A 55,063-nucleotide genomic window follows, 5' to 3' on the forward strand; every position below is an offset into this window, starting at 1 on the left:
AATGACCGACCGGTTTCGGGACCCCGCGTGGCTTCGCGGTCACGTCGCAGACGTGTTGACGTTCTACTATCCGACCTGCGTCGACGAGACGCGCGGCGGCTTCGTCGCACAACTCGACGAGCGGACGAGTCGCGTCTACGACCCCGAACCGCGTCATCTCGTCGCCTCCGCTCGGTTCGTCGTCAACTTCGCCCGCGGTGCGCGTCTCGACGACGCGGCTGCAACTGCGGGGACGAACACACCAGACGCCGATGCGCTCGACTGGTGTCGCTCGGCGGCCGCACGCGGTGCGGAGTTTCTCGCGGACGCCCATCGCGACGCCGAGGCGGGCGGCTACCAGTGGCTGCTCTCCGGCACCGACCCCGTCGACGAGCGACGCTCCTGTTACGGCCACGCGTTCGTCCTGTTGGCGTACGCCGAGGCGACGATGGCAGGCGTTCCGGGCGCGCGTGAACGGCTCGAAGCGACGGCCGACCTCGTCGACGAGCGGTTCTGGGAGGCCGACCACGGCCTCTGTCGGAGCGAACTCGACGCCGACTGGAACTCCGTCGAGTCCTACCGTGGGCAGAACGCCAACATGCACATGTGCGAGGCGATGCTCGGCGCGTACGAAGCGACGGAGAATCGAGCCTATCTCGACCGGGCGCTCACCATCGCCCGGCGGATGACCGTCGACCTCACGGAGACGACGGACGGTCGAATCTGGGAACACTACACCGAGTCGTGGGACCACGACTTCGCGTACAACCGCGAGCAACCCGAAGACCTGTTCCGGCCGTGGGGCTACCAACCCGGCCACCACGCCGAGTGGGCGAAGCTCACCGCCGCGCTCTCGCGGCATACGGACGAACCGTGGCCCCGAGAACGGGCGACGGAACTGTTCGACGCCGCCCTCGACGGCTGGGACGAGGAGTACGGCGGCTTCTACTACACGCTGGACCGCGAGGGCGACCCCGTCGTCGACGACAAGTACGGCTGGCCGGTCGCCGAAGCTATCGGCGCGGCCGCGGTGCTGTCGGACGTCGTCGACGACGCCGACAGAGAGCGATATCTGGAGTGGTACGACCGCCTTTGGGCGTACGCGGAGGCGAACCTCGTCGCACCCGGCGGCAACTGGTACACGCAACTCACGCGGGAGAACGAGTACGTCGACACGAGCGACGGACCGGCGGTCGAACCGGGCTACCACCCGATTGGAGCCTGTTGGGAGGCGCTGCGTAGCTTCGACGGCTGAGGTCGACACGCCGGGAGAGTTGTATTTTCATGCCCATAACACCGGTAATTTGAAAAGATAGGTCCGACGAGTGGTCGGCATGCGTCTCCGTCGCCTCACCCTCCCCCTCGGCTTCGCAGTCGTCGGCCTCAGTTATCCGCTGCCGTTCTTTCTCGTCTCCGCGCGGCAGGAACCAGTCGTTCTCTTCACCGTTCTCGCCACCTGTCTCGCTGCGGCGTGCGGAACGCTCGTCTGGGCCGGCGCAGCCGGTTCGGAGCCGTCGCGTCGGCGCGGTGCGCTCGTCGGTGCGATGGCGACGCTCGTCGGGGCCGTCTGCAACGGTCTCGGAATGGTTGCCGTGTTGCTGGCGATGTACCCGCTGAACGGGTCGCTTCTCGAACAGACCGCGGCGCTACTGCTGCTCTCGACGCTCGTCGGCGTACTCACTGTGCCGCTGGCAGCGATGCTCGGCGTGTTCGTCGCGACTCGGCCGTCGTTCGGTCTTCCGCCGGGCGGAGAGTCGCCGCTGTCGTCGCTGAGTCGGTCGCCGGACGCGACGTTCCGACAACTCGGTGTCCTCGCGGGTATCGTCGTCCTCGTCGCTCTCGGCGGCGCTGTCGTTCAGTACACCGACCCGACGACACCCGCGCCCGCGGCCGACGCTCCCGAGTACGCAGGACCGGACGCACCCGCCGAGGAGCAGGTCGCACAAGCGCAGGCGCGAACTCGCGCCGTCTCGCACACGGTGACGTACTCGACGTCGATGTACGCGCCGAACGGGACGCTCGTCGAACGAGTCTCGCCGTTCCAGCGCGTCGAACACGACCGCAGCAGCGACCTCGTTCGCGTCTCCACCATCGCAGCGGGCAGTCGGCCCGACGAGTTCGTCACCGCACTCTACACCCAAGATGGCGTCTGGCGGTGGGAGAGCGACGACACCGACCCCGAGACGAGAGCCATCCAACCGATGATGCGTCCGTACGGTATCGACGCGTACTGGACGGCGGCGACGACAGACGCACCGGGACAGGTCGTCAAGCGGACGAAAAACACCACGACAATCAGGTACTCGACGCCGACAGACCGGATGGGCCGGCCGTACGACACGAACGGGAGTCGGACGGTGACCATCGACCGGACGAGCGGTCGACTCCTCGAAATCGAGACGGTCCACGTCAGAGAGTCCGGTGAGAGAGTCGTTCAGACGTACCGCTATCACGACTACGAGAACACGACCGTCTCCCGACCCGACCTTCCGGCGCGTCCGCTGGAATGGCATCTCTACGACCTCCTCGCCGGACCGCTGAACGGCGAGACGCCGCTACACTGAACGCAGTGGAAGAAGCAGAGGCGCTCAGCGTCAGAGTCGCGGTTCGGCGTTCTCCAGTTCGTCGAGCGAGCGGTTCTTCAATGCCTCGCCCGTCTCGGCGTCGAAGAGATGTATCGCGGATTCGGGGAACCGCGCGACGGCCGGTTGGCCGGCCTCAACCGAGCGCATCCCGCCGATGGTTGCGACGAACGTGGTGTCGCTGTCGGCGGTGAAGTTCAGGTAGACGTTGTTCTCGTTGCCCATCGGTTCGACCACGTCGACGACCGTCTCGTAATCGTGGTCGCCGCTGGCTTCGGAGACGAGTTCGATGTCTTCAGGACGGACGCCAAGCACGACGCGGACCGCGTCGCCGAGACTCTCACGAGTCTGCTGTGAGAGCGGGTAGGCGAACTCTTGGCCGACGAGTCTGTCGCCCTGCATCTCCATCTCGAAGAAGTTCATCGAGGGGTCGCCGATGAAGCCCGCGACGAACTGGTTGGCTGGTTGGTGGTACGCCTCCAGCGGCGTCGCCACCTGCTGGAGTCGCCCGTCGTTGAGGATGGCGATACGGTCGCCCATCGTCATCGCCTCCGTCTGGTCGTGGGTGACGTACATCGTCGTCACGCCGAGGTCCTCTTGGAGACGCTGAAGTTCGGTGCGCATCCCCGAACGCAACTTGGCGTCCAAGTTCGACAGCGGTTCGTCCATGAGGAACACCTCGGGGTCACGGACGATAGCGCGGCCGAGGGCGACCCGCTGGCGCTGCCCGCCGGAGAGTTCTCTCGGTTTGCGGTCGACCAGTTCGCCGATGTTGAGCATCTCGGCGGTCTCGGTCACCTTCGTCGAGATAGTGTCGCCGTCGAGGTCCGTCGACTCTTCGAGGCCGAACGACATGTTCTCGCGGACGGTCATGTGCGGGTACAGCGCGTACGACTGAAACACCATCGCGATGTCTCTGTCGCGCGGCGAGGCGTCGTTGATGACGCGGTCGTCGAGACGTATCTCGCCGCTCGTTACCGTCTCCAGTCCCGCGACCATTCGAAGCGTCGTCGATTTCCCGCATCCCGAGGGACCGACGAGAACGAGGAACTCGCCGTCTTCGAGGTCGATGTTCACGTCGTCGACGGCGACGATGTCGCTGCCGTTGTCGTCGAACACTTTCGTGACGTGGTCGAGTATGAGTTGTGCCATGTTAGGATTCTCCCGCGACGCCTTCCGCGAACTGTTCGCCGAACAGTACGTAGACGACGAGCGTCGGAAGCGCCGCGACGAACGCGCCCGCCATCTGCAGGTTGTACTGCTGGACCATCGAGCCTTGCAACTGGTTCAGTGAGAGGGTGACGACCTGATTTTCCGGACTGGTCAGAAGCACCAGCGCGAACAGCAGGTCGTTCCAAATCTGGGTGAACTGGTAGATGAGCGTCACCGCGAAGATGGGCACCGACAGCGGCAGGATGATCTTCCAGTAGATTCGCGCCACCGTCGCGCCGTCCAAGCGCGCCGCCTCCAGCATCTCCGGGTCGATGGTCGCGTAGTACGACCGAAACAGGATGGTACAGATGGGGATGCCGTAGGCGGTGTGCGTGATGATGAGTTCGAGGAGGCCCGTCCGTTCTGCGAGCAGCGGAACGCCCGCGAGAATGTCTTCGAGGCCGACCATCGTCCAAAACTGCGTCAACGGGACGAGCACCGACTGGTACGGCACGAAGATACCGGCGACGAACAGCATTATCACCGCGACCTGTCCGCGCCAGTCGACGTTCGTTAGGCCGTACGCCGCGAGCGACCCGAAGATGGCCGACAGCGCGGTAGCCGGAATCGCCAACAGCAGGCTGTTGAACACGCCGAGTTGTAGGCGACTCCACGCCTCGAACCACGGTTCGACGGTGAAGCCAGACGGCGGCGGCGGGACGAACGGCGTCGACCCGATAAACGCCTCTTGGGATTTGAACGCCGTCATCAGACCGCTTTCGAGCGGCGAGAGGTAGAACGCTGCCATTACGACCAAGACTGCGTACAGGCCGATGCGCTGGAAATCGATACCGCTCGTCGAGTCGTTGGCTGTCTGTGAACTCATAGGTCACCTCTGCTGTACTGCAGGTAGAGATACGGACCGATGACGCCCAACGCCATTAAAAAGAGGACGGTGGCGATAGCCGACCCGTACGCCCAGTTCGTCGCGCGGAACGCCTCGCGGAACATCATCACCGAGAGGATATCGGTGGACGGCCCGGGAGTCGGTCCGAAGAGGACGAACAGGAAGTCGAACGCCTTCAACGCGAACACCATCAACACGACGGCGGCGCTCGTCGTCGACGCACGCAGTTGCGGGATGATGACGCGGCGGTACATCCGAATCGTACTCGCGCCGTCGGTTCTCGCCGCTTCGTACTGTTCTGTCGGTATCGCTCGCAGGCCGGCGAGGTAGACGACCATGCAGTAGCCCGAGAACTGCCACATCAGCGCGAAGATAACCGCCGCCAGCGAGAAGCGCGGGTCCGACAGCCACGCGTACGCGAGGAAGTCGAGGCCGACCGACCGCAGGGCGACGTTTATCAGTCCGATTTCGGGGTTGTACATCCACGCCCAGAAGATGGCCGTCACGACGAACGAGAGGCTCATCGGCAGCAGGTAGATGGTCCGGAACGTGTTCTCGAACCGTATGTTCTGGTCGACGAGAATCGCCATCAACAGCCCCAACAACAGGGTGACGACGGTGAAGGCGATGAGCAGCACGAACGTGTTCTGCGTCGCCGTCCAGAACGTCGGGTCCGACAGCATCTCCTCGTACATCGCAAAGCTCAGAGAGCTGTAGTCGGGTTGGCCGAGGCCGCTCCAGTCGGTCAACGAGATGACGACGTTCCAGCCGATAGCGCCGTAGACGAATAGGCCGATGAGCAGCGCCGGCGGGAGCCAGAACGGCAGCGACCCGAGCAGGTCGCTGTCGAGCGCGTCCCGTAGCCGCGAGCGACCCACCGTCTGTTCTTTCGTCACGGTGCCGCCGTCAGGTCGCGCGTCGCCGTCGCTATCGGGAGGGCGGCGACCACGTCCGAACAGTCGAAAAATGAACTCTCGCATCACTCGCTCCGGTTAGAACGAGTTTGCGATGCGGTCGTACGCACCGTCGACGTTCCAGTTCTCGTTGAACGCCGCGAACGCCTCTTCGAGGCTGCTCTTGACGTCCGGCGAGACGGCGGTGCCGTGGGCGATGGTCGGCGGTTGCGAGTCGGAGTTCTCGAAGTCCTGTCGCTGCTGCTGGAGGAACGGACCGAACGGTTCGTCCGGCACGTCCGTCCGCGGCGGAATCGACCCCTTGATTGGGTTGAACCGCTCTTGGGCGTCGACGGAGCCACAGTAGGTGAGGAACTGCCGCGTCGTCTCCGGCGACGGGTTGTTCGTCGGCATGACGAACGAGTCGGTGACGACGGCGTACAGACCGGTCGTCCCCGGGAACGGGACGTGCTCCCACTGTTCGCCGTAGTTGAAGTTGTCCGCACCGTCGTACTGGCCGGCCGCCCAGTCGCCTTGGTGAATCATCGCCGCGTCGCCGTTGATGACTTTGCTGTTGCCTTGGTCCCACGTGATGGAGCCGGCGTCCTGGTTGAAGTGGTCGCTGTAGGAACTCAGCCGCGAGAGCGCGTCTTTGACGCCCTGCTCGTGGTTCGAGACGTTGCCCTGCGTGAAGTCCATGTAGGCGTCGACGCCCTGTTCGGCCTGGAAGATGGCCTCCCACAGCTGCAGCGACGACCACGGCGACTGCGTCTGGTGGGCCATCGGCACCGCGTCGGTGTTGTTGGCGATGGAGTTCATCGCGTCGAGAAGCGCCTGCGGGCTGTCGACGCTCTGCATGTCGACGCCTGCTTCTTCGACCACCGAGACGTTGTAGAACAGGTTGTTCAGTCGGTGGATGTTGATGGGGACGGCGACGTAGTTGCCGTTCGACTGCGCGGCGTTGCGGACGCCCTGCAGGTAGGCGTCCTCCATGTCGCCGGACCAGATGTCGCTGATGTCTTCGAGCATATCGCTCTCGGTGTACGGCGTCAACGCCTGTCCGGGCCAAATCTGGAACGTGCTCGGCGGGTTCTCGTTGAGCACGCGGTTTCGGATGACGGTGTCGAGCGCACTTCCTGCACCACCGGGTGCGGGGTTGTTGTTCACGCTCGCGTCCGGATACTCCTCTTGGAACCCTTCGAGCAACGCATTCAGCGCGTCCTGCTCGCCACCGGCGGTCCACCAGTGGACGATTTCGAGTTCCTGATTACCGCTGCCACCACCGTCGCCACCGCCGCCGCTCTGGTTGCCGCTGCCGCCCGAGCCACCGCTTCCGTTGCCGCTGCCGTCACCGCCGTCGCCGCCGTCGCCGCCCTGCGAACAACCGGCGAGTGCGGTGACGCCCGCAGTACCTGCGAGGCCAGTTAGTTTGAGATACGAACGTCGAGAGACCGGTGAATCTTTGTCAGTCATGATGAATCCTCAACGATTTACGGAGGGATATGGCCACTATCGATAGTTAAGTATTACTCCGTCGACGAGTGAATTGTTATCATATGTGACGACTAACCGTCGAACCGACTCGTTTCCGATAAAGGCCGAGTTCGAGGTTCCGACGCGGTGCATCGAGACGCCGCGAGACGACCGCTCGGAGTCGGAAGGGTCGCGTTCGGGTCGGCCGGTATCGGTGGCTTTTACGCCTCACTCTGCGTGGGGGCGACCATGAGCGACGACTACCGTACGGAGCGAGACAGCCTCGGTGAGATGCAGGTCCCCACCGACGCGTACTGGGGCGCACAGACCCAACGCGCCGTCGAGAACTTCCCCATCTCGGGAATCACGTTCGGACGGCGGTTCGTCCGCGCACTCGGCGTCGTCAAGAAGGCCGCCGCACAAGCCAACCGTGACCTCGGCCTGATTCCCGACGAGAAGGCCGACGCCATCGTCGACGCCGCCGACGAGGTCATCGCCGGCGACCACGACGACCAGTTCCCCGTCGACGTGTTCCAAACCGGGTCGGGGACCTCCTCGAACATGAACGCCAACGAGGTCATCGCCAACCGGGCAGCGGAACTCGTCGGCGCGGAAATCGGTTCCCGGGAGATTCACCCGAACGACCACGTCAACTACGGACAGTCCTCGAACGACGTGATTCCGACGGCGATGCACGTCGCGTCGCTCGAAGCCGTCGAGAAAGACCTCCTTCCGGCGCTATCGGAACTCGCCGAAGCGCTCGGCGAGAAAGAACAGGAGTTCGACGGCGTCGTCAAAACCGGCCGGACCCACCTGCAGGACGCCACACCCGTCCGCCTCGGTCAGGAGTTCGGCGGCTACCGAACCCAGATTGAGAAAGGCATCCGTCGCGTCGAACACACCCGCGACCACCTCTCGGAGTTGGCACTCGGTGGCACCGCAGTCGGGACGGGCCTGAACACTCACCCCGAGTTCCCCGGGAAAGCCGCCGAGTACATCTCCGAGGAGACGGGAATCGAGTTCCGCGAAGCCGACAACCACTTCGAGGCGCAGGCCGCCCACGACGCGATGGGCGAGGCCCACGGCGCACTTCGGACCGTTGCCGGGTCGATGAACAAGATTGCCAACGACCTTCGGCTTCTGGCCTCCGGCCCGCGCAACGGTCTCGGCGAAATCGAGCAACCCGAGAACCAACCAGGAAGTAGCATCATGCCCGGCAAAATCAACCCCGTCGTCGCCGAAGCCGTCAACCAGGTCCACAAACAGGTCGTCGGCAACGACGCCGCCGTCGCCGCGGGCGCGGCCGAGGGCCAAATCGACCTCAACCTCTACAAGCCGGTGCTGGCGCACAACTTCCTCGAATCGACGGAACTGCTGTCGAACTCGGCGACGGTGTTCGCCGACCGGTTCGTCCGCAAGTTGGAGGCGAACGAGGAGTTCGCCGCCGAACAGGTCGAACGGAGCATGGCGCTGGCGACGGCGCTCAACCCCGCCATCGGCTACGACAAAGCCTCGAAGGTCGCCAAGAAAGCGCTCGCGGAGAACAAGACGGTGCGCGAAGTCGCCGTCGACGAGGGCTATCTCACCGAGGAAGAGGCCGACGAGGTACTCGACCCCGAGAAGATGACCCACCGCGGCATCCTCGGCGACGACTGAGGGTGCTGGGAGTCGGATTCGACGGCCGGCCGATGTGTCGCCGGCGCGACCAATCGGGTTCGTCGACCATCCACGAGTCGAGTCCGTTCTTCTGCGTAGACTGTTCACACACGACACCGGTTTCTGGAAACGAAATCGACAGACGGCGACACGACACGTGAACTGGTCACGAAAGCGTCGAAAAACGACATCTTGATGGGGTGTGCCCGTGATTTTTCCAGCATGGTTGGGATGAACGTCCTACGCGAGTCGAAGGGCCGCGACAAGCTGCTGTGCCGAAAGTGCGGAGCCGAGTTCCCAGAGGGTCAGGCCACCCGAGACGGCTGGCACTATCGATGCCCCGAGGACGACTGCGACGCCGAAGGCCTCGGCGAAGGGCTTCGACGCGCCTGAGCGCACCTCGCTGACTGTACCGCCACGAAACCGAAAACCGACTCACTGCGGCCCGCGACCCGACCACGGTCGAACGCGAGCCGTGTCGGACGCTCTCATCTCTCACGTTCTTTCCCACCCTCCCGGTGCCGAGCGCCCGCCAGACGCGCGAGCGGGAGACTGAACCATTTTTACGCCCCCCGCGCGCAGGGAGAGACAATGACGGAGTACGACTACGAGGAGCTCGGCCTCGTCGCGGGGCTGGAGATTCACCAGCAACTCGACACCGCGACGAAGTTGTTCTGCGACTCGCCGACGGTGCGCCGCGAACCCGAGGAGGCGACCCGGACGTTCACGCGCTATCTCCACCCCACGCGGAGCGAACTCGGCGAAATCGACGACGCAGCGCTCGAAGAGAGCCGCGTCGACCGCGAGTTCGAGTATCTCGCCTACGACACGACTTGTCTCGTCGAAGAGGACGACGAACCGCCGGCGAAACTCGACGCCGAGGCGCTCGACGTGGTGATGCAGATTTCGGAGCTGATGGAGATGTCGGTCGTCGACCAGGCGCACGTGATGCGGAAAATCGTCGTCGACGGCTCGAACACCTCCGGCTTCCAGCGCTCGTCGCTCATCGCTCAAGACGGTGAAATCCAGACGAGCGAGGGAGCCGTCGGCATCGAAGACCTGATGCTCGAAGAGGAGTCCGCCCAGCGCATCGAGGAGCGCGACGACGGCGTCCTCTACAGCCTCGACCGTCTCGGGATTCCCCTCGTCGAAATCGGAACCAAACCCGACATCTCCTCGCCCGAGCAGGCCCGCGAAGCCGCCGAGACAATCGGGATGCTGCTCCGCTCGACGGGGAAGGTCAAGCGCGGCCTCGGCACCATCCGCCAGGACGTGAACGTCTCCATCGCCGACGGCGCGCGCGTGGAGATGAAAGGCGTCCAGAGCCTCGACGACATCGACGACATCGTCCGCAACGAGGTCGGCCGACAGGTCGAACTGCTCGCCATCCGCGACGAGTTACAGCAGCGAGACGCCCACGTCGGCGAGCCACAGGACGTGACTGACGTGTTCGCCGACAGCGATTCGGGAGTTATTCGCGGCGCGCTAGATTCGGGTGGGAAGGTTACAGGAGTGCGTCTCGCAGGGTTCGACGGCCTCGTCGGCCGCGAACTCCAACCGGACCGCCGCCTCGGTACCGAACTCTCCGACCACGCGAAACGCCACGGCGCGGGCGGCATCTTCCACACCGACGAACTGCCCGCCTACGGCGTCACCGAGGAGGAAGTCGACGCACTGCGCGAGGCTGTCGGCGCGGAACCGGAGGACGCAGTGGCTATCGTCGCCGCCGACTCGCAGACCGCAGACCTCGCTATCGACGCGGCAGCGGTCCGTGCCGAGGCAGCCATCGAAGGCGTCCCCGAGGAGACCCGGGGGGCGAACGACGACGGGACCACGCGCTACCTCCGGCCGCTGCCGGGCGCGGCGCGGATGTACCCCGAGACGGACGTGCCGCCGGTCGAACCCGACCCCTCCGAAGTCGAAGTGCCCGAACTGCTCACCGAGAAAGTCGAGCGCTACCAATCTGAGTTCGGCCTCGACGCCGGACTCGCCGAACAGGTCGCCTACGGCCGCCGGATGCCGTTGTTCGAACGGGCCGTCGACGACGGCGCGGACCCGACGTTCGTCGCCGGACTCGTCGAGAGTACAGTGACGGAACTCCGGCGCGACGACGTGCCCGTCGAAAATCTCGACGACGAGCAGTTGCTCGCAGTCGTCGCCCTCGTCACCGACGGTGACCTCGCAAAAGAGGGCGTCAACGAAGTGCTGGCGCTCTTGGCCGAGAACCCACAACTCTCGGCCGAAGAGGCAGTCGAGGAGGCGGGCCTCTCCGGTGTCAGCGAAGACGAGGTGCGCGACGCCGTCGTCGAAGTCGTCGAGCGCAACGAGTCGCAAGTCGAAAACGAAGGGATGGCTGCGTTCTCGGGACTGATGGGCGAAGCGATGGGCGCACTCCGTGGTCGTGCCGACGGCGAAATCGTCAGCAGCGTGCTCCGCGAAGAGATTCAAAAGCGCGCCTGAAAACTCGGACACGATAGCGACGCCTCTCGGATATCGACTGTTTTTCGGTCGGAATCGGTCTCGGTTCGGTCAGTTGCTACCAGAATTACGCCGCTTCAACGGACGTGAGTGTGATACAGCCGTGTTCACGAATCGTCACCTCGAACCCCTCGTAGTCGAAGGTGACGACCCGACTGTTCGGCGTCGCCGTCGCCCCGGCGAACAGCGCTTCGAGCGCGTCGGGGTCGACGACCGAGTACAGCGGCGAGATTTCCATCGGTGAGACGCCTCGAAGCGCCGAAACCGTCTGAACGAGTTCCTCTACGACCGAGTCGACGTACGGGTTGAACAGCGTACAGTACTCGTGGGGGCCCGAGGCGTCGCTCACGTGATTTTGTGTCGACATCAGCTATGCTATGCCGTCGAGATGGATAACGCGGCGTATCGAACCAAATTTGGCTGCTTCCACTCCGGCCAGAGAGTCGTCAACTTCGACTGCTACGACGGATTCGTGGTGAGACGGCGAATCGGATGACGAATCGACAGCGATAGACCGAGTTCCCGACGGGTCGACGGCAAGGATGCGGACTATCGACTCGGCTCACTCCTCGCCGAGTTCCTCGACGAGCGTCTCGACGCTGTAACTCTGCAGCACGCGTTGGCTGTCCCGGAGCGTCGAGATGACGTACGTCGAGTTCGTTCGGTCGACTTCCTCGATAGCCTCGAACTCCGAGATGAGTCGTTCGACCATCTCGCTGCCGGTGAGACGGGCGATGACGATGAAATCCGTCTCACCCATCGTGAAGTACGTCTGCGTGACGCCTTCGACGGCCATCAGTTTCTCCCCGACGTCGTCGTACGACCCGCTGTAGTCGGCCAGCACTTCGACGATAACGGTGACGCCGAGACCGAACTTCTCCAAGTCGACGTCGTAGAGGTCGTTTGCGATGATGCCGTCTTCTTTCAGATTGTTCAGCCGATAGTGAATCGTCGACACCGGAATGCCCGTCTCCTCGTGGAGGCGTTCGGGACTGCCGGTCCCGAGGTCGGAGATGGCTTTCAGAAGCGTGATGTCGCGTTCGTCCATGCGCAGTCGGTTCGGCGGAAGCCCCTATGTAGCCTCCGGCGAGGCCGAGGTTGGATGGGTCTCCAACAGAGACGCGACTGCCCGTGGGATTCTCTAACATTACCGGCCAGATAATCTATCACGTTCTATCGAAACGGATTCTCTTGTAGACAAGTTTAAGGACACGAGGGAATTACGAACGTGATACGAACCAATGTCTCTCCGTCGTCTCTATCGACAACATTCGACCGCAGTGTTGTTCGCCTGTCTCGCCGTGTTCTGGGGCACCTCCTTCGTCGCCATCGAAGTCGGCCTCCACTACGTCCCGCCGCTGTACTTCGCGGGCGCACGGTACGCCGTCGCAGGCGCAGTCGTCTTCGCGTACGCCGTCGCCACGAGCGACCGGTGGCTCCCGAGTGGGCGCGATGAGTGGCTCGTCGTCACCATCGCCGGCCTGTTTCTCATCGGCGCATACCACGCGTTCCTCTACCTGGGTGAACTCCGGGTTTCGGGGCCCATTGCCGCCGTCGTCATCAGCCTCACGCCCATCTTGACCGCCGCCGTTGCGAGCGCGTTGCTCCCGTCGAACCGACTGGGCGTCGGCGAACTCGTCGGCCTCGGCTTCGGCCTCGTCGGCGTCGTCGTCCTCGTCGCCCCCGACCCGACGGCGCTCGAACTCGGTTCGATAATCGGCGTCGTGCTCGTGTTCCTCAGCGCCGCCTCGTTCGCCGTCGGCTCGGTCCTGACTCGGCCGTTCGACTCTGACCTCCCGCTCGTCTCGATGGAGGCGTGGGCGATGCTGCTCGGCGCGGCGTCGCTGTTCGTCGGCGGCGCGCTCCGTGGCGAGTCGCTCGGCGCGGTTCAGGTGACGCCCATTGCCATCGCGTCGTTCCTCTACCTGACCTTCGTCTCGGGCGTCGTCGGCTTCCTCTTGTACTTCGAGCTGCTCGACCGAACCGGCCCGACCGAAATCAACCTCATCGGCTACGCCGAACCGGTCGTCGCAACGCTCGCAAGCGCCGCGCTCGTCGGTCACGTCGTCGAACCCAACGCACTCGTCGGCTTCGTCGCTATCTTCGTCGGCTTCGGCGTGCTGAAGCGCGACGCGGTCCGTGAGTTCGTCGTCGACGACGTCCCCGTGAAAAACGACGGCTACCCCGACGCGGACTGAGTTTCCGGGGCCTCTCCGACAGTTAGTGGGTCCAGCCTCTCTCAGTTCGTGAGGCAGCCGGTCCGTTGGTGGCTCAGCCCGGCAGTCCGACAGTCTGACGGTCTGACGGTCCGGCGGTCCGTTCGCTCGCTACTCTTCTACTCCGTCAGTCGCCGAGAACGGCGAGCGCCGTGTCGTGACCGTCTCTTCTACTTGCGTCCAGACCAACACCGCGCCGACGGCCGCCAGCGCCGCACCGAACGCGAACGGGACGCCGAAGCCGAAGGTGACGAGAAAGCCCGCCGACAGCGGCCCGAAGGCGACACCGAATCCGAACGCCATCGTCAGCACCGAGAGCGTCGTCCCCGACTGGCCGTCGGGAGCCAAGTCGCCGGCGAGTGCGAGCGCCGGTGCGAACACCATCGCCCCCGCGACGCCTTGGGCGAACCGAGCACCGAACATCAGCCACGGGTCGTACAGCATCCCTTGGACGAACGTCGTCGGGACCAGAAGCACCATCCCGGCGAGGATGAATATCCGACGGCCGTAGAAGTCCGTCGCCCGCCCGATAGGCATCTGCAGGAATATCTGCGCCAACACGAACGCGGCGAACTGGAGGCCGAACAGCGTCGGTCCTTGGTCGAGTCGTGCGTTGATGATGTCGCCGAGCGTGGCGAACAGCGCGATGCCGACTGCCATGAAAAAGGAGACGACACCGAGGGTGAAAACCGGGTCCAAGACGCCTTTCCCGGAGCTGTCGAACACGCTGAACCCATCGAGCGCGCTGCCGTCCTCGTCGGCGGATTCGTCTCCGGGCGAGTCCGCGGAGACGGTCTCGGGGTCACGAATCAGCGCGAGAATGAGAAAGAAGCTGACCGTCGCGGTCAGCGTGGCGAAGTAGAACGCGGCGTCGAAGCCGCTGAACTGAACCTGCGTGCCGCCGAGTCCGACCGCGTACGGCCCGCCGGCGACGACAGCACCCGCCGCGACGGGGCCGACGCCGAAGCCGACGAGTCGGAACGTGTTGTACGTCCCCATGTTGCCGCCGCGGTTCGCCTCCGACGCCAAGTCGTTGACGAGTGCGACGGTCGTCGGGATGATGAGCGCGCCCGCGACACCTTGCAGTACACGTAATCCGACGAGGTGCCAGTAGTCGGTGGCGAGCGAGTACGAGAAACTGGCGACGCCGATGAGCAGCAAGCCGACGAGGACGAAGATTTTGCGTCTCCCCGTTCGGTCGGACAGTCGTCCCGTGAACGGCTGCAGCGGGCTGTTGACGAGACCGAAAAGCGAGAGCACGACGCCGGTGATGGCGACTTCGGTCAGTCCGAACGTGTTTCCGGTGACGAGTTCGCTCCCGATGAAAAGCGGGAGCACGACGATGAGAAAGGAGTTGCCGACCGACTCGGTCATCCGCGCCAGCGCCAGCGCCAGTACCTGCGGGTCGACCCCCAACCGACTCGACGTCACTCGGAACTCACCGAGGCTGCCACACTCATACACACGGTTAGAGGTGGCGACGCAATACCGTTGTGGCTTCGACGGCCGATGGGCGGGACGGACGCGTCGGCGACGACCGTCGACCGCAAACCACGGAATCGCCTGAATCGACGCTCAGGAGTACGCCACACCGTACACAGCTAGCGCACCTGTACTCGCCGCCGCCCCCACCATGACGAGACGGAGTGCGACGCCGTCGTCGCCGGCGTAGACGGGAACGAGTGCGAACGCACCGAGGGCGACGGCCGCACAGACCGGTGCGAGAATACGGTCGTACTTCTCGTCGTACTCGATGCTCGCGGCTTCGGCCCACCACGTCTCCTCGGGGTCGAAAAGACGGCGTTCGATGCCGTCGTCAGTTCTGATGGCTCGGTAGCGCAGTCTCACCCGAAACAACACGAAACCGAACAGTCCGGGGAGAAACAGCGCCGTTTGGACGTTTCGACCGAGTGTAAGAAGGACCGGCGCGACGACCGGAATCGGGAGAACCAACAGCACGACCGCCTCCGCGACGTCGCGGATGCGATTGTGTGGTTTCTGTTGGGAGGGCATCGTTTCGTGCTCGTGGAGTCGGTGAATAGTTCTTTCGCGCGCGGTCGCTCATTCGGCGACCGCCGGAAAACTATTTGCACCGCTCGCGTGTCTGAGCGTCTATGCCGATTTACTTCGAGGACTTGGAAGTCGGGGAAACGACCGAGTTCGGCGAGTACGAAGTGACCGAGGAGGAGATAATCGAGTTCGCCGAGCGCTACGACCCGCAGTTCTTCCACGTCGACTCCGAACGTGCGTCGGAGACGATGTACGGCGGTCTCATCGCCTCGGGGTGGCACACGGCGTCGATGACGATGCGGATGCTCGTCGACGGCTTCCTCTCGGAGGCGGCGTCGATGGGCGCGAAAGGCGTCGACGAACTCCGGTGGTATCGCCCCGTCCGACCGGGCGACGTGCTGACGTTGCGAAACGAAGTGTTGGAGAAGGAAGTCGAGAGCGACGAACGCGGCCTCGCACACGTTAGGACGACGACCACGAATCAGGAGGGTGAGGACGTGTTCTCGATGGTCGGGTTGGTGATGTTCGGCCGAAAACCGGAGTCGCTGGGTTCTCGCTCCGGGTGAGCTAGCGCCAGCGGTCGGGTTCGTCGTACTTTTCGAGCAACTGCCGTCGGTGTCTGAGTTGGCGGTTCGTCCGGCGGAAGAGGCCGAGCAGCGTCGAAATCTCGCGGTCGGTTGGATGCGCGCGACCGACGAGTCGCCGCATCAGTCGCGTCGTCTTTCCTCGCTTGTGTTCGTCGTACCCGGTGGCGTCGAGTTGCTCCGAAAAGAGGTCGTAGAAGCGTTCGACGTCGGATTCGGGCGCGCGTGACTGTTCGACGTCCGGCAACTGCGTCTCTTCGACGGTCAGTTCGCGGAGTTCGTACATGAGCACCGTCGCCGCCTGCCCGAGGTTGAGGACTGGATAGTCGTCGCTGGCGGGAATCGAGCAGATTTCGTCCATCTTCGCCAGTTCATCGTTGTCCAGTCCGGTTCCTTCGCGGCCGAACACGAGCGCAGTTCGCGTTTCGGTCGTCTTGAGACTCTCGCGGAGTTCGACGGGCGTTTTGAACGGGTAGCGGACGTGGCGGCGACTGTCCTCGTTCGTGATGGCCGTCGTGGCGACGGTGTGGTAGTTCTCGACGATGTCGTCGAACGCGACGGTTTCGGCGTTCGGGAGGATGTCCTCGCGGGCGTGGCCGGCGAAACCGTAGGCGTCGTCGTCGCGGTGCAGTTCCGGCGGGTTGACCAGTTTCAGCTCCGAGAGGCCGAAGTTCTTCATAGCCCGGGCGATGGTGCCGATGTTACCGGGCGTCTTCGGGTCGACGACGACGACGACGGGTTTCTGCCGACTCATTTCCGCGGGTACTCTTGGCCGAGGTCGACGCCGTCTAAATCCAACTCCTCGGGTTCGTCGCTCTCGTCAACGTCGTCCTCGTCACTCTCGTCGTCCGCGCCGGGACCGTAGTCGCGCAGGTTGATTCGCTCGCCCTCGAACTCCTCGTTGATTCGCTGGTGGAGTTCCTCGGCGTCGGGCGGACTCGGCATACTGTCGGGGTCGGTGTCGACGTGTTCCATCCCGCCGTAGCCGTCGGGTGCGCGGCCGCCGTCGGCGAACCACTCCTGAAACTCGTCGCGGAACAGTTCGTCGCCGACGAACTCGCGGCCGCCGGCCTCGCGGAACCAGTAGAGGAAGTCCGCCTCGTGTTCGTCGCAGAGGACGACTTCGTTCAGCGGTTCGCCGTAGACGATAGTCGCCTGTCGGCAGCGCTCGACGTTCTCCTCGCCGTGGACGAGATAGCAGGCCTGACACGGTTTCTCGACGAGCAAACTGAGTCGAAGGAGTCGCTGTCGGGGGTCCTCCGGAATGTCGTCGAGTGGTTTGAACTCACCCTCGTCGGTGAAGATTTCGGACTCCTCGAACCGCCAGCCACGGAGTCCGACGCTCACTTTCGCCATTACGCGGAGGTAACCGGTCGTCGGATAAAAAGCACGTGACTTCGGCGGTGCGACGACGGTGATTCGGGAGCGCCCTACTGCGCCGCTTCGACGGCTAACCGGCGTTCGACGTACTTCGCCAACACGTCGGCTTCGAGGTGGACGGGGTCACCGACGTTCTTCTTCGTGAGCGTCGTCAATCGAAGCGTCTCGGGAATCGCGGCAATCGAAAACGAGGAGTCGTCGTAGTCGGCGACGGTCAGCGACGCGCCGTCGACGGCAACTGCGCCTTTCTCGACGAGATAGCCCGCGAAGTCGTCGGGAACCTCGAAGACGAACTCGACACCTTCCTCTTGGTCGCGGATTTCGGCGACAGTGCCCGTCGTATCCACAGTTCCCTTGACCACGTGGCCGTCGAACCGGCCGTCGGCGGGCATCGGTCGTTCGAGGTTCACCGCGTCGCCGACGCCGAGCGTCGAGAGATACGTTCGACGTAGGGTTTCCTCGGTGGCGAACGCCTCGAACCAGTCGTCGCTGCGGCGTTCGACGGTGAGACAGACGCCGCTGACGGCGATGCTGTCGCCGACGGCGAGGTCGGAGGCGAACTCGGTGGAGACGCGAATTCGGCGGCCCTCGGCGGCAGTGGCGGTTTTCGAGATTTTGCCTGTTGCTTCGACCAGTCCAGTGTACATGCACTGACAGATGTGTGTCCGTGTGAAATTCGTTATGGTCCTCAGAACTGTTATGTTCGCTGAGTAGTGGAGGTTATCGGGATTCGAGGTCACGAGAGAGTTCGCGCAGTCGGCGGACTCGTTCGGCGGTCGGGGGGTGCGTATCGGCCGATTTCGTGCGAATCTTCTCTCGAAGGTCGACGAACCACGTCGGCGGGTCGCCGTCGTCCTCCTCGTATCGGTGGAGTGCGTGACCGTCCCACTCCGGGTCGAGATAGTCGGGTGCTTGGGTCTCGGCGGCGGCCTTCGAAGTCGAGGCGACTGACGACGGCCCGAGTGCGCCCGGTACGGCCGACAGCGCCGCGACGTTCGCCGTCCGGAAGTCCGCTTTCGGACGCGACGACGACGCTTCGTCGAGCGTTTGGAGTGCCGACGCCAGCGCTGCCGAGTCACCCGTCAGCGCCACCGCCCCGCGGTCGGCGACGAACTCGCGTGACCGCGAGAGCGACGCCAGCACGGTCAGTCCGGCGTACTGGAGCGCCAGCGCGAACGGCCACAGCGGGAGCAACCAACGGTGGCCCCCTGCCTTGTCGAGCATCTCTTCGCCGAGAACTGTCGGCAGCGAGGCGAGCGTCATCACCGTCGCGTCGCCGTTTTTGACGTGTGCGAGTTCGTGCGCCGCGACGGCCCGCCGTTCGGCCTCGTTCAACGTCTGGAAGAAGCCCCTCGTGACGACGAGTTTCGAGCGCCGACGCCCGAAACCGACGGTGAACACCTCGGGCGCGTCGCTGTCGACCAAGTAAACGGTGGGCGTCAACACGCCGAGTTGTGAGGCGAGTCGTTCGAGTTCCGAGAGGAACTGTCGCCCCCCGGGAACCGGCTTCTCGGAGAGGTCCAAGGAGCGGAGCAACCGACTCGGCCATCGCAGTTCCCGAGGAACCACGGCGGCCGAGAGCACGACGGCGACGGCCGCCGAGAACACCACGTTGGCCCAGAACACGAGTACCAGACTGCTGCCGGAGTTTCCGACGAGCACCATCACGACCACGCCGAGCGTCATCGTCGCGGTGAGAAACAGCACCACAAACGAGAGCAGGAGCAACGGAACCGACAGCGACGACATTGCCAGCATCGTCAGTCCCATCCGAATCTGCAGTCGCCGGTCGGCTTGCCACTCCATCTACCGCGACTGCACCTCGCGCTCGGCGGCCTGAAGCCGCGACACCCGGTCGTTCACCGACGGGTGTGTCCGCAGGAACGTCCGGTAGACGAACGCATCGTACCTATCCGAGTAGTACGTCAGCGTCGCCGGTTCGTCGCCCTCCGCGCCGAGCATCAGCGGTTCGTCGGGTTCGACCTGTTCTGGCGAGACGACGGTGAACGCGGCGACGCTCTGGGCACTGCGAAGGTCTTCGACCGGGTGCTTGCCGAGTTCCGTCTCGATGGAGGCGAGTGCGCTCGCCAACGACGCCGGGTCGCCCGTGATGGCGACGGCCCCGCGGTCGGCGGCGAGTTCGCGCACCCGCGAGAACGACGCGATGAGCGAACGGCCGACGAAGGAGAACAAACCAGCAATAAGCGCGACGACGGCCGAGAGAAACGCGACGACGAAGACGAGGCCGCGTCCTCTGACCGCGCCGCCGCTACCGCTGGTGAGTCGTTCGCTGGTCGCACTCGACAGTTCGTGCAACCGGCTGGCGACGGCCGTCGGGACCGAAATCGCGGTCATCAGCGCCACGTCGCGGTTCTTCACGTGCGCGAGTTCGTGGGCGACCACGGCCCGAAGCTCCGCGTCGTCGAGCGCGCGAAGCATCCCGAGCGAGACGACGAGCGTCGCGCTCCCGGCGGTGTAGCCCGTGACGAACGCCTCGGGAGCGTCGTCGTCGGAGACGGCGATAGCGGGCATCGGGAGGTCGGCTTGCTGAGCGACGCTGCGGGCGACCCGGTGGAGACGCGGGGCGGTTTCGGCGTCGACTTCGTACGCGTCGGCCTCGCGGACGACACGTGCGCCCTGCGTGAGTTCGAGCGCGCCGAACCCGAGAAGAACGACCGCAGCACCGACGGGCGCGACGACCATCGGCCAGCCGAAAAACACCGCGAGTCCGGCGAATCCGGCGACGAGCGCGGCGGTGAAGACGAGCGCGACGACGCCGAGGAGGACGGTGGCGAACGCCATGCGAGCGAGGAGGGACCGGTCCATGCGAGTACTGGTCATCGTGGTTTCATAACTCCGTCGCCGAGTCGGTTTCGAGGTCGCGCGAGAGTTCACGCAGTTGCGCCAGTCGGTCTTCGAGCGACGGGTGTGTCGCCAACAGGTGGCGTCTGTTCCACCACCGCACCGCCGACGTGTCGGTGTACGGCGAGACGATACCGAACGCCGCGACGTGTCTGCGCATATCTTCGGGTGCGTCGACGGTTTCGCCGTCGAGTTTCCGAAGCACACTCACGAGGGCACCGGGATTGCCCGTGAGTGCGGCGGCGGCGCGGTCGGCAGCGAACTCCCGCGCCCGCGAGAAATCCGCGAGTAGCAGTTCGCCGACCAGACGCAGCGGAGCTGTCAGCATCCAGAGGATTGGGCCGAATGGCGACTCCTCTCCGAACTCGTCGGCGAACCGCACGGGCATCGAAACCGCGGTCAGTACCGCAACGTCGCGGTTTCGGACGTGCGCGAGTTCGTGGGCGACCACGGCGCGGAGTTCCGCCTCGGAGAGCGCTGCGAGCAACCCAGTCGAGAGCGTCACCGTCGTCGCCGCCGGGTTGACACCGAGCGTGTACGCCCGCAGTTCTTCGGTCTCGGCGAGTTCGACGTTCGGTTTCGGAATACCGTACTGCTTTGCGGCGAACTCCACCGCTCTGTGGAGTTTAGGGGCGTTCGAGCGACTCGGCGTGTAGATGTTCTTGTCGAGCAGCAACCGACGCTGTTCGGCGAGATGGCCGACGACGAAATCGGCGAGCAGTTTCAGATACGGAATCGCCGTAACGAGCAGCACCAGCAGTGCAGTCTGTCGCAGCGACGGTGCTGACGCCGGAATCGCCCATACCCCGGTCTGAATGGCGTAGTACACGTAGAACGAACCCAGAAGCATAAACGGTACGAGCAGCGGCACGGCAACGAGCGGAGTGCCTACCAGCGCAAGCAGTCCAAGCGTCCGTATCATCCGCCGGCGAAGCGCCGTATCCGGCGTCCAGTTCATTAGCTACGCTTCGGATAATTGATGTATAGTTATGGACGGCATTCCGGTCCGAACTGACCGACTGCGACGCCGACTACCGACACCGGACTGCCTATCACGGATGGGTCCTACGACAGTGTATGCGAAACGTGGACGCCGCCGGTCTCGGCATCGGCGACGACTATCCGCCCCGAATCATGGGCGTACTCAACGTCTCCAAGGAGTCGCCGTACGAACCGAGCGTCTTCGACGACGCCGCCGAAGCCGCCGACTACGTCGACACCGCGCTCATCGACGAAGGTGCGGATATCGTCGACGTGGGCCTCGAATCGGCGAACAAGAGATTCGAGGTGCTCTCGGCCGAGGAAGAACTAGAGCGTCTCGACACCGCCGTCGAGGTGCTCGACCACGTCTCCGGCGACGCGGTGTTCTCCATCGAGACGCGATACCACGAAGTCGCCGACGAGGCGCTCTCGCGCGGATTCGACATGGTCAACGACATCTGTGGCTTTGCGGACCCGAAGATGCCCGAGGTATGCGAGGCCCACGACGTCGCCGTCGCCAAGATGGCGAGTCCGCCGGACCTCGAACGGCCCGGTGCGGTCGAAGACGTCGACGACATCTACGAGGCACTGAAACGCAACGGCCTGACCGACAAGACCATCGTCGACCCCGCGTTCGGCGGGTGGTCCGAGGAGAAAACCCTCGAAGACGACCGCGAGACGTTCCGCCGCCTTCGCGAGTTCCGCGGGTTCGGGCAACCTATCTTAGTCTCCATCAATCGGAAGAACTTCCTGCGCGACCTCGCCGGCCGCGACACGGAGGCGGCGCTGCCGGTGAGTCTCGCGGCCACGTCGATGGCCGTCGAACGCGGCGCGCACGTGATTCGAACCCACGACGTGGCGGAGACACGCGACGCAGCGCTCGTCGGCGCGGCGTTCAAACGGGACCGCGTCCACAGAGAAACCGGCGTCTCCATCGAGGAACTCGACGTGACGAACCCACGGGAGGCCGCCCGCCACATCGAACGCGTCGGCGGCGACGAACGGGCCGCACCCGAGGTCGTCTCGAACGTCTTCGAGTTCGCGTCGCTCTCTCCGGAGGAACGCGGGGCGCTCGTCGCCGCGACGAAGGAGTCGGGCGCGATGCTCATCGGCGGCGAGAGCGGCCGAACGTTGCTCGTCGGGACGGCGGGGGCGCTCGCGCGGACTGCTGACGCCGCATCCGGTGCGTCGGAGGCGCTCGACGCCGTTTTGTTGGAAATTGCGGAGACATTCACGTACGAGAAAACTTATGGCGAACGCGCTTGAACCGAGCAAGTGGACGCCGGAACGGCACGCGGGTAGGGGTACTTGGTGCCACTCCGGCCCATACCGTATTATCACCGCCGAGCGCTCGCTCTACGAGCGGCGGCACTCTCGACTGTTGAACCCGGAGAGCGCCGCGTGAACTTCGAGACGTGGGACCCCGTCTACGAACGGATTCTCGCCGACTTCGGCTTCGACCGCAGCGGCGACGAACGCGCCCGCGACGAACTGGCAGCACTGGCTAACCCCTTCGACGAGTCACGTCTCCGCGTCGTCGACGGCGCGAGCGTCGCCGTCGTCGGTGCCGCGCCGTCGCTCGCCGAGGAAGTCGACCGCGCGGCCGACGCCGACTACGTGTTCGCCGCGTCCACGGCCGCCGACGTACTCCGTGAGAACGGCATCAGTGTCGACCTGATGGTGACCGACCTCGACAAGAACCCCGGAACTGCCCGCGAGTTGACCCGGCAAGGAGTTCCGGTCGCGGCGCACGCCCACGGCGACAACCGCCCTGCAATCAGCGAGTGGATACCGCAGTTCGACGCCGAACACGTCTTGGCGACGACGCAGGCGGCCCCCGCGGGTCCGGTCGTCGACTACGGCGGCTTCACCGACGGCGACCGAGCGGCGTTTCTCGCAGACGAGTTCGGCGCTGGGGAGCTCACGTTTGTCGGCTGGGAGTTCGACGACCCGACTGTCGACGAGATGAAAGCGAAGAAACTCGCGTGGGCCGCCCGACTGCTCGGATGGCTGGAGCGACGACGCGACGATCGATTTCCGATTTTGGACGGCCGTCGAGGGTCGCTCGGGTCGTCGCTAAAGGGCGATGCCGACGACGAAAACCAGCAGTAACAGATACCAAAGCGCCAGCAAGACGTTGCGTTTCGGTGCGTGGGGTCGAAACACGACCCGCGAGGCGAGCGCGCTGGACGGGCGCGGTCGGTGGACACCGGTTACTCGGCGGGGAGTCCTCACGGCGAATCACTGCTCGGGCGCTGTAGCGCCGACGCCGACTGCTCCGAGTTCGTGTCGACGACGAGCGAGTCGTTGCCGCTCGGGGTGGCGGTCTCAGTAGTCTCGTCGGATTCCGGCGTGGCCGCCATTTCTGATGTGGTCGTGGATTCCGGGGCTTTCGAGGTGGTCGTCGTGTTGGACAGCGTCGAGATGTCCGTGTCATCGGACGTCTCGGTCTCGCCGGACCGCTCCGTCTCGTTCGACGCCGCGTTGACGCTCGCAACGCTCCGCCAAGCGGGCGAGCCGTCTCCGACGTCGTCGGCGACACTGATTGAGACGTCGACGTCGACGCGGTCGGTGTACAGCGCGTAGGTCGCACCGCCGCCCAGCGCTGCAAGGAACACACAGCAGAGCGTGGCGAGTGCGGCGATTCGACTCAGTTCTGCGGTCATTGTGCCACCTCCACGGACATCTCGTCCGACGTCGCCGTCTCCGCGTACGCGGCGTTGGACGCCACGGATTCAGTATCCGATACGGACTCGGTTTCTGTGTCCGTCGGCGCGCAGGCGTACAACACGTCGCCATCGACGACCAGAAGCGTCCCATCGGACTCGTCAGTGACGACCGGACGACCGACTGCGGCGGCGAGTGCCGAGAGTTCGTGGCGCTCGCTGACGTCGATTCGGGGGAGGTCTGCACACGCTGGCGAGAGACTGACGCGCGCGAGAGCGGTCACGTCGGAGTGTGTCGTCTCCGTGTGCGTTTCAGCAAGGCGTCCGTCGCTATCCGAGTCACCCGAATCGTCCGGGCCACTTCCGCCGTCGTTCGCCGCCGACGTCGAACCAGCGTCGAAACCGAACTGACGGAGTACCAGTAACAACAGCGCTGCGGTAAGGGACCCTGCGGCGACGGTCACAGAGAGCGGGTCCTCGCCGGTCACGCCGATGTATCCGGCGTACAGCCCCAACGCAACTAAGAGAACGAGTGAGAGCGTGAGGTCCGCTCGCGTCAGCGTCAGACCGGAGTCGGTCGCATCGACGCTGTCGGTCGAACCGCGGTCGTGGGTCGGGTCGGTCGGTTCTGCTGTCTCTGCTGTATCGGTGGTTGAATCGAGTGGGTCAATCAAAGTCGTCTCCGTCGTGGTCGGTGAACTGAGGTCGGTCGATGCGGTGGGGTTGTCGCCACTGAGGTCGTTCTCGCTGCGACGGGCGCGGAGGAAGCCTCGAAGTTCGGTCGCCACGAGAAGACCGAACGGCACCACCACGAGCGCGGCGAAGCCGACGGGCGTGTCGGCGAACGAGGAGACGTAGCCGACGTACGGCAGCGTCAGCACGACTCGGCCGATAACGGAGTCGGCGGCGACGGGAGTCGGGTCGGCCTTCTCGTTGGCGTCGCCTTTCGTGACGAACTGACGGTCGGCCCCCTCGCCTTCGACGCCGACGACGCGGTGTGTAACCGGCGTCTCGCTGGTCGCCGAGCGGCGGAACGTGATGACATCCCCTTCCGAAATCGCCTCAGAAGCGACGCCGCCGACGACGACGGCGTCGCCGGGTTGGATGCCGGGCGACATACTCGCCGAGAGAACGACGTAGCTCTGGTCTGCGCCGACGGTCTGCGGCACCGCGTAGACGACGAAGGGAACGACTGCGCCGACGAGCAGCAGCACCGCGAGAACGCTGAGTAGCTTGCGGGTGCGAGCGGTGAGGAGGTTCATCTGCCGCCTCCGTTTCCACCTTTGTTGCCGTTGCCGGGACCACGACCGTTACTGGACTTTCCACCGTTTCCGTCATCAGAACCACCGTTCCCCCCCTTTCCGTTGTTTCCGTTGCCGTTGCCCGGGCCACCGCCGTGTCCGTCGTCCGAGCCGTCACTCCCGTTGGCGTCCTCGACGGTTTGCAGGTTCTCGCCTTCGAACTTGACGCCGCTGGAACCGGTGGGGCACGGTCGTGGGGGCGAAAGCGACGAATCCGGCGTTCCGGTCCCGACTTCGACGGACGCCGGACCCGTCGTCGGCGGAGAGTACTCGAAGTACTCGATTTCCGGACCCGCTTTGAGCACGACGTAGCTGACGGGTTCGGTCGACTCCCAGGTGAGCGCGACGACCTCACCGGGTTCCTTCTCGACGAAGTCTGAGAGCGTGATGTCGTCCGCCGAGAGCGCACCCGAGTCGCTGCAGAACGCGACGAAACTGATGGCCTTCTGGTCGCTCGGCGGTTCGGGCGTCGGTGTCGGCGTCGGCGTTTCGCCGCAGCGTTCGGTCCACGGACTCACCGACGAGTCGACGTGACGCGCCTGTTCGGCGTAGAACTGCAGCGTCAAATCGAGTGTCCGCCCACGTATCTGTTCAGTAGCGACACCGTTGCGGTCTTTGGGCAGCGACACGGCGAGGGTGAGACACGTCTCCTCCTCGGGTTGTGTCGGCGCGGTGTCGACGCGAACGCCGTCGGCGACGGCTTCGAGAACGTCGGCGAGCGTGCCCGTGAACGTCTCGCCCGCGAGCGTCAACGTCGCGTCGAGCGCCGCAGCTACCGGGTTCGAGGTCGGACACGCCCGGAGCCACAGCCACGCCGGATTCGACGACACCGACAGACAGAGCGTCCGTTCGTGGACGCGCCCGTCGTCGCGGAGTCCGTCGAAGGCGAGTCGTGCGGTCGTCTCCGACTCCGCGTCGGCCGTCAACACGAGTTCGCCGCCGCGAAACAGCGATACCGGTGCGGCTTCGCCGTCGCCGAGCACCGCACCAGTTCCAGCGCCGACGAGTCCGCCCGCTGCGCCGACTGTCGTCAACGCGGCGAGCAGACGGCGGCGGCTTAGCTCCGGGCCGTCAGTCATCTCGTCCCTCCGGTTCGGAGAGACGCCTCGAATCGTCGTGCGTTCTTCGTCATAGTGTACCCCCGACGGGAGTCCCACCGACGGAGTCGAACCGTCGTACCGCCACTACGGGTTTCTGCTCCGGGTCTCTGCTCGGAGCGCGGGAGTATCCTCGTCTACCGTCGGTATAGGTACGAGCCGCCGGATACATCGCTAACCTCCGGTTCGGCGGCTCTAACGTCTGATTTGAGCGTTTCGCGGAGGGTGGCGAAAGGCGGTAAGCACACCGAACCGGCCCTGCAGGTGACCCGAGAACGACCGGTACGCGTCACCGACCGGATTTCGTTGGGCCCGTATTGGCCCCATACATATGCCGGCATCAGCCAAGCACAGCACGTCCACCCGGCGCTCGGGACGGACGGGGGAGTACGAACCATGCAACTACGACAACAAACCGTTCCGGAGTACGAGATTCACACCGTCCTGTCGAACCAGCGTCGCCGGGTCGCACTGGAGCATCTCGGCTCCAAGCCGGGACGAACGACCGTCCGCGAACTCTCAGAAATCGTCGCTACCGCCGAGACAGGGGAGTCGCCACCACCGCGGAACGTCCGCGAGTCGGTGTACATCTCGCTGCATCAGACACATCTCCCGAAACTCCACGGCCTCGGCGTCATCGAGTACGACCGCGAACACAAGGAGATTCAACTACTCGACGGTGCCCGTGACGTCGACCTGTACATGGAAGTCGTGACGAAACACGGCATCACGTGGGGCGAGTACTACCGAGGACTGGGCGTGCTCTCGCTTCTGACCGTCGTCGCGTCGAGCATCGGCGTTCCCGGACTCGCACTCGCCGAACCGGTCCTGTGGGCGAGCGTGTTTCTCGCTCTGTTCGCCGGGTCGACTTGCTACCAACTGTGGGCGAAACGCTGGCAGGTACTCAGAGCACTCCGTTGAACCCGAGCGTGCTCGTCGCCGTCTCGGAGGGTGTAATTGTGTCACGAGAGAACACCCGTTAGTAAGTTTCGTGACCAATCTCGTATCAAAATAGTTATCAGCGACCGCTTTGTATCGAGAATCGATTGTCGGTGCTGACGGTCTGAGCAGCCATACAGCACACGTGAAGGTGGTGGAACCCTCCTCGGTTTCACGCGCATCGACAATCGTTTTCTCTCTTTAGTCGCCAGTCACCGACGGAGTCTCGTTCGGTAGGGCCGGTCCGATTCAGTCGACGAACGCCCCGTCTACGGTGTCGTACTCGGCTTCGAAGTATCGCACCTCGCAGTGTTCGCACGTCGCAGCGACGACGTCGTAGCTCTGACAGCACGATTCGACGGCGTGCGTGCCGAGGCCGACGGTGCCGCCACAGACCGGACAGCGTTCGATGCAGGCACGAAGTCCGCTGAGCAGTTGTCCGCGAACGTCGACGGGGAACTCGGACCAGACGTCGACTCGGTCGTCGAGTTCCGCGCTCGCAGCCATGTCGGCGGCGAACGCCTCCCGGGACTCCCACTGGCCCAGCCAGTCGTCGTCGAGCCACGCCGCGACGGCGTTGCCGTGGTCACTGAGCGACAGTCGGTCGGTGCTGACGCCGACGGTGCGGGCGAGTTGACCGACGCCGCCGTCGCCGTCGCGGAGCGCGTCGATTCTGTGATACCACGCCCGCTCGAACGACTCCTCGAGTGCGACGTCGTCGGCGTCGTCGGATTCTCGGAGAGCACCGACGTCTACTAAGAAAGCCTCGGTGTCGAGTGTCGTTCCGTCGGTGCCGACCGTCTCGGTGTCGGCCGACGCAGCGTCGACGGTCTGTGCCGCCCGTCGCCTCGACCGAGCGTGCGGAGATTTGTCGAAGCGGCGGAGCAACCAGTCGGGGAAGTACCGTTTCGTGAGCGCGGGCGTTCCCGGGACGAGGTAGCCTCGCAGATAGATGAGCGCGAGCGACGTGCCGAACACCACGAGACCGACCGGCGGAGAGAGGACGCCCACCACGAGCGTCGCAACGCCCGCGATGGCGACGTTGACCGCCGTACACGGAACACAGCGGTTCTCGCCGACGTACTCCGGTTCCCGTACACGTTCGAGTAGTGCTGAAATCATCGAATCGACCCACCGCCCGTACCGCGGACGATACTGGGTCGTTCGCCTCCGGCGGCATAGGTATGTGGGTCGTCCTCACTCCGAGCGAACTCGGAGAAGCTATCTACGGTTCGAGGACGACTTTGCCGGTCGAGTTGCGGTTCTCGATGTACTCGTGGGCGTCGACAGCCTCCGAGAGCGGGAATCGTTCGCCGACGACGACTTCGAGTTCACCGGCGGTGAGCAACTCGGTCAGTTCGGGCACAGCCTTCAACACCGACTGGGGGTCGTGCTGCATCGCCCGCCCGAGGTGATAGCCGATAACGGACTTGTTCTCGAACAGCAGTCGGGTCGTATCCGCCTGCGCGGGGTCGCCGCTGGCGACGCCGTAGGTAACGAGTCGACCACGGTAGTTCAGCGCGTCCAGACTCGCGTCGAAGACGTCGCCGCCGACGCCGTCGAGAACGAGGTCGACACCCTCGCCGTCGGTTTTTTCCTCGACGACTTCCTCGAACGCCTCCTCGGTGTAGTTGATGGGGTGGCCCAGTCCCAGACGCTCGGCCAACTCGAGTTTCTCCTGTGTGCTGGCAGTGCCGAACGACTCCGCACCCGCGGCGTCGGCCAACTGGACGGCCGCCGTGCCGACGCCACCGGCGGCGGCCTGAATCAGCACGCGTTCGTCGGCGTCCTCAGTGTCGAGGCCGCCCCACTCGTGGAGACAGCAGTGCGCGGTGAGAAACTGCACCGGAAAGCCGGCGGCCTCGGCGAACTCCATCCCCGGCGGGACGTCGAACAGACCGTTGGCGGGTGTGACGACTTTCTCGGCGTACGCGCCGCCGCCGGTCATGGCGACGACCCGGTCGCCGACTTCGCGGTCGACGCCCTCGCCGACGGCGTCTATGGTCCCAGCGGCCTCCATCCCGGGAACGTACGGCGGTTCCGGGCCGCCGCGGTAGTGGCCGCGACGCTGCATGATATCGGCGAAGTTGATACCGGCGGCTTTCACGTCGATTCGAACCTCACCCGGTCCGGGGTCCGGTTCGTCGATATCGACCTGTTCGAGCGTCTCTGTCCCTCCGAACTCGGTCACACGAATCGCACGCATGGAGTCGCGTAGGGGGAGGACACCGATAAGCCTCGGTGAACGGGAAATCGGTTGTAGGCCGTTCTTGACGGCACAGGTCGGGCGACGAGCGTTTCTCACAGCCGACAGCTAAAGTATCTTTTAGCGAACAGTTTTGCGGACGGATAGCCGACTACCGGACACGATGCCACCGGAACACGAACCGAGCGTGATGCCGAGCGGACGACCAAACACGAGCGAATCGAGTGCGGGCGAACAGGAGTTCTCGACGGGGACGACAATCGTCGGCCTCGCAGCGGCCGACGCCGTCGTGCTGGCGACGGACCGCCGCGTCAGCCTCGGCGGAATGGTGTCGAGCAAGTCGACGCCGAAGGCGCTCTCGGTGGGTGACCGTGCGGCGATAGCGTTCTCGGGGACGCTCTCGGGTGCGCAGGCGCTGGCCGACGAACTGGCGACCGAGGCCCGACTGTACGAGTTCCGCCGGAACGAACCACTGTCGACGACGGCGCTGGCGTCGTACGCGAGCAACCTCATGCGCGAGAACCCGATGCAGGTGATACCGATTCTCGGCGGCGTCGACGCCGAGGCCGAAACTGGGGGGAGTGCCGAGACGGCGCTGTTCCAGTTCGACGGCGCAGGGGGCCGTACCGAACACGACGTCGTCGCCACCGGCAGCGGCGGGCCGTACGCCTACGGAGTTCTGGAGTCGGTCGACACCGACGAACTGAGCGTCGAAGAAGCCCAGCGGCTGGGCGCACGCGCCGTCGCCGCCGCGAGCGAACGTGACCTCGCCAGCGGCAACGGCCTCTGTGTGGCGACGATAACGGCAGCGGGAACAGAAATCGAGGAGTTCGACGACGCCGCGGCGGTCGGAAGCTAATCGACGAGGTTAGTTCGCCGATTCCGCGGGCGTCGCCGAGTCGGGTTCTTCCGGCGTCGTTACCGGTTCGTCGGCGTCGGGGGCGTCTACCTCAGAAGTCTCCGCCGCATCGACGGGCCGACGTTCTACGTCGACGACGGTCGGTCCGTCGCCGACGAGCAACTGGAGTTCCTCGTCGTCGAGTCTCGTCGTCACGCGAACACACCACGGGTCCGCCGAGAGCACGGCCTCGCGCCACTCCGACCCGAGGTTCCACAGCGGTCGGTCGGCGAGTCGTTCGCCGTGGTCGGCGTAGAACGCGACGACCTCGGAGTGGTCGACGACGCCCAACGTGACGGGGACGCTCATCTCGAACGGACAGCGCTCGCACTCGATGGCCAAGGTCGGACGGGCGTGCGCCTCGTCGTCCGCGTCGTCAGAATCAGCATCCGCGTCGGCCGGCGAGTTCGGAACCGCCTCGGGGTCGGCGTACTCGATTCGACCGACCGCCGACCCCGCACAGTCCGGACAGACGCCGTCGCCGACGAGTGCGAGACGGCGACGGTGGTAGCTGTCGAACGCCGCGAGGAGTTCTTCCGTGGGTCGGTCGCGGACACCGCTCGGTGGGAACGGCAGCGTGAGGAGGTTCGTCTCGCAGTCGGTGCAGGCGACAGAGACGTGGTTGTCGACGGCGGCGACGGTGAGCGTTTCCGCGTCGCAGACCGGACACGCCCCCGCGAACGATTCGGGGTCGCGGTCGATTCGCCGGGTGTACTCGCCCGACGGGAGCGCGCGGGCGACCTGCCGCCCGGCGTAGGTGAGTCGGTATGTCTCGCGGACTTTCTCGACGTAGTGTCCCGAGAGCTGTCGGAGGTGGTAGGCGAATCCCGCAGTCGTGTCGGCGTCGCTCGCCTCGAACAGGTCCGTGAACGTCGGCGGGTGGTCGGCCTCGGCGACAGTCCTGATGGCGTGGAGGCGCATCTCGTTGCCGAGGCGGGCGAACGCGTCGCTCGCCGTCGGGTTCTCGGAATCGTCGCCCGCCCGTTCGCTCGTCGGGTCCTCGCCGTCGGATGCCATACCCCCACGCAGGACATCGACCCTCAAGAGTCTACTGACGGCCGTGATTCTGGGCGAACGCTCGCTACTGCGGCGGCTGGACTCTGCGAGTCGATTTCGTTTCGGATAGCAATACAGTCGTCTCAGTCCGTAACGATAATTTATGTTAATTGTTACCAACCATCATATGTAATGCGAGCAGCCGTACTCAAAGAGCACGGAGAACCGCTGGAGATAGAAGACATCGACCGACCGACGCTCGACCCGAACGGAGCCATCGTCGAAATGGAAGCCTGTGGCATCTGTCGCAGCGACTGGCACGGATGGCAAGGCGACTGGGAGTGGCTGGGGTTGAAACCCGAACCCGGCCAAGTACTCGGCCACGAACCGGCCGGACGAGTCGTCGAGGTCGGCGACGACGTGGAGAACGTCAGCGAAGGCGACCACGTCGCCGTTCCGTTCAATCTCGGTGACGGGAGCTGTCCGGAGTGTCGTCGCGGCCACTCGAACACGTGTGAGAACGTGATGCCGCTCGGGTTCGTCGAGCCAGCACCGGGTGCGTTCGCGGAGGAACTGCACGTTCCGGTCGCCGACCACAACGCCGTTCGACTGCCGGACGGCGTCTCGTCGACGGACATGGCCGGACTCGGCTGTCGGTTTATGACCTCTTTTCACGCGCTGGCACACCGAGCGGACGTCGGCGCGGGCGACTGGGTCGCCATCCACGGCTGTGGCGGTATCGGTCTCTCGGCCGTCCACATCGCGGACGCACTCGGCGCGAACGTCATCGCCGTCGACCTCCAAGAAGAGAAACTGGAGAAGGCGAAGTCGCTCGGGGCCGTCGAGACGGTCGACGCCTCCGACACCGAAGACGTTCCGGAGGCGGTGAAAGCACTCGCCGACGGCGGTGCGCAGGTCTCCGTCGACGGCCTCGGCATCGAAACGACCTGTCGGAACTCGGTGCTGAGTCTCGGCAACCGCGGCCAACACGTCCAAATCGGGCTGACGACTCAGGAAGAAGAGGGGATGGTGTCGCTACCGACCGACGCGATGGTGATGAGCGAAATCGAGTTCATCGGGTCGCTCGGGATGCCGCCGACGCGGTACGACGAGATATTCCGCCTCGTCGCAACGGGGAAACTCGACCCGAGCGCCGTCGTCTCCGAGACGGTCGGTCTCGACGACGTGCCGGAGCAACTCGAAGCGATGACCGACTTCGGGACGGTCGGGATTCCGGTCATCGACGAGTTCTGAGTCGACCGCCGAAATCGGCGTCGGCCGCACACGTCGCCTCGTTTTTCGGAACTGCCGGTAGCTTAACGGAGACTGCGTCCTTGCTCAGCGTATGCAACTGCACTGGCACCGCCGAGACCTGCGGGTGTCGGACAACCGCGCACTCGCGGCGGCGGCCGACGACGCCGACAGTCGCGGCGAGGTCGTTCCCGTGTTCGTCTTCGACGAGTTGATTCTCGAACACGGGGCCGCACCGCGAGTTCGCTACATGCTCGACGCGTTGGCGGAACTCCGCGAGCGCTACCGTGACCGCGGTAGCGACCTCGTCGTCGTCCGCGGCGACCCCTCGACGCTGCTCGTGGACCTCGCCGAAGAGTTCGACGCCGAGCGGGTCGTGTGGAACGACGATTACTCCGGATTGGCCGAGGAACGCGACGAGGCGGTTCGGGCCGCACTCTCGGATGCAGAAGTCGAGTACGACTCCTTTTGCGACCAAGTTCACCACGAACCCGGCGAGATTCGGACGAACGCGGGCGACCCCTACTCGGTGTTCACGTACTTCTGGAAGAAGTGGCGTGACCGCGACAAAGCGGACCCGTACCCCGAACCCGAGGAGTCGGAGTTAGCATCCATCGACGAGGACGACGAGATACCGACTATCGACGAGTTGGGCTTCGAAGAACCCGAAGCCGACGTACAAACTGCGGGCACCGAAGCGGCCCGCGAGCGACTCGCTACGTTCTGCGACGACGCCATCTTCCGCTACGAGGAGGACCGAGACTACCCGACGCGGGACGCGACCTCGAAACTCTCGGCGGACCTCAAGTGGGGAACCATCGGAATTCGGGAGGTGTACGACGCGACCGAGGAGGCGAAAAACGATGCAGGGAGCGACGAAGCGGAGTCGGTCGAGGAGTTCCAGTCGCAGTTGGCGTGGCGCGAGTTCTACACTCAAGTGCTGTACTTCAACCAGTCGGTCGTCTCGGAGAACTACAAAGAGTACCAAAACGGCATCGAGTGGAACGACGACGAAGAGGGGTTGCAGGCGTGGAAGGAGGGAAAAACGGGCTACCCCATCGTCGACGCGGGGATGCGACAGTTGCGAGAAGAGGCGTACATGCACAACCGCCTGCGGATGATCGTCGCGTCGTTTCTGACGAAGGATCTCCTCGTCGACTGGCGCGAGGGGTACGACCACTTTCGAGCGCTCTTGGCCGACCACGATACCGGAAACGACAACGGCGGGTGGCAGTGGGCCGCCTCGACGGGCACCGACGCGCAACCGTACTTCCGGGTGTTCAACCCGATGACGCAGGGCGAACGCTACGACCCCGACGCCGAGTACATCAAATCGTACGTCCCCGAACTGGCTGGTGTCGACGCCGATACGATTCACTCGTGGCACGAACTGTCCGACGCCGACCGCGAAGACGCCGCCCCCGACTACCCCGCGCCCGTTGTCGACCACTCCGAGCGACGCGAAGAGGCGATAGCGATGTTCGAACGGGCCCGCGGCGAGGCCGACGACTGACCGGGTTCGGCCCCGAAAACCGTTCAACACGGGTTCTTGCACACCCAGAGGGGTTACAGACACACCGAGAGTGTGTTGATACGAATTCTCTCCGACTCAGATTGTCCGTAGGACCCAATTAATTATACCAGTGACATCTGTTGCGAACAAGTAGCCGGCGGGAAACCCTTCAACGACGGTCCGCCGACACGGGCAACACATGAACGAGAGTCCACACCAGTCAGTAGAGACAGACGGTACCGCAACGTGGGGAGAAGAAGTCGTCGAACAGATGACCGTGTACGGCGAACGGGCGGGCGACGCCCTGCTGTACAGTTCGGCGTATCTCGCCGTCATCGCGGCAGTCGAACTCGCCATCGTGATGATGCTTCTGGGCATCCAGTCGAATCCCGCACCGGTCGTCGTCGCGTTCGTAACGTTCAGCGTCTACGCGTACGACCGACTCGTCGACGTCGAAACCGACGAGATATCGAACCCTCGACAGGCCGCGTTCATCCGCCGCCACCGCGATATCCTCTACCTCATGGCGTCGGTCTGTTACGGACTCGCCGTCGCACTGTCGGTTCTCGGCGGACCGTTCGCGTTGGCAATCACCCTGCTACCTGGGATGTTCGGTGTGCTGTACGCCTCCGATTGGGTTCCGAACGTCGGCGTCCGGTTCGCCCGGTTCAAAGACGTACTCGTCGTCAACACCGCAGTCGTGGCGTTCGCGTGGGCAGTCACGCTGACGTTCCTTCCGCTGGCGTTCGCCGGCGAGTCGTTCACCCCCGCGACCGGAATCGTGTTCTGTTACTTCTTCCTGCGCTCGTTCGTCGACACGGAACTGCCGAACGTCGGCGACGTCGAGAGCGACAGAGCCTCGGACGTGTCGACGCTTCCGCTCACCCTCGGTATCCGCGGGACGCGGTACGCGCTGTACGGCGTCGACCTCGCGTCGCTCGGCCTCGTCGTGTACGCCGTCGATGCTGGTGTCCTGCCGCTCAGTGCCGCTGTGGCGCTCGGACTCGGAATTCTCTACTCGCTGTCACTCGTCTCCCGAATCGGACGGACCGAAGATTACGAGGTACTCAGCCTCGCCTCCGAGTGCGAATACCTGCTCGTCGGCGTCGTTCTCGGCGTCCTCGTGTTCATCTGAGAGAGAACTCCGATACTGTCGGAGCGCCGAAACACGAGTCGACGCGGCGGACTTTCGTCGGGAAGTTAATATGTGAGTAGTCATATCGGGGAGAACGTCAGTGAGCGCACTGAGCCAACTGTACGTGGTCGTGCTCGCCACCGTCGGTATCGGACTGACGGCAGCGCTGCTCGCCTGGCGCGAGCGGCCCGAACCGGGAGCGACGCCGCTGGTTGTGATGCTGGTCGGTCAGAGTTGGTGGTCGATATTTTTCGCCTTCGAGTTACAGGCACCGACACTCGCGGCCAAGATGTTCTGGTCGGACGTCCAGTGGGTCGGCGTCGTCGCCATCCCCGTCGCGTGGGTACTGTTCGCGATGGAGTACACCGGCCGCGACCAGTACGTCCGAACGAAGTACGTCGCGGCGCTGTCGGTGGTTCCCGCGCTCACGGTCGTGTTCGCGGCGACGGGCGACTACCACGACCTCCTGTACACGGGGAGCGAACTCACACAGCAGGGCAACGTCGAGGTACTGCGTCGAAACGGCGGTCCGTGGTACTGGGTCTCCGCGGGCTACACGTATCTCCTCGGGCTAATCGGGTCGGTTCCGCTGCTCGGCTACGTCCGCAGCGAGACCTCACAGTTCCGCGGTCAGAGCGTCGCGCTGTTGGTCGGGACCGTCGCACCGTGGGCGAGCAACGTGCTGTTTCTGTACGGCGCGGTGCCGATTCCGGGACTTGACCCGACGCCCGTCGCGTTCGCCGTCTCTGGGGTCGCGTATCTCGGCGCACTCACTCGGTTCCGACTCCTCGGAACCAGCCCCGCGCCCAACCGCCGGGCGCGCCGACTCGTCTTCGAGCGGATGCAGGACGCCGCCGTCGTCGTCGACAGCCACGACTACGTCGTCGACATGAACGAAAGCGCGACGGAGATGCTCGGAACGTCGGCCCGGTCGGCGCTCGGCCGACCCGCCGGCGACGTGCTGCCGAAGTACGACTACGTCCCCAGCGTCGGAACGACGTCGGAGTACGTCACCGTCGACGGCCGAAACGGACAGCGACACTACGACGTGACGGTCACCGAAGTCAGTGACTTCCACGGCCGAAACGTCGGGCGCGTCATCTCCTATCACAACGTCGACGAACACCTGCGCCACCAGCAGCGCCTCGAAGTGCTCAACCGAGTGCTTCGACACAACATCCGCAACGAGACGAACGTCATCTACGGCTACGCCGACCTCGTCGCAGATGAGGAGGGGCCTGCGACCGACCGCGCCCGAATTATCAAAGAACGGGCGATAGCCATCGCGGACATGGGCGAGAAAGCCCGCCAGATTGTCGATACGTTCGAGCAACTCCGCAAAGAGACGCGGACAGTGTCGCTGCGAAACCTCGTCGAACGGACCGTCGTCGACGCCAACGAACGCTTTCCCCGAGTCGAGGTTCGCGTCGGAGCGCTCCCGACGGACGTTCGCGTGAACGCGGTGCTCGGCCCAGCCCTCGAAAACCTCGTCGAGAACGCCGCCGAACACAACACCGAACCCGACCCCTACGTCGAACTCGACGCGACGGTGTCGGACGGGTGGGTTCGCCTCGTCGTCACCGACAACGGCCCCGGTATCGAGCGACACGAGCGGGCGGTGCTCGAACGGGGGACGGAGACGGCGCTCGAACACGGCAGCGGCCTCGGACTCTGGTTGGTCACGTGGGCGGTCGGTATCGCCGACGGTACCGTCGAGTTCGAAGAGAACGGCCCCTCGGGGTCGGTAGTCACCGTCGAAGCGCCGACGTTGCCGGCGGATGAGGAGACGGAAGAGCCAGCAGAGACGGCGGAGAATGAACAGACAGGCACCGAGTCGGTCGGTGAGATGGACACTCCCCCGAACTCGGGCGAGTCGACGACTGGAGACGACTGACGCCGGCGACACACAGTTAGAGTGACATTTATCAGACGTGACTGTGAGCGGTGCGTATGGACCGAAGGCCCTCCACGTGGCTCGCAATTGGTCTCGCTGTCGGCGTCGTCGCTGGGTTCACGCTCGGCAGCGGTGCGCTGGCGAGTGCGTTCGCAGCGTCCGACGACGATGAACTCGACGACCCGTTTACGAGCGTTTCGCGGTCCGGTGCGACCTGCTACGACGGACCGACACCGAACGCCGGATGGCTCCACGAAGGGGCGAACGGTCACTACTACGGAGTTACGCTCAACGCGACGGTGGTTCACGCGCCCGACAAACGACTCGACGCCGTGGTGAAGCACGTGTCCGAGGGACGCTACGTCGTCGCACTCCGGACCGTCGCGCCCGATGACGACGAAGACTCATGGCTGCAACGAAAAGACGACTCGTGTGACCGCGTTTCGACTCACGTCGAGCTTGCAACTTCGCTCCCGACTGACGAGTACCGGGAGGTCACAGTGACCGCGAACGGCCGCGAACTGCTCGTCGTCGAACGCGACGGGACGGTCGCCGAGTTGTACCAGTTGCCGAACCCAGTCAACACGACGGCGTAGATACTGTTGCACAGGTACTTCGTCGAAAACGGAACCGCCACGTTTCTCTCGAAACCGAGTGCGTCAGCGACGCGAACGCCGGGAGCGTTGTTGCTCCGGAACGTCTCGGTTGTCCGCGGGACGTCGCGGACGTCGCCCCGACCGAGCCAACAGATACAGTCCCACGACGACGCCTGCAACGCGGAGGAGAACCCGGAGAGAGCGGTCCACGACTGGGCGACGCTCGACCGTCGTCACGTTCAGTTCGTAGTAGCGGCCGTTTTTCTTCACCATCTCTCGGTCGTACGCGTCGAGCAGGTCGACTCTGTGTTGTGCCTCGTCGTCGAGCGGATACACCATGAACGTCTTGGTGGTGTTTCCAGTGTCGACGGCCCGCTGAGTGACCGGCGGGAGACGCTGGTACGGCCGGGCGAGTCGTTCGGCGACGACGGTCGGTGGTGCGTGGTCGAACGAGAACACCACGGAGTCGTTTTCGATGCTCGTCCGTGGTTCGTAGAATCGCTCGTCGTCGAGATAAACGAACTCGTACGGATACTCCATCACCGGTTGTCCGTCGTCACCGAGTGGAACGGCGGTGTCGTTCTCGATAACTCTCGAACCGTTCGGGCCGAACTCCTCGGCGTACGCGCAGAGTCGCTGGAAGAGGTCCGGATACCGACAGTACAGCACTCGCTGTCTGGCGGGAGGCAGTCGGTCCGGAAACGCCCCGTAGGTGAGTGCACGCTGTGCGACCCACGTGTCCGTCTTCGGTGCCGACCGCTCGTCGGAGACGATGGTCTGTTTCAAATCCTCGTCGAGTTCCGTCGCCTCGAAGTTCATGGTCACCTCCTCCGGCCCACCGTGTGGATACGCGAGCGCCGGATTCAGTAGCAGAACCATGCCGACAGCAGCGAGGAGAACACGTCGCCACTGGTAGTAGTACATCAGAGCGCCGATACTCGGAGTCGGGGTGTAGTTGTTACGTCGGTGAACACTCCGTGCAGTGAGAACTACCCGCTATCGCTCACACCGAGAATGACGCCACACTCGGGGCACTCCCAGACTGCCGCGGCGCTGACGATGTGTTGTGCGGTCGTCTCACTTCGTTGGAGGTTGTTCAGTTCCGTCTCGCAGTGTGGGCACCAACCCATGCGAGAACCGACGAGGCGAACCGGATAGCCTCTGCGGAAACGACTTTCTCCCCACCGCACCCACGAGAACCATGCGCGTAGACATCGTTCTCTACGACGGCTTCGACGAACTCGACGCCGTCGGCCCCTACGAAGTGTTTTCGACCGCTGCGGCGTTCGGTGCCGACTTCGACGTTCGACTCGTGACGCTCGACGACCGCGAGCAAGTGACTGCGAGTCACGGCCTGCGTGTCGGCGTCGACGGCGTTCTTCCTGATTCTGACGCCGACGACCGGTCGGGCCTCCTCATCGTCCCCGGCGGCGGGTGGAACGACCGGAGCGAGGCCGGCGCGCGAGCGGAGGCCGAGCGGGGAGCGATTCCACACGCCGTCTCCGACCTGTACGACGCGGGAGCGACCGTCGCTTCGGTCTGCACCGGCGGAATGTTGTTGGCGACGGCCGGACTCACCGACGGCCGACCCGCGGTGACCCACGGCGGTGCACTCGACGACTTGCGAGCGTCGGGTGCCGACGTAGTCGACGCTCGCTTCGTCGACGACGGCGACTTGCTCACCGCGGGTGGCGTCACCTCGGGTATCGACCTCTCGCTGCATCTGGTCGAACGCGAAGCAGGTGCGGAGATAGCCGACCGCGTCGCCGCCGAACTGGAGTACGAGCGTCGGGAGACGCCGTACCGAGGATAGCTGGAGAGAGTCCGAGACGACTCGACCGGGTAGTTCGGTGTCCGAGAGAGACAGGAGTCGCGGACAGTCGTCCGTAATGTCAACATACAGTACGCTTAATCGGCTCTTCGTTGAGCGTCTCCACGGAATGGCAACTTACGAACTTCCGGAGCTCCCGTACGACTACGACGCACTCGAACCGTCTATCGACGCGCGAATCATGGAACTGCACCACGACAAACACCACCAAGGCTACGTCGATGGGGCAAACTCAGCGCTCGACACGCTGGAGGAGATGCGAAGCAACGGCGACTACGGCGACATCAAAGGCGTCGAGCGCAACCTCGCGTTCAACCTCTCGGGACACGTCAACCACACCGTCTTCTGGGAGAACATGTCCCCCGACGGCGGCGGCGAACCCGGCGGCGAACTCGCCGACGCCCTCGACGAGCATTTCGGCGGCTTCGACCAGTTCAAAGACCACTTCTCGGCGGCCGCCAAGGGCGTCGAAGGCTCCGGGTGGGGCTTCTTGGCGCACGACCACGTCGCCGACAAACCCATCGTAACGATGGCCGAGAACCACCAGAACCAGACGCCACAGGGTGTGACGCCGCTTCTCGTCATCGACGTCTGGGAGCACGCGTACTACCTCCAGTACGAGAACGGCCGCGGCGACTACGTCGACAACTTCTGGGACATCGTCAACTGGGACGACGTCGCCGAACGGTACGATAGAGCGCAGAGCGCCGACCTACTCGGTCAGCACACCCACTGAACGGACAGCAGACGCATCGAACGCGCAGAACGGGCAGAACACGTCGGTTCACGTTGGACCGCGTCGGCTCACGTCGGGGCGCGTCGTTTCGGCTCTGACTTTTTGTTCGTCGGATGAGTCCGCGGCGGCGACGAAAAACGTCGGTTCCCTCGCGCCGACTCACCGAACGGAACGAAGACGAGAGCGCTACAGAACGGCGAGAGGAGTGTCGTATGCTATCTTATGACTTCTCAATCTTTAACATCGTAGCGGAGTATCATTCGACTTGGAGGTATCAGTATGAGCTACGAACTCGACCCACTCCCGTACGATTACGACGCACTCGAACCCCACATTTCCGAGCAAGTGCTGACGTGGCATCACGACACTCACCACCAGGGCTACGTCAACGGCTGGAACTCGGCCGAAGAAACCCTTGCAGAGAACCGCGAGGCCGGTGAGTTCGGCTCTTCGGGCGGCGCAATGCGCAGCGTCACTCACAACTCCTCGGGTCACATCCTGCACGACCTGTTCTGGCAGAACATGTCGCCGGAAGGCGGCGAGGAGCCGTCGGGTGACCTCGCAGACCGCATCGCCGAAGACTTCGGCTCCTACGACGCCTGGAAGGGCGAGTTCGAAGCCGCCGCGAAGGACGCGTCCGGTTGGGCGCTTCTGGTCTACGACACGTTCTCGAATCAGCTTCGCAACGTCGTCGTCGACAAGCACGACCAAGGCGCTATCTGGGGCGGCCACCCGATTCTCGCACTCGACGTCTGGGAACACTCGTACTACTACGACTACGGCCCGGCACGTGGCGACTTCATCGACGCCTTCTTCGAGGTCGTCGACTGGGACGAACCCAGCACCCGCTACGACCAGGCTGTCGAACTGTTCGAGTAAATCCCCGACCCTCACATTTTTTTGACGCTACTGCCGAGCGACGGCGTTGTCGAGAGCGCGTAGAGCGGTGACGCTGTCGAGAGAAAATCGGTGGCGACGGTGTCGAGACGAGAGAAAGTAAACCAGTCAGTCGCAGGTACTCGGCATGAACTCCTCGACGGGCGTCTCGGAGACGGCGGCGGCGATATCCTCGTGGAGTTGGGCGAAGTCGTGACCGGCGTCGGGTCGGTCGAAGCCGGCGAGGACGCCGACGCGGTGGTTGCAGTCGGCGAGAAACGTCCTGAACTGCTCGCTGTGCTCGAAGCCGCGAACCGTGTAGGCGTAGCTGTCGGCGAACAGCGACTCGTACGTGTCGCGGGTGACGTAACCGTAGCGTTCGTTGTCGACGAGCGCGTCGACGTCGAGCGCAGAGAGGTCGGCGGCGGCGTCCGAGCGGAGGTAGAGCTGTTCGTGGGTCCACTGGTCGAACAGCCACACGTCACGGAGCGACTCACCGCCGAACTGCTTGATTGCCGCAAGGAGTCGCTCTGTCGCGTCGCTCATACACCCTCCATTCGCCGCGGTGGGATAATCATTTTTGTGATAGATTGGACAGAAGTCAGACGGGCGTCACACGCGCGCCGGGTCGTCCGCCCTGGGTTCGGTCGCACGCTCACCACGCCCGACTCGCGTCCGGCGACCGCAGGAGTTTACGATGAGGCTGGCGTATCTCGGGGCATGCCGCGACCGAAATCCGAGTTCGAGGAACTGTTCCCGTGTGACTTCTACACGCCCGAAGAACTCTTGGACGACGACCAGATGTACACCGTCTACGAAATCGCGCGTCTCCTCCAGGGACTGGAAGCCGACGCCGAAATCGACGAGGGCGTCGAAGACATCCTGCTCGACTGGGCGATTCCGTGGATTATGCGTAACTCCGAAGAACTCGCCGTCGCCGAACCGCCGAGCGACGAGGAACCCGGTTACTACGGGTTGAGACCGGACGACGAGGGAGACGACGGAGACGACTGAGAGATGCGACTGCTCGTCGCCGGCGGTGACCGCGTCGACGCCGGCAAGACGACGTTCTCGGTCGGTCTACTCGCGTCGTTGCGGCGCGACGGGTACGCGCCCCTCGGGTTCAAGCCACGGGCGGGCAACGACTACTGGTTCGACCACGACGACGTCCGCGCGGCCGTCGGTTCCGGGCGACTGTACGGCAAAGACGCCCGCAAACTCGCGGCGGCGAGCGCCGGTGACGTCGACCCCGAGACCATCAACCCGGTCCACCGTCTCTGGCGGCCGACGCCCGGAATGACCGGACTTCTCGGCGAGAGCGGCCGGACGTTTCTGGTCGACAGAGTGACCGGCGAGGAGGGTCCCGAGTTCGTCGTCAACGCCGACGCCGAAGCCGACGGATTGCTCCCGGCATCGGTGGCCGAGTCGCTTCCGCTGGCGGACGCTCGTCGCGTCGAGTCCGTCTCGGAGTTCAACGAGGTGATGCGCGAGCGCTACCTTCCCGCCGCGGAGCGTCTCGCCCAGCGCGTGACGGCGACTGAGACGACTGTCGTCGAGTCGTACGCAGATATCGCCGTCCCGCTCTCGGGCGTTTCGTTCGACGCCGTCGCCGTCGTCGAACCCGGACGGGCACGCGTCTACGACGGCGAACGGTACGCGAAAGCCCGCGACGTCGCCAGCGGCGGTCCCCGCGAGGGCCAACTCGAAGAGTACGTCGACAGCGTCGTCGAGATGATTGAGCCACTTTCGACGGTTCACTTGCAGGCGCTCGGCGGCGAGGCACGGGCGGACCCCGAAGCCGTCGCCGACGCGTACGTCGGGGCGTACGACGCACTAATCGACGCGGCCGAACGCTGAGTGCTATCCGAGTCTCGCCGCACGGGCGGCCATCTCGACGTGGTCGGACGGCGAGTCGAGAACGCTCGGGCCGTGGCCGACGTGCATCGCCGACAGCGAGCCGTCGATATGAGTCCGAAGGCGGTCGATACTCTCTATCAACAGTTCTCGGTTCCCCTCAGGCAGGTCGGTCCGGCCGAACCCGCCGTTCTGGAAAACGAGGTCGCCGGCGAACAGCGTGCTCGCTTCCTCGCTGTAGAAGCAAAGGTGGTCGTTCTTGTGGCCGGGTGTGTGGAGCGCGAGATACTCGCCGTCGCCGATTTGCACTGTCGATTCGTCCGCGATGGCGTTGTCGACAGTCGGTTGGTCGGGGTCGAAGCCCCACGTTTCTACGCTAAACGCGTCGCAGACGGCATCGACGTTGCCGACGTGGTCGGGATGGGTGTGCGTGAGGACGACGGTGTCGAGAGTGTCCACCCGTTCGTGGAGTTCGGCGACGATATCGAAGTTCGCGCCGGTGTCGACGAGGACCGTTCTTTCGCCTTCGACGAGGAAGGCGTTGCTCGTGAACGCGGAGACGCCCTCGGCGAGGTTGTGAATCATACGTCCTGTCGGAGGTGGGCGGGTTTGGTGTTTTCCGTCTGAGTTAGACTGCTTCTCAAACTTTACTACCCCTCCCGGACGACGCATGAGACAACACGATGACGCGGACTCACGGCCACGACACGAAAGAGGTGAGCGCGCGATGAGACAGTACCACGACCTCGTCTCGGGCGTTCTCGAAAGTGGGACGTACAAACCGAACCGGACGGGCGTCGACACCGTCTCCGCGTTCAGCCGCCACTACGAAGTCGACCTCGGGGCGGGCTTTCCGCTGTTGACGACGAAAGACCTCTCGGGCTATCGCTGGAACTCGTTGATTCACGAACTCCTCTGGTATCTCTCGGGCGAAGAACACGTCCGGAACCTTCGAGAAGAGACGAAGATTTGGGACGCGTGGGCCGACGGAGAGGGGCGACTCGACACCGCGTACGGTCGTTTCTGGCGTCGCTTCCCGATTCCGGAGTCCGGCCTCGACGGCGAGTCGTGGCCCGACGACTCCCACCGATGGGTCAACGACGACGAGCGAACGTTCGACCAGATTCAGTACGTTCTCGACACGCTTCGGGAGAACCCGCAGTCGCGTCGAATCGTCGTCAACGCGTGGCATCCGGCGAACGCGGCAGTCTCGACGCTCCCACCGTGTCACTACACGTTCGTCTTCAACGTCCAAGGCGACCGGTTGAACCTCCACATGACCCAGCGCTCCGGCGACATCGCACTCGGCATCCCGTTCAACCTCGCAGCGTACTCGCTTCTGCTGCACGCCGTCGCCCAGCAGACCGGGTTCGAGGTGGGGTCGTTCGCGCACACCATCGTCGACGCCCACATTTACTGCGGCGAGAACGAACGCGGCGAATGGTACGCCGACAATCTCGATGTCCTGCAGTCACGTCTGGCGGACATCGAGAGTCGAGACGAGTACCGCGACGTGAGCGAGTGGCTAGAGGAGACTGCCCCCGACGAGGAAAACGACGGCTACGACCACGTACCCGGACTCCTCCGACAGTTGTCTCGTGAACCGCGCGAGCGTCCCACTATCGACATCGCGGACAAACCGCTTGCGGAGTTGACGTTCGACGATATCGAGTTGTCGGAGTACGACCCCGCCGAGGGAATCCGCTTCGCCGTCGCCGAGTAGATGCCGGGAGCATCCGAGATACAGGTCGCGCTCATCGCCGCCGTCGCCGAGAACGGCGTCATCGGCGCTGATGGCGACATGCCGTGGCACTACCCCGAAGACCTCGCACAGTTCAAGCAGACGACGATGGGCCACCCGGTCGTCATGGGACGGCGAACGTACGAGAGCATCGCCCGACAGCTCGGCGGACCGTTGCCGGGTCGGACGAACATCGTTCTGAGTCGGAGCGAGATGGACCTCCCGGAGGGCGCGGTCCACGCCGATTCGGTCGACGCCGCGATGAACATTGCGAGAGAACTCGTCGGGGAGGATGGTGGAACCGTCTTCGTCGTCGGTGGGGCGACGGTGTACGAGCAGTTCCTTCCGCGCGCCGACCGCCTCGTGCTGACCGAGATTCACGAGTCGTTCGAAGGCGACACCGAGTTCCCGAGGTTCGACCGCGAGGCGTGGGTCGAAGTCGACCGAGAGGAACACGACGAGTTCGACTTCGTCGAGTACCGTCGCCGCGATTCGTAGTCGGAAACTGCCGTGAGTGTCGGCTCGAAGCGTTTTCCGGCGGATTTCTTCGTCAGTTTCTCGTCGGAGCGATGGTGTCTGCTAAAATTCGTCTTAGCGAGAGTTTTTCCGGGCGGGCCTCGTAGACGGGTCCGATGACCGGCAGCGTCCTCCCACGGACAGGTCGAACCGACGGTGATACGCGATGAACAACTCGAACCAGCAAGCGTACGACCGGGGCACCTCGCTGTACTCCCCGGACGGGCGCATCTACCAAGTCGAATACGCACGTGAAGCAGTCAAACGCGGCGCACCCGTCGTGGGTATCCGCGCGGCCGACGGCGTCGTTCTCGCCGCCCGCACGCGGTCCAGTTCGCCGCTGATGGTCACAGAGAGCATCGAGAAACTCCACAAGGTCGACGACCACGTCGGCGCGGCCAGCGCCGGTCACGTCGCCGACGCGCGGCGACTCGTCGACTACGCCAGACAGGAAGCGCAGGTCAACCGCCTCCGCTACGGCGAACCGGCGGGCGTCGAGGCGCTCACCAAGGAAGTAACCGACTTCATTCAGGAAAACACCCAGCGCGGCGGGACGCGTCCGTTCGGTGCGGCACTGCTCGTCGCCGGCGTCGACGCGACGGGCCCGCGCCTGTTCGAGACGGACCCCTCCGGCACGCCCCACGAGTGGAAAGCCGTCGCCATCGGCGGCGAGAGCGCGAGTATCCGCGAGTACCTCGAAGACGCCTACGACCCCGAGATGAGCGTCGACGACGGCGTGAGCCTCGCCGTCGAGGCGCTGCTCGAAGGCGCGGACGGCGACGAAATCGCTCCCGAGAGCGTCAGTCTCTCGACGGTCAGCGAGTCGGCACACCACACGTACGACGCCGACGAAATCGCCACCGTCATCGACGGACTCGACCTCGACAGCGACGACGAGTAACGACCGAGAACCACCCGCCACTCGCCGTCGCCGACCACGACTGTTTTGCGAACGCGCGGCGAACGGCCGACGATGGCGACGCTTCGTCGAATCTTCGTCCACCCGATAAAGTCGCTCGACCCCCAGCGTGTAGACGCTGCGACCCTCGTCGAAAACGGCGGCCTCGACGGCGACAGAGAGTTCGCGCTGTTCGACGCCGACGGCCGATACGTCAACGGCAAGCGCAACCGCGACACCCACCGCCTTCGGTCGGTGGTCGACTTCGAGTCGGAGACGGTTCGTCTCGACCCACCGGCCGAGAACGCACGGACGTTCGAGTTGGAAAGCGAGGAGTTGACCGAGTGGCTCTCGTCGTACTTCGGCGAACCGGTGACGTTGGAACGCGACCGGACTGGTGGCTTCCCCGACGACACCGACGCCTCCGGGCCGACGGTTATCTCGACGGCGACGATTCGAGAACTCGCGTCGTGGTTCCCCGACATCGACGCCGAGAGTATGCGCCGTCGCCTCCGGCCGAACCTCGAAATCGACGGGGTCCCGGCTTTCTGGGAGGACCGTCTCTTCAGTAGTCGAAACGAAGTGGTCGAGTTCACCATCGGCGACGCTGATGGCGACAACGAGCGAAAAATCACGTTCGAGGGGATTAACCCGTGTCAGCGCTGCGTCGTCCCCTCCCGGGACCCGGACACCGGAGCGGAGTACGACGGTTTCCGCGAGCGGTTCATAGAGAAGCGAGAAGAGACGATGCCCGAGTGGAGCGGCGGCGACTGGTTCGACCACCAGTTCCGCGTGATGGTCAACACCCGCGTCGACGAGAGCGACTGGGGGGAGACGCTCTCGGTCGGCGACGAAGTGGAGATAGGAGAGACGAAGACGGTCTGAGCCGGGAGTTATCGCATCCGAAGAAACGCCCGAGCGGCGACGACTGTGATACCGATGATTGCCGCGTACAGCAGCAATCCGTACGGGCGGGCCGAGGCGAGTGCGTACTGGACGAGAAGCGCTCCTGCGAGGAGGACGAACCCCACCCAGACGACTGCGGCCATCGACCCCGAAACGGGTGCGTCGTGGTTTTTCGCGCCGTTGTCGGTGTTATTCACACTCTCAGTGTCGAGCGACTCGGGGTCGTTCCACTCGTCTCCACGCCGAGAAGAGGAATTCTCGGAGACGACGGAGCGGAGTCGACGAATCCAGTACGTTCCCGGCGTGAGATACTCCGCACCGACGAGCAAGCCGAGCAGTAACGGGACGTACGGTAGAAACGAGAACTGTTCGCGGAGATACGACGTAGACGGGTCGTCCGGGTTGTAGTGGACCGTCGTCTCCGCACCGGACGAGTAGTCAGAAACAAGCGAACTGATTCGCCACTGCATGTTCGACTCCGTGTCACCTCGGTACGACACTCGGTCGTTTCGGTGCTGTTGGCCGTCGACTGTGTACGTGTAGGTTACGTTCGGTTCGTACTCACGGTCACCCCAAATCGAGATGCGAGCAGACGTGTCCTCGTGGCTGTCGAGTTGCGCTGACTCCACGGTCCCCGTCGTTTCGGCGAACGAGTCGGCGGTCAACTGCTGGTCGACTACCCACGCCCCGCCGCCGACGACGAGCACGACGGCGAAAAAGAGCACGAGCGGCGACCGAACTGCGTTCATCGCTCGAAAATCACGTTCAGTTGACTTGAACGTGCGGAATAGTTACCAATCCGAGAACTTGTCGCGCCGGTAGAGGTCGAGTTCGCTCACCGTCGAGTTCGTCTGCTTCGTGGCAAACGCGATAGCGTCGGCAATCTCCTCGGGGTCGGTCACCTCACCGGGGTCGAATCGGTCCTCGAACGCCTCGTCTATCTCCGCGCCGAACTCGGTTCTGACCTCGCTGGGGTTGACCACGGTGACGCCCACGCCGTCGTCGCCGGCGGCCGCTTCGACGCTGTGGGCGAACCCGCGAAGCCACCACTTCGTCGCCGCGTAGACGGGGTTGAACGGGCGAGGGAACTTGCCGGCGAAGCTCCCGACGTAGACGAGGTTGCCGTCGGTCTCGCGGAGATGTGGGAGCACCGCACGCGTGGTGAAGAACGCGCCGTCGACGTTCGTGTCCATCATCGCCCGGTACTCCTCGGTGGAGATGTCGACGCCCGACCCCCGCCCCAACCCGGCGTTGACGACGGCGATGTCGAGTTCGCCGAACCGGTCGACGGTGTCGGAAACGACGGCTTCGACGGCGTTTTCGTCGCGCACGTCCGCGGGGACGACGAGCGTCTCGACGCCGTACTCCGATTCGAGTTCGTCGGCGAGTTCGGTGAGTCGCTCCTCGCGTCGAGCCGAGAGCGCGAGGTGTGCACCCTCGGCCGCCAGTTTCCGTGCCGTCGCCGCGCCGATGCCGGAACTCGCGCCCGTAACCAGCGCGACGCGTCCGGCGAGTTCGTCAGTCATACGTACCGATTCTCGGGTGGCGACTTAGTTGCAGAGGCCGAAAAGCAGACAACGGGTTGCGATTCGGCGGCGACAATGCTGATTGTGCTTCGCCAACTATCGAGAGGTATGTCGTCGAACGGCCGAGTGCGCGACTTCTCGAAGTTCTACCGGGAGTACGCCCGTGGCGGCGTCCACGCCGCCAGCGCCGCCGCGATGACGGCGTTCGGGTTGCTCACAATCTACCACGAGGCGTTCGCAGTGCTGGCGGTGCTGGCGTACGTCGTTCCGGCGCTGTACGTCTACGCCGAACGGGATGCCGACGGAAACCATGTCGAGCACCGTGAACACTCCGAACACTCGTCGACCACCGAGACGACTGAATCGCAAGTATCGAGCGCCGGGTCACGCGAAAATGCCAGCGACGAGAAACACCGCACAGAGGGGGTCGAAGGGCGCAGACCCAAACCGTCCGCTCGGCCGTCGTCAACGTCGGACCCAGATGGCGGCGAGGTAGATGAACCCGAAGCAGAGATTGAGGCCGGGACGAAAGCGGGGTCGAGACGCGGTGACGACGCCGAAACAATCGATAGCGACCCCGGAACAACTGATAACGACGCCGGGGCGAACGACGACGCCAGTGGAGACGAGACAGCCGGAGACGACCGAACTTGGACGACTGTCGAATCGTCCGTCGGCATAGACTTCTCTGATGCCGTCGTCGCCGGCGACAACGCGTACGCTGTCGGAGAGGACGGCCGTGTTCTCACGCGCACGGACGACGGATGGTCGACCGTGCTCGCCGACGGTCCCGCCGCGGAGGGCGAGAACCTGACCGGCATCGACGCCACCACCGACGGCGCGGCGGTCTGGGTCGCCGGCGACGGCGGGGCGCTGGGACGAATCGACACCGCATCGAACCGCCACACCGACTACTCCGCGCCCGACGGCGACACCGACAGTCTAACCGACCTCGCCATCTCGGGGCGCGCAGGTGAAGAGACAATCCTGTTGGTGAACGGGTCGGGGGCGGTCCGCCGCGGCGAGTACGACGGCAAAGGGGTTCGGTGGGACGAACTCCAGAAACCCGGAAGCGGGTCCAGTTTTGCGGCAGTCGCGTTCGCGGACGCGAGGCGAGGCTATCTCGCGGATACGAACGGGTCGGTGTTCCGCACGGCCGACGCCGGCGAGAGCTACGAGGAAATCGGCATCGACGACGCCGGAGCGCTGACGGCCGTCGTCTCCGCGCCGGAGTCGATGACCGACGTCGAGGTGTACGTCGCCGAAGACGACGGGACAGTCCACCGGTTCGACGGCACCCGGTGGACACCGAGTCGAGCGAGCGAGGAGAGTCTCTGGGCGCTTTCGGCCGATTCGGCGACGGGTTCGACGACCGATTCGCTGACCGATTCAGCGACACGCCTCGTCGCCGTCGGCGACCACGGAGTAGTTCTGGACGGAACCGACGAACGCTGGGAGACCGAGGAGACACCGACCGACGAGAGCCTTCGCGGGGTCGCTCTCGGTGCCGAGTGCGAGGTTGCCGTCGGCGACGACGGCGTGATTATCGAACGGTGACCGTCAGCACTGTCGAAAACACGTCGTAGACTGCCGCCAACGCCTCTTTTACGGGGAGACGCCCTAACGACAAGGTATGCACGTACTGACGGGTGGGGTTGTCGCGGACGTAGACGGGACGCGGGAGGCCGACGTCGCCATCGAAGACGGCGAAATCGTCGCTGTGGGCGACGTTCCGGACGGTGACACCGAAACTGACGTCTCCGGGCAGGTAATCGCCCCCGGACTCATCGACACGCACGTCCACGTGATGATGGACGGCCGGGCGGACGTGAGCACCATCTACGACGACAGCCCGTACACCGCGAGCTACCGGGCAGTCGCCAATCTGCAAGACGCCGTCAGGGCGGGTGTAACGACAGTTCGTGACCTCGGAAGTCGGAAGACGCTCGCCCTCGACGCGGGCACCGCCGTCGACGACGGTATTCTGACCGGCCCGCGCGTTCTCGGCTCCGGGCAGAACATCGTGATGACCGGCGGCCACGGCCACGCGTTCGGCTGTGAGGCCGACGGTCCCGACGAGGTGCTGAAAGGCGCACGCCAGCAGCTAAAACGCGGTGCGGACGTCGTCAAATGCATGGCGACCGGTGGTGTGCTGACAGAGGGTGCGGTGACCGGGTCGCCGGAACTCACCGAAGAAGAACTTCGCGCGGCCGTCTCCGCGGCGAGCGCGAAAGGCGTCCCGACGGCGGCGCACGCCCACGGCGACGAGGGAATCAAGAACGCGGTCCGCGCCGGCATTTCGAGCATCGAACACGGGACGTTCATGGACCGCGAGGCCGCCGAGATGATGGCCGAGGAGGGAACGTACTGGGTGCCGACGGCGAGTGCCCTCGTCAACATCGTCGATAACGGCGTCGAAGCGGGTATCCCCGAGGAAGCGGTCGCAAAGGCAGAGGACGCCGCCGGTCGATTCGAGCACGCGTGGGAGTACGCACTCGACGCCGGAGTCGACATCGCGATGGGCACCGACGCCGGGACGCCGTTCAACCAGTTCGGCGACATCCCGCGGGAACTCGAACTGATGGTCGACTACGGTCTCGAACCAGACGCGGCGCTGGAGGCGGCGACGGTGAACGCCGCGGACCTCGTTGGCCGCGGCGACCTCGGCCGCGTCGCCGAGGGCTACCGTGCGGACCTCGTCGTGCTCGAAACGGACCCGAACACCGACGTGACGGCGTGGCAGTCGCCGACAGCGGTGTTCGCCGACGGCGAACGCGTCGACTGACCGAGAAAGAACCAGAAAAATCCACGACAATCGACTTATATGCCATCGGGACGGTCAGCCGAAAGCGATTGTGAGAGCCGAGAGCACAGTCGATTGGTGTCACAAACTCTTTTGCCCATCGCTGAGTGTATCCGGCCGATGCACCGCCGGGCACCGTTCGTCCTACTCGCCATCTTCCTCGTCGTGGCGGCGATAGCGCCGCCAGCGGCGGCGTTTTCGGGCACGAGAGCCGGTGGGTCGGCCGTCGACTCCTCGCCGAACTCGATGGCCGCGATGCAGCAGTCGTTCGACAGCAGTGAAGTTCGTATCGTCGTCCACGAAGACGGGTCCGCGCGGTGGACGTTCCACTACGAACAGACGCTGGCGAACGAGACCGAACGGCAGAACTTCGAGTCGTTCGCCACAGAGTTCAACAACAGCGAGACACCGCTGTACAACGGGTTCAAGAGTGAGTCCGAGTCACTCGTCAAGAACGGTGCCAACAGCACCGAACGGCCGATGGCCGCCCAGAACCACTCACGACAGGCGTACGTGACCGACAGTCTCGGAAACACCATCGGCGTCGTGGAGATGTCGTTCGTCTGGACGAACTTCGCACAGACCGGCGACGAAGGGACGGTGACCGTCGGCGACGTCTTCGAAGGCGGACTGTACATCAGCCAGAACCAGTCGCTCGTCGTCGAAGCCGGCGAGAATCTCGAGTTCAAAAACGTCACCCCGTCGGCGATGCAGTCGAACACCAGTTCGCTGCCGGCCAGCGACTCGGTGACGTGGATGGGCGAGAAGCGGTTCACCGACAACCGTCCGCAACTCGTCTTCGTTCCGGAGGGGACACAGACTATCGTCGCCGGCGGCGACGACGGTGGGGACCAAGCCCAAGACGGCACGGACGGCGGAACCACGACACCTATCGGCAGTGGCGGTGGGAGTATGTGGCTCGCCGGGGCCGTACTCGTCATCTTCGGCGGCGTCGCCGTCGCCCTCTGGTATCGTCGCGGCCGTGAGGAAACGGTCGATACCGTCGACACCGGAACGGGCGGTGGCAGTGCCGACGGGGCGTCGACGGCAGTTCCGCCCCAGCCGTCTGTCTCGGACGAGGAACTGCTCTCCGACGAGGACCGCGTCATCACGATGCTCGAAGACCACGGTGGCCGGATGCGACAGGTTCGTATCGTCGAGGAGACGGAGTGGTCGAAGTCGAAGGTGAGCATGTTGCTCTCGGAGATGGAAGACGAGGGCCTCATCTCGAAACTCCGCGTCGGGCGTGAGAACGTCATCAGCCTCGACGGTCACGAACCGGAGGCGACGAAGTCGCCGTTCGACGAGGAGTAACGCGGTGCGCTACGACGGGTCACAGCCCGTCCGAAACGCAAGCGTTAAACATCACTCGCGGATAGTATGAGATGCGCTCCGTTGGTGTAGTCCGGCCAATCATCTTGCCCTCTCACGGCAAGGACCAGGGTTCGAATCCCTGACGGAGCATTTTCTGAACGTAGTGAAGAAAAGCGTACGGAAGGGATTCTAATCAGGGAGTGACGCGAGCCTCGGCGAGCGAAACGACCGTGGTTCGAATCCCTGACGGAGCACTTTTCCAAACCTCGAACCGACGAGCGCAGCGAGTCGTGTTTGGTTCTCAAAAATGCGAGGGAGGGATTCCGTGCTCAGAGGACGAAACAGAGTCTTTTTGCACACTTTCGAGAAGGACTGTTTGTGGAGGATAAAAGAGGCACAGACGGAACGACGACCCTCCTCTATCTCATCCTCATCAACCTGCTCCCCATCGGTGGTCTGTTCGTGTTCGATTGGAACGCCGACAATCTACTGTTCGCGTATTTCGTCCAAAACGGTCTTCTCGTCGTGCTCTACAGTTCGTTGGTTCCGTTTGCGACACAGGAACCCGAACTGGACGAGTACAGTCCGCGAGCAGTCCCGATTCCGTTCATCTCTGCGCGTTCCGGATGGAGACGAATCGTCGGGTGGCTCCCACCGATTAACTACTGGAACGTCCAGTTCGTCCTCTGGCCGCTCTCTTTGGGACTGGCGTTTTGGCAGGTGTCGGGAACGGTGTTACTCGACCTATCGACTCTCAGCATACCGGAGCGAGGAGGCGGCCACGGTATCCCACTCGGACAGTATCTCGATGCCGTTGCGGCTGCTGGTTCCTTCGAGGTAGCGATGGTAGCGGTGCTGACTTCCGGATTAGCGTGTACGGTTATCTCCCGCGATTTCTTCGGGCAGGAGCGCTACGCACGCTTTTCAGCGCCCGAGTTGGCCGAAATTCCGCTTCGGATTGGGCTGTACTGGTTCGTCACGACCGTTCTCGCCTCTGCCGTCGTTGTCCTCACGTCCCCGCTCGCATCCATCTTTGACCACTCATCGTATGCAGAGTTCAGAGTCGTCTTACTGTTCGTGACGATGACCTTACTACTCGAACGTGGACTCGTTTCGGTCCAGAGAGGAAATGAGCCGGGGAGAGTCGTCTACTGGGTCGCACTGTTCTGGTCGGGTCCGAAAAACTCCGACGACCGGGTCGAGTGAGTCCCTCTCGTTGTGTTCGGAGATTTTGACAGGGTGGATAGACGAGTTTGGTGAACTAGACGTAGTTCTCCCGAGAGTCGATTACTGGGTCGTGGCGGTGATATAGCGACCGCCAACTCAGACGCGCCGAAACTTACCCGAGCAATCGCCGAAGCAGCGCGTTCGCCGAGTCGTTTCCGGACCCACCCTCCGTCGAGAGCTCGCCCTCGCTCGTGATTTCGGCGCTCGTAATCGCACCGAGCGTGTCGGTAATCGTGTAACCGGGCGTCTCGACGGTGACCTCGTCGCCGTCGGCGACGTCGACCCAGCGGAGTTCGAGTTCGTAGCTTCCGTCGGCCTCGATTTTCGACGCTTCCTGCTGGCCGGAGGCTTCGTGATACGCCCACGCACCTTCGTCGGCGTACTGAGGGTCCGTCTGGCCGCTGATGGTCCGGACCTCGACGGTACGGTCGGTGTCCGACCCGGCCATCGGGTACTCGCGGTCGACCCACGCACGGTAGCCCTCTTCGATTGCGTAGACGTTCGTGAAGCCGTTCTCGATGAGCGTCGCCGCTCGCTGCGAGGAGAGATAGTTCGGGCAGTCACAGTAGATGACGATGCGGTCGGATTTCGGCCAGTCGGCGACCGGGTCGTTCCGCTCCAGACCCTCGGGAGCGATACTCTGGACCGCGCCGAACACGTGCGAGACGTCGTAGGCGGCGGCGCTGCGAGCGTCGACGACGCGGGCCTCGCCTCGGGCGTACCAGTAGTAGGCGACGTCCGCGGGAACGAGAGGAACGTTGACGACGCCGGAGTCACGGCGGACACGGTTGGCCGGGAAGCGGCCCGTGTCGACCGTTCGCTCCGCCGGCGTCGTCTCGAACTCCGGCGGGTAGCCGTCGAGCGGGGCCGTCTCCTCGGGGAGGTCGTCGCCGTTGCGCGGTCCTTCGAGATTCTCGAACGAACTGGGTTCGTCCGTCGGTTCCTCTGTCGCGGTTTCGGTCGTCTGGTTCGACGCTGCGGCGGTCTGTGTTTCGGTCGGTTCGGCGGTCTGTGTGGACTCGTTCGCCGGTGTCGAGGTGTCGGACCCCCCGTCGTCTCCGCTCGAGGCACAACCGGCGACACCAATCGTCGCCGCTGCGCCGAGCGTGGCGAGGTACTTGCGGCGCGAGGACTGTTTCGATGGCATTCGTACGAGTGCATCCCAACGGACAACGCTTTACTATCGACAT

General features: G+C 64.3%; 56 protein-coding genes and 1 tRNA gene. 30 read left to right on the top strand and 27 right to left on the bottom strand.

Features of this window, described 5'->3' with window-relative positions:
- The first annotated feature begins 1 nt into the window (after position 1).
- Together AUR64_RS16445 and AUR64_RS16450 are read left to right on the top strand one after the other, a co-directional pair.
- Complete coding sequence (locus tag AUR64_RS16445) at positions 2 to 1,234, top strand: AGE family epimerase/isomerase (protein ID WP_058583055.1); 1,233 nt, start codon at positions 2 to 4, stop codon at positions 1,232 to 1,234.
- Positions 1,235 to 1,313: 79 nt separating this feature from the next.
- Positions 1,314 to 2,543, top strand: a complete 1,230-nt coding sequence (locus AUR64_RS16450) for a hypothetical protein (protein WP_058583056.1) — start codon at positions 1,314 to 1,316, stop codon at positions 2,541 to 2,543.
- Between the two features lie 30 nt (positions 2,544 to 2,573).
- On the opposite strand, the gene AUR64_RS16455 is transcribed toward AUR64_RS16450, so the two are convergent.
- From AUR64_RS16455 to AUR64_RS16470, 4 genes are read right to left on the bottom strand one after another with little or no spacing between them, the layout of a single operon-like run.
- Complete coding sequence (locus tag AUR64_RS16455; RefSeq protein WP_058583057.1) at positions 2,574 to 3,713, bottom strand: ABC transporter ATP-binding protein; 1,140 nt, start codon at positions 3,711 to 3,713, stop codon at positions 2,574 to 2,576.
- Position 3,714: 1 nt separating this feature from the next.
- Positions 3,715 to 4,599: a carbohydrate ABC transporter permease gene (locus AUR64_RS16460; RefSeq protein WP_058583058.1), complete on the bottom strand. Its 885-nt coding sequence runs from the start codon at positions 4,597 to 4,599 to the stop codon at positions 3,715 to 3,717.
- Positions 4,596 to 5,600: a carbohydrate ABC transporter permease gene (locus AUR64_RS16465; RefSeq protein ID WP_058583059.1), complete on the bottom strand. Its 1,005-nt coding sequence runs from the start codon at positions 5,598 to 5,600 to the stop codon at positions 4,596 to 4,598. The genes AUR64_RS16460 and AUR64_RS16465 overlap by 4 nt, the downstream gene beginning before the upstream one ends.
- Positions 5,601 to 5,612: 12 nt before the next feature.
- Entirely contained in the window at positions 5,613 to 6,986 is a 1,374-nt protein-coding gene (locus tag AUR64_RS16470) for an ABC transporter substrate-binding protein (RefSeq protein WP_058583060.1), read from the bottom strand.
- A gap of 249 nt (positions 6,987 to 7,235) precedes the next feature.
- Here AUR64_RS16470 and AUR64_RS16475 point away from each other — a divergent pair, with 249 nt between their 5' ends.
- The 3 genes from AUR64_RS16475 (at position 7,236) to gatE (ending at position 11,102) form a co-directional block, all read left to right on the top strand.
- Positions 7,236 to 8,642 (top strand): class II fumarate hydratase, encoded by a 1,407-nt coding sequence (locus tag AUR64_RS16475; RefSeq protein WP_058583061.1) that lies wholly within the window; start codon positions 7,236 to 7,238, stop codon positions 8,640 to 8,642.
- A 222-nt stretch (positions 8,643 to 8,864) separates the two neighbouring features.
- Positions 8,865 to 9,035: an HVO_2901 family zinc finger protein gene (locus AUR64_RS20155; protein ID WP_205628416.1), complete on the top strand. Its 171-nt coding sequence runs from the start codon at positions 8,865 to 8,867 to the stop codon at positions 9,033 to 9,035.
- A 198-nt stretch (positions 9,036 to 9,233) separates the two neighbouring features.
- Positions 9,234 to 11,102, top strand: a complete 1,869-nt coding sequence (gene gatE / locus AUR64_RS16480) for a Glu-tRNA(Gln) amidotransferase subunit GatE (RefSeq protein ID WP_058583062.1) — start codon at positions 9,234 to 9,236, stop codon at positions 11,100 to 11,102.
- An 85-nt stretch (positions 11,103 to 11,187) separates the two neighbouring features.
- Here gatE and AUR64_RS16485 read toward each other — a convergent pair whose 3' ends face one another.
- Both AUR64_RS16485 and AUR64_RS16490 read right to left on the bottom strand, forming a co-directional pair.
- Positions 11,188 to 11,487, bottom strand: a complete 300-nt coding sequence (locus AUR64_RS16485; RefSeq protein WP_058583063.1) for a HalOD1 output domain-containing protein — start codon at positions 11,485 to 11,487, stop codon at positions 11,188 to 11,190.
- Between the two features lie 195 nt (positions 11,488 to 11,682).
- Positions 11,683 to 12,168, bottom strand: coding sequence for an Lrp/AsnC family transcriptional regulator (locus AUR64_RS16490; protein WP_058583064.1), 486 nt, complete (start codon positions 12,166 to 12,168; stop codon positions 11,683 to 11,685).
- 193 nt (positions 12,169 to 12,361) lie between these two features.
- On the opposite strand from AUR64_RS16490, the gene AUR64_RS16495 reads away from it, so the two are divergent.
- Positions 12,362 to 13,318, top strand: coding sequence for a DMT family transporter (locus AUR64_RS16495; protein WP_058583065.1), 957 nt, complete (start codon positions 12,362 to 12,364; stop codon positions 13,316 to 13,318).
- A 129-nt stretch (positions 13,319 to 13,447) separates the two neighbouring features.
- On the opposite strand, the gene AUR64_RS16500 is transcribed toward AUR64_RS16495, so the two are convergent.
- Both AUR64_RS16500 and AUR64_RS16505 read right to left on the bottom strand, forming a co-directional pair.
- Positions 13,448 to 14,767: an MFS transporter gene (locus tag AUR64_RS16500; protein WP_058583154.1), complete on the bottom strand. Its 1,320-nt coding sequence runs from the start codon at positions 14,765 to 14,767 to the stop codon at positions 13,448 to 13,450.
- Positions 14,768 to 14,911: 144 nt separating this feature from the next.
- Positions 14,912 to 15,349, bottom strand: a complete 438-nt coding sequence (locus AUR64_RS16505) for a hypothetical protein (protein ID WP_058583066.1) — start codon at positions 15,347 to 15,349, stop codon at positions 14,912 to 14,914.
- A gap of 101 nt (positions 15,350 to 15,450) precedes the next feature.
- On the opposite strand from AUR64_RS16505, the gene AUR64_RS16510 reads away from it, so the two are divergent.
- Positions 15,451 to 15,912, top strand: a complete 462-nt coding sequence (locus AUR64_RS16510; protein ID WP_058583067.1) for a MaoC family dehydratase — start codon at positions 15,451 to 15,453, stop codon at positions 15,910 to 15,912.
- Position 15,913: 1 nt separating this feature from the next.
- Here the strand turns inward: AUR64_RS16510 and AUR64_RS16515 are convergent, their stop codons facing one another.
- From AUR64_RS16515 to AUR64_RS16540, 6 genes are all read right to left on the bottom strand, one after another.
- Positions 15,914 to 16,684 carry an RNA methyltransferase gene (locus AUR64_RS16515; RefSeq protein ID WP_058583068.1) on the bottom strand — a complete coding sequence of 257 codons (771 nt, stop codon included), beginning with the start codon at positions 16,682 to 16,684 and terminating at the stop codon, positions 15,914 to 15,916.
- Entirely contained in the window at positions 16,681 to 17,286 is a 606-nt protein-coding gene (locus AUR64_RS16520) for a hypothetical protein (RefSeq protein WP_058583069.1), read from the bottom strand. The genes AUR64_RS16515 and AUR64_RS16520 overlap by 4 nt, the downstream gene beginning before the upstream one ends.
- A gap of 74 nt (positions 17,287 to 17,360) precedes the next feature.
- The gene (locus AUR64_RS16525; protein ID WP_058583070.1) at positions 17,361 to 17,957 is read right to left on the bottom strand and encodes a riboflavin synthase; all 597 of its coding nucleotides are present in this window, start codon (positions 17,955 to 17,957) and stop codon (positions 17,361 to 17,363) included.
- Positions 17,958 to 18,030: 73 nt separating this feature from the next.
- Positions 18,031 to 19,116 carry a M48 family metallopeptidase gene (locus AUR64_RS16530; RefSeq protein WP_058583071.1) on the bottom strand — a complete coding sequence of 362 codons (1,086 nt, stop codon included), beginning with the start codon at positions 19,114 to 19,116 and terminating at the stop codon, positions 18,031 to 18,033.
- Entirely contained in the window at positions 19,117 to 20,136 is a 1,020-nt protein-coding gene (locus AUR64_RS16535) for a M48 family metalloprotease (protein WP_058583072.1), read from the bottom strand.
- 22 nt (positions 20,137 to 20,158) lie between these two features.
- Entirely contained in the window at positions 20,159 to 21,130 is a 972-nt protein-coding gene (locus AUR64_RS16540; RefSeq protein WP_082230831.1) for a M48 family metalloprotease, read from the bottom strand.
- Positions 21,131 to 21,249: 119 nt separating this feature from the next.
- On the opposite strand from AUR64_RS16540, the gene folP reads away from it, so the two are divergent.
- Together folP and AUR64_RS16550 are read left to right on the top strand one after the other, a co-directional pair.
- On the top strand, positions 21,250 to 22,419 hold the full coding sequence (folP, locus tag AUR64_RS16545; RefSeq protein WP_058583074.1) for a dihydropteroate synthase: 1,170 nt from the start codon (positions 21,250 to 21,252) through the stop codon (positions 22,417 to 22,419).
- A gap of 135 nt (positions 22,420 to 22,554) precedes the next feature.
- A complete protein-coding gene (locus AUR64_RS16550; protein ID WP_058583075.1) occupies positions 22,555 to 23,265 on the top strand; it encodes a 6-hydroxymethylpterin diphosphokinase MptE-like protein in 711 nt (236 codons plus the stop codon).
- Positions 23,266 to 23,384: 119 nt separating this feature from the next.
- Here the strand turns inward: AUR64_RS16550 and AUR64_RS16555 are convergent, their stop codons facing one another.
- Genes AUR64_RS16555 through AUR64_RS16565 form a run of 3 tightly spaced genes read right to left on the bottom strand, consistent with a single transcriptional unit; the run spans position 23,385 to position 26,199 of the window.
- Complete coding sequence (locus tag AUR64_RS16555) at positions 23,385 to 23,819, bottom strand: SipW-dependent-type signal peptide-containing protein (protein WP_058583076.1); 435 nt, start codon at positions 23,817 to 23,819, stop codon at positions 23,385 to 23,387.
- Entirely contained in the window at positions 23,816 to 25,081 is a 1,266-nt protein-coding gene (locus tag AUR64_RS16560; RefSeq protein WP_058583077.1) for a signal peptidase I, read from the bottom strand. Before AUR64_RS16560 ends, AUR64_RS16555 begins: the two co-directional genes overlap by 4 nt.
- Positions 25,078 to 26,199 (bottom strand): hypothetical protein, encoded by a 1,122-nt coding sequence (locus AUR64_RS16565; RefSeq protein ID WP_155120639.1) that lies wholly within the window; start codon positions 26,197 to 26,199, stop codon positions 25,078 to 25,080. The genes AUR64_RS16560 and AUR64_RS16565 overlap by 4 nt, the downstream gene beginning before the upstream one ends.
- A 414-nt stretch (positions 26,200 to 26,613) precedes the next feature.
- On the opposite strand from AUR64_RS16565, the gene AUR64_RS16570 reads away from it, so the two are divergent.
- Positions 26,614 to 27,138: a DUF7344 domain-containing protein gene (locus AUR64_RS16570; protein WP_058583079.1), complete on the top strand. Its 525-nt coding sequence runs from the start codon at positions 26,614 to 26,616 to the stop codon at positions 27,136 to 27,138.
- Between the two features lie 267 nt (positions 27,139 to 27,405).
- Here the strand turns inward: AUR64_RS16570 and AUR64_RS16575 are convergent, their stop codons facing one another.
- Complete coding sequence (locus AUR64_RS16575) at positions 27,406 to 28,278, bottom strand: hypothetical protein (RefSeq protein ID WP_058583080.1); 873 nt, start codon at positions 28,276 to 28,278, stop codon at positions 27,406 to 27,408.
- A gap of 103 nt (positions 28,279 to 28,381) precedes the next feature.
- On the bottom strand, positions 28,382 to 29,362 hold the full coding sequence (locus AUR64_RS16580; protein WP_058583081.1) for a quinone oxidoreductase family protein: 981 nt from the start codon (positions 29,360 to 29,362) through the stop codon (positions 28,382 to 28,384).
- Positions 29,363 to 29,525: 163 nt separating this feature from the next.
- Here AUR64_RS16580 and AUR64_RS16585 point away from each other — a divergent pair, with 163 nt between their 5' ends.
- Positions 29,526 to 30,221 carry a hypothetical protein gene (locus tag AUR64_RS16585; RefSeq protein ID WP_058583082.1) on the top strand — a complete coding sequence of 232 codons (696 nt, stop codon included), beginning with the start codon at positions 29,526 to 29,528 and terminating at the stop codon, positions 30,219 to 30,221.
- Between the two features lie 9 nt (positions 30,222 to 30,230).
- Here AUR64_RS16585 and AUR64_RS16590 read toward each other — a convergent pair whose 3' ends face one another.
- Complete coding sequence (locus AUR64_RS16590; RefSeq protein WP_058583083.1) at positions 30,231 to 31,277, bottom strand: DUF7351 domain-containing protein; 1,047 nt, start codon at positions 31,275 to 31,277, stop codon at positions 30,231 to 30,233.
- Between the two features lie 171 nt (positions 31,278 to 31,448).
- On the opposite strand from AUR64_RS16590, the gene AUR64_RS16595 reads away from it, so the two are divergent.
- From AUR64_RS16595 to AUR64_RS16615, 5 genes are all read left to right on the top strand, one after another.
- Positions 31,449 to 32,510, top strand: a complete 1,062-nt coding sequence (locus AUR64_RS16595) for a zinc-dependent alcohol dehydrogenase family protein (protein WP_058583084.1) — start codon at positions 31,449 to 31,451, stop codon at positions 32,508 to 32,510.
- Positions 32,511 to 32,601: 91 nt separating this feature from the next.
- Positions 32,602 to 34,020 carry a cryptochrome/photolyase family protein gene (locus tag AUR64_RS16600; protein WP_058583085.1) on the top strand — a complete coding sequence of 473 codons (1,419 nt, stop codon included), beginning with the start codon at positions 32,602 to 32,604 and terminating at the stop codon, positions 34,018 to 34,020.
- A 199-nt stretch (positions 34,021 to 34,219) separates the two neighbouring features.
- Positions 34,220 to 35,155 carry a UbiA family prenyltransferase gene (locus AUR64_RS16605; RefSeq protein WP_058583086.1) on the top strand — a complete coding sequence of 312 codons (936 nt, stop codon included), beginning with the start codon at positions 34,220 to 34,222 and terminating at the stop codon, positions 35,153 to 35,155.
- Positions 35,156 to 35,255: 100 nt separating this feature from the next.
- Positions 35,256 to 37,049, top strand: a complete 1,794-nt coding sequence (locus tag AUR64_RS16610) for a histidine kinase N-terminal 7TM domain-containing protein (protein WP_071391311.1) — start codon at positions 35,256 to 35,258, stop codon at positions 37,047 to 37,049.
- A 56-nt stretch (positions 37,050 to 37,105) separates the two neighbouring features.
- Positions 37,106 to 37,645 (top strand): hypothetical protein, encoded by a 540-nt coding sequence (locus tag AUR64_RS16615; RefSeq protein ID WP_058583087.1) that lies wholly within the window; start codon positions 37,106 to 37,108, stop codon positions 37,643 to 37,645.
- Positions 37,646 to 37,708: 63 nt separating this feature from the next.
- On the opposite strand, the gene AUR64_RS16620 is transcribed toward AUR64_RS16615, so the two are convergent.
- Positions 37,709 to 38,569 (bottom strand): hypothetical protein, encoded by an 861-nt coding sequence (locus AUR64_RS16620; protein WP_058583088.1) that lies wholly within the window; start codon positions 38,567 to 38,569, stop codon positions 37,709 to 37,711.
- 65 nt (positions 38,570 to 38,634) lie between these two features.
- On the bottom strand, positions 38,635 to 38,775 hold the full coding sequence (locus tag AUR64_RS20970; RefSeq protein WP_169794672.1) for a hypothetical protein: 141 nt from the start codon (positions 38,773 to 38,775) through the stop codon (positions 38,635 to 38,637).
- Between the two features lie 71 nt (positions 38,776 to 38,846).
- Between AUR64_RS20970 and AUR64_RS16625 the strand changes: the two genes are divergently transcribed.
- The 3 genes from AUR64_RS16625 (at position 38,847) to sod (ending at position 41,091) form a co-directional block, all read left to right on the top strand.
- A complete protein-coding gene (locus AUR64_RS16625; RefSeq protein ID WP_058583089.1) occupies positions 38,847 to 39,458 on the top strand; it encodes a DJ-1/PfpI family protein in 612 nt (203 codons plus the stop codon).
- A gap of 127 nt (positions 39,459 to 39,585) precedes the next feature.
- A complete protein-coding gene (locus AUR64_RS16630) occupies positions 39,586 to 40,212 on the top strand; it encodes a superoxide dismutase (protein WP_058583090.1) in 627 nt (208 codons plus the stop codon).
- 279 nt (positions 40,213 to 40,491) lie between these two features.
- Positions 40,492 to 41,091, top strand: a complete 600-nt coding sequence (gene sod, locus AUR64_RS16635; RefSeq protein ID WP_058583091.1) for a superoxide dismutase — start codon at positions 40,492 to 40,494, stop codon at positions 41,089 to 41,091.
- A 126-nt stretch (positions 41,092 to 41,217) separates the two neighbouring features.
- Here the strand turns inward: sod and AUR64_RS16640 are convergent, their stop codons facing one another.
- Positions 41,218 to 41,634: a DUF7522 family protein gene (locus tag AUR64_RS16640; RefSeq protein ID WP_058583092.1), complete on the bottom strand. Its 417-nt coding sequence runs from the start codon at positions 41,632 to 41,634 to the stop codon at positions 41,218 to 41,220.
- A 174-nt stretch (positions 41,635 to 41,808) separates the two neighbouring features.
- Here AUR64_RS16640 and AUR64_RS16645 point away from each other — a divergent pair, with 174 nt between their 5' ends.
- Entirely contained in the window at positions 41,809 to 42,102 is a 294-nt protein-coding gene (locus AUR64_RS16645; protein WP_058583093.1) for a DUF5827 family protein, read from the top strand.
- Positions 42,103 to 42,105: 3 nt separating this feature from the next.
- Entirely contained in the window at positions 42,106 to 42,945 is an 840-nt protein-coding gene (locus tag AUR64_RS16650) for a hypothetical protein (RefSeq protein ID WP_058583094.1), read from the top strand.
- Positions 42,946 to 42,948: 3 nt separating this feature from the next.
- On the opposite strand, the gene AUR64_RS16655 is transcribed toward AUR64_RS16650, so the two are convergent.
- Positions 42,949 to 43,527, bottom strand: coding sequence for an MBL fold metallo-hydrolase (locus AUR64_RS16655; RefSeq protein ID WP_058583095.1), 579 nt, complete (start codon positions 43,525 to 43,527; stop codon positions 42,949 to 42,951).
- A 142-nt stretch (positions 43,528 to 43,669) separates the two neighbouring features.
- On the opposite strand from AUR64_RS16655, the gene thyA reads away from it, so the two are divergent.
- From thyA to AUR64_RS16675, 4 genes are all read left to right on the top strand, one after another.
- Positions 43,670 to 44,665, top strand: a complete 996-nt coding sequence (gene thyA / locus AUR64_RS16660) for a thymidylate synthase (protein ID WP_058583096.1) — start codon at positions 43,670 to 43,672, stop codon at positions 44,663 to 44,665.
- Positions 44,666 to 45,181: a dihydrofolate reductase gene (locus tag AUR64_RS16665; RefSeq protein ID WP_058583097.1), complete on the top strand. Its 516-nt coding sequence runs from the start codon at positions 44,666 to 44,668 to the stop codon at positions 45,179 to 45,181.
- A 184-nt stretch (positions 45,182 to 45,365) separates the two neighbouring features.
- The gene (gene psmA, locus AUR64_RS16670) at positions 45,366 to 46,100 is read left to right on the top strand and encodes an archaeal proteasome endopeptidase complex subunit alpha (RefSeq protein ID WP_058583098.1); all 735 of its coding nucleotides are present in this window, start codon (positions 45,366 to 45,368) and stop codon (positions 46,098 to 46,100) included.
- A 72-nt stretch (positions 46,101 to 46,172) separates the two neighbouring features.
- Positions 46,173 to 46,982, top strand: a complete 810-nt coding sequence (locus AUR64_RS16675) for an MOSC domain-containing protein (protein WP_058583099.1) — start codon at positions 46,173 to 46,175, stop codon at positions 46,980 to 46,982.
- 8 nt (positions 46,983 to 46,990) lie between these two features.
- Here AUR64_RS16675 and AUR64_RS16680 read toward each other — a convergent pair whose 3' ends face one another.
- Positions 46,991 to 47,752: a DUF3592 domain-containing protein gene (locus AUR64_RS16680; protein WP_058583100.1), complete on the bottom strand. Its 762-nt coding sequence runs from the start codon at positions 47,750 to 47,752 to the stop codon at positions 46,991 to 46,993.
- A gap of 42 nt (positions 47,753 to 47,794) precedes the next feature.
- The gene (locus AUR64_RS16685) at positions 47,795 to 48,529 is read right to left on the bottom strand and encodes an SDR family oxidoreductase (protein WP_058583101.1); all 735 of its coding nucleotides are present in this window, start codon (positions 48,527 to 48,529) and stop codon (positions 47,795 to 47,797) included.
- Positions 48,530 to 48,637: 108 nt separating this feature from the next.
- Between AUR64_RS16685 and AUR64_RS16690 the strand changes: the two genes are divergently transcribed.
- The 5 genes from AUR64_RS16690 to AUR64_RS16710 all read left to right on the top strand — a co-directional run bounded on the left by AUR64_RS16690 (position 48,638) and on the right by AUR64_RS16710 (position 53,852).
- Entirely contained in the window at positions 48,638 to 50,086 is a 1,449-nt protein-coding gene (locus AUR64_RS16690; protein ID WP_058583102.1) for a WD40/YVTN/BNR-like repeat-containing protein, read from the top strand.
- Positions 50,087 to 50,162: 76 nt separating this feature from the next.
- Positions 50,163 to 51,314 (top strand): metal-dependent hydrolase family protein, encoded by a 1,152-nt coding sequence (locus AUR64_RS16695; protein ID WP_058583103.1) that lies wholly within the window; start codon positions 50,163 to 50,165, stop codon positions 51,312 to 51,314.
- Positions 51,315 to 51,452: 138 nt separating this feature from the next.
- Positions 51,453 to 52,646, top strand: a complete 1,194-nt coding sequence (locus AUR64_RS16700) for a helix-turn-helix transcriptional regulator (protein WP_058583104.1) — start codon at positions 51,453 to 51,455, stop codon at positions 52,644 to 52,646.
- Between the two features lie 75 nt (positions 52,647 to 52,721).
- Positions 52,722 to 52,796 (top strand) — tRNA-Glu (locus AUR64_RS16705).
- A gap of 228 nt (positions 52,797 to 53,024) precedes the next feature.
- Entirely contained in the window at positions 53,025 to 53,852 is an 828-nt protein-coding gene (locus AUR64_RS16710) for a DUF6498-containing protein (RefSeq protein WP_058583105.1), read from the top strand.
- Between the two features lie 133 nt (positions 53,853 to 53,985).
- On the opposite strand, the gene AUR64_RS16715 is transcribed toward AUR64_RS16710, so the two are convergent.
- Complete coding sequence (locus AUR64_RS16715; protein WP_058583106.1) at positions 53,986 to 55,020, bottom strand: rhodanese-like domain-containing protein; 1,035 nt, start codon at positions 55,018 to 55,020, stop codon at positions 53,986 to 53,988.
- Positions 55,021 to 55,063 lie beyond the last annotated feature (43 nt).

This window comes from Haloprofundus marisrubri (genome assembly GCF_001469955.1).
Taxonomy (GTDB): domain Archaea; phylum Halobacteriota; class Halobacteria; order Halobacteriales; family Haloferacaceae; genus Haloprofundus; species Haloprofundus marisrubri.

Bases quoted from the DNA above. Each gene is read 5' to 3' on its own strand.
- folP (WP_058583074.1), top strand. From the start codon at position 21,250: ATGCGAAACGTGGACGCCGCCGGTCTCGGCATCGGCGACGACTATCCG.
- AUR64_RS16620 (WP_058583088.1), bottom strand. From the start codon at position 38,569: ATGTACTACTACCAGTGGCGACGTGTTCTCCTCGCTGCTGTCGGCATG.
- thyA (WP_058583096.1), top strand. From the start codon at position 43,670: ATGAGACAGTACCACGACCTCGTCTCGGGCGTTCTCGAAAGTGGGACG.
- AUR64_RS16455 (WP_058583057.1), bottom strand. From the start codon at position 3,713: ATGGCACAACTCATACTCGACCACGTCACGAAAGTGTTCGACGACAAC.
- AUR64_RS16505 (WP_058583066.1), bottom strand. From the start codon at position 15,349: ATGCCCTCCCAACAGAAACCACACAATCGCATCCGCGACGTCGCGGAG.
- AUR64_RS16540 (WP_082230831.1), bottom strand. From the start codon at position 21,130: ATGAACTGGACGCCGGATACGGCGCTTCGCCGGCGGATGATACGGACG.
- AUR64_RS16645 (WP_058583093.1), top strand. From the start codon at position 41,809: ATGCCGCGACCGAAATCCGAGTTCGAGGAACTGTTCCCGTGTGACTTC.
- AUR64_RS16665 (WP_058583097.1), top strand. From the start codon at position 44,666: ATGCCGGGAGCATCCGAGATACAGGTCGCGCTCATCGCCGCCGTCGCC.
- AUR64_RS16520 (WP_058583069.1), bottom strand. From the start codon at position 17,286: ATGGCGAAAGTGAGCGTCGGACTCCGTGGCTGGCGGTTCGAGGAGTCC.
- AUR64_RS16460 (WP_058583058.1), bottom strand. From the start codon at position 4,599: ATGAGTTCACAGACAGCCAACGACTCGACGAGCGGTATCGATTTCCAG.
- AUR64_RS16680 (WP_058583100.1), bottom strand. From the start codon at position 47,752: ATGAACGCAGTTCGGTCGCCGCTCGTGCTCTTTTTCGCCGTCGTGCTC.
- AUR64_RS16465 (WP_058583059.1), bottom strand. From the start codon at position 5,600: ATGCGAGAGTTCATTTTTCGACTGTTCGGACGTGGTCGCCGCCCTCCC.
- AUR64_RS16570 (WP_058583079.1), top strand. From the start codon at position 26,614: ATGCAACTACGACAACAAACCGTTCCGGAGTACGAGATTCACACCGTC.
- AUR64_RS16590 (WP_058583083.1), bottom strand. From the start codon at position 31,277: ATGGCATCCGACGGCGAGGACCCGACGAGCGAACGGGCGGGCGACGAT.
- AUR64_RS16525 (WP_058583070.1), bottom strand. From the start codon at position 17,957: ATGTACACTGGACTGGTCGAAGCAACAGGCAAAATCTCGAAAACCGCC.
- AUR64_RS16470 (WP_058583060.1), bottom strand. From the start codon at position 6,986: ATGACTGACAAAGATTCACCGGTCTCTCGACGTTCGTATCTCAAACTA.
- AUR64_RS16615 (WP_058583087.1), top strand. From the start codon at position 37,106: ATGGACCGAAGGCCCTCCACGTGGCTCGCAATTGGTCTCGCTGTCGGC.
- AUR64_RS20155 (WP_205628416.1), top strand. From the start codon at position 8,865: ATGGTTGGGATGAACGTCCTACGCGAGTCGAAGGGCCGCGACAAGCTG.
- AUR64_RS16600 (WP_058583085.1), top strand. From the start codon at position 32,602: ATGCAACTGCACTGGCACCGCCGAGACCTGCGGGTGTCGGACAACCGC.
- gatE (WP_058583062.1), top strand. From the start codon at position 9,234: ATGACGGAGTACGACTACGAGGAGCTCGGCCTCGTCGCGGGGCTGGAG.
- AUR64_RS20970 (WP_169794672.1), bottom strand. From the start codon at position 38,775: ATGGGTTGGTGCCCACACTGCGAGACGGAACTGAACAACCTCCAACGA.
- AUR64_RS16605 (WP_058583086.1), top strand. From the start codon at position 34,220: ATGAACGAGAGTCCACACCAGTCAGTAGAGACAGACGGTACCGCAACG.
- AUR64_RS16475 (WP_058583061.1), top strand. From the start codon at position 7,236: ATGAGCGACGACTACCGTACGGAGCGAGACAGCCTCGGTGAGATGCAG.
- AUR64_RS16685 (WP_058583101.1), bottom strand. From the start codon at position 48,529: ATGACTGACGAACTCGCCGGACGCGTCGCGCTGGTTACGGGCGCGAGT.
- AUR64_RS16640 (WP_058583092.1), bottom strand. From the start codon at position 41,634: ATGAGCGACGCGACAGAGCGACTCCTTGCGGCAATCAAGCAGTTCGGC.
- AUR64_RS16625 (WP_058583089.1), top strand. From the start codon at position 38,847: ATGCGCGTAGACATCGTTCTCTACGACGGCTTCGACGAACTCGACGCC.
- AUR64_RS16580 (WP_058583081.1), bottom strand. From the start codon at position 29,362: ATGCGTGCGATTCGTGTGACCGAGTTCGGAGGGACAGAGACGCTCGAA.
- AUR64_RS16515 (WP_058583068.1), bottom strand. From the start codon at position 16,684: ATGAGTCGGCAGAAACCCGTCGTCGTCGTCGTCGACCCGAAGACGCCC.
- AUR64_RS16535 (WP_058583072.1), bottom strand. From the start codon at position 20,136: ATGGACCGGTCCCTCCTCGCTCGCATGGCGTTCGCCACCGTCCTCCTC.
- AUR64_RS16655 (WP_058583095.1), bottom strand. From the start codon at position 43,527: ATGATTCACAACCTCGCCGAGGGCGTCTCCGCGTTCACGAGCAACGCC.
- AUR64_RS16510 (WP_058583067.1), top strand. From the start codon at position 15,451: ATGCCGATTTACTTCGAGGACTTGGAAGTCGGGGAAACGACCGAGTTC.
- AUR64_RS16700 (WP_058583104.1), top strand. From the start codon at position 51,453: ATGCACCGCCGGGCACCGTTCGTCCTACTCGCCATCTTCCTCGTCGTG.
- AUR64_RS16675 (WP_058583099.1), top strand. From the start codon at position 46,173: ATGGCGACGCTTCGTCGAATCTTCGTCCACCCGATAAAGTCGCTCGAC.
- AUR64_RS16495 (WP_058583065.1), top strand. From the start codon at position 12,362: ATGTCTCTCCGTCGTCTCTATCGACAACATTCGACCGCAGTGTTGTTC.
- AUR64_RS16490 (WP_058583064.1), bottom strand. From the start codon at position 12,168: ATGGACGAACGCGACATCACGCTTCTGAAAGCCATCTCCGACCTCGGG.
- AUR64_RS16565 (WP_155120639.1), bottom strand. From the start codon at position 26,199: ATGACTGACGGCCCGGAGCTAAGCCGCCGCCGTCTGCTCGCCGCGTTG.
- AUR64_RS16560 (WP_058583077.1), bottom strand. From the start codon at position 25,081: ATGAACCTCCTCACCGCTCGCACCCGCAAGCTACTCAGCGTTCTCGCG.
- psmA (WP_058583098.1), top strand. From the start codon at position 45,366: ATGAACAACTCGAACCAGCAAGCGTACGACCGGGGCACCTCGCTGTAC.
- AUR64_RS16555 (WP_058583076.1), bottom strand. From the start codon at position 23,819: ATGACCGCAGAACTGAGTCGAATCGCCGCACTCGCCACGCTCTGCTGT.
- AUR64_RS16575 (WP_058583080.1), bottom strand. From the start codon at position 28,278: ATGATTTCAGCACTACTCGAACGTGTACGGGAACCGGAGTACGTCGGC.
- AUR64_RS16650 (WP_058583094.1), top strand. From the start codon at position 42,106: ATGCGACTGCTCGTCGCCGGCGGTGACCGCGTCGACGCCGGCAAGACG.
- AUR64_RS16530 (WP_058583071.1), bottom strand. From the start codon at position 19,116: ATGGAGTGGCAAGCCGACCGGCGACTGCAGATTCGGATGGGACTGACG.
- AUR64_RS16715 (WP_058583106.1), bottom strand. From the start codon at position 55,020: ATGCCATCGAAACAGTCCTCGCGCCGCAAGTACCTCGCCACGCTCGGC.
- AUR64_RS16450 (WP_058583056.1), top strand. From the start codon at position 1,314: ATGCGTCTCCGTCGCCTCACCCTCCCCCTCGGCTTCGCAGTCGTCGGC.
- AUR64_RS16695 (WP_058583103.1), top strand. From the start codon at position 50,163: ATGCACGTACTGACGGGTGGGGTTGTCGCGGACGTAGACGGGACGCGG.
- AUR64_RS16630 (WP_058583090.1), top strand. From the start codon at position 39,586: ATGGCAACTTACGAACTTCCGGAGCTCCCGTACGACTACGACGCACTC.
- AUR64_RS16690 (WP_058583102.1), top strand. From the start codon at position 48,638: ATGTCGTCGAACGGCCGAGTGCGCGACTTCTCGAAGTTCTACCGGGAG.
- AUR64_RS16585 (WP_058583082.1), top strand. From the start codon at position 29,526: ATGCCACCGGAACACGAACCGAGCGTGATGCCGAGCGGACGACCAAAC.
- AUR64_RS16445 (WP_058583055.1), top strand. From the start codon at position 2: ATGACCGACCGGTTTCGGGACCCCGCGTGGCTTCGCGGTCACGTCGCA.
- AUR64_RS16595 (WP_058583084.1), top strand. From the start codon at position 31,449: ATGCGAGCAGCCGTACTCAAAGAGCACGGAGAACCGCTGGAGATAGAA.
- AUR64_RS16485 (WP_058583063.1), bottom strand. From the start codon at position 11,487: ATGTCGACACAAAATCACGTGAGCGACGCCTCGGGCCCCCACGAGTAC.
- sod (WP_058583091.1), top strand. From the start codon at position 40,492: ATGAGCTACGAACTCGACCCACTCCCGTACGATTACGACGCACTCGAA.